Here is a 57,671-nt window from a genome sequence, read left to right as displayed (position 1 = left end):
GAAGCGCCGGGTCGCTTTTGACGAAAACCCGGCTGATTTCACCGCCCAATTCGACCGGGAGTCCGCCAACATCGCCCAGAGCATAACCAAAGCCAGGGAGGTGTATCCCAAGGTGAAGGTTCCGGAATCCATGTACGCGGAAATCGCCAAATACTGCCTGGAAGTGGGCGTGGACGGGCACCGGGCCGACATCATCATGCTGAAGACCGCCAAGACCCTGGCCGCCTACGACGCCAGGGAAGAGGTGGCGTCCAAGGACATTGAAACCGCATCCCAACTGGTGCTGCCTCATCGCGTCAGACGGGTTCCCCTCCAGGACGTGGTTACGGACATCAGCGCGGCCCGGGGAAGAAAATGATCAACCAATCCATGATTAAAATCTCCAACCTGCACAAGCGATTCGGCAAGGTTCACGCGCTTCGGGGGGTTAATCTGAACATCGGGGAGGGGGAGCTTTTCGCCTACCTGGGCCCCAACGGCTCGGGCAAGACGACGACCATCCGCATCCTCACCAGCCTGACCAACCCCACGGAGGGGGAGGCCTTTTTGAACGGGTATTCCGTTCTTAAGCAAAGGCTGGACGCCAAGATGCAGTGCGGCGTGGTGGCTCAGCACATCAACCTGGATAACGAACTGACCGTGGAGGAGAACCTGTCCATCCACGGCATGCTGTTCGGCATGGGCAAAAAGGACCGGGCCAAGGCCATTGACGAATTTTTGGAATATGTGGATCTGGCCGACCGGAAAAAGACGCTGATCAAGCAGCTTTCCGGCGGGCTCAAGAGGCGGGTTATGATCGCCCGCGCCTTGATGCATCGGCCTAAAATTGTGTTTCTGGACGAACCCACCGTGGGCCTGGATCCTTCCATACGCCGCAAAATCTGGTCGTTCATCAAAAAGGCGCAAAACGACGGCGCCACCATTTTGCTGACCACCCATTACATTGAAGAGGCGGAGTTTCTGGCCGACCGGGTGGCCTTTTTGGACACCGGGTCCATAGTCGTCATCGACTCGCCCCAGAACCTGATGGATCGCATGGGCGCATGGGCGTTGGACACCATGAACAACGGGGATATCAGCACGGAGTATTTCAAGTCCCGGGAGCAGGCGGAAGCCAGCGCCAAAGGGCGGCAATACACGGGATTTACGGTTCGCAGGGTAAACCTGGAGGACGCATTCATCGCCCAGACCGGTAAGAAAACCATCGGGGAAGCTGCGCCCGCAAAATCGCCCCATGGCGGCGCGCATTCTTCCGGCCATGGCCATGGAGGGCATGGAAGCCATCAGAAAGGGGGCCATTGATGAACGGTAGCTTTGCCGTGTATTACAGGGAAATGGTCATACTTAAACGCAAAATTTTCAAGCAGATTGCGTCCATGGCCGTGTCTCCCCTTTTGTATCTGGCGGCTTTCGGGTTCGCCATGGGCCGCGACTTTGACATGGACGGCATGACTTACATGCAGTTTTTGGTTCCCGGTCTGGTGGCCATGGCCAGCATGACCCAAGCGTTTTCCATAGCCAGCGAGATAAATATCAGCCGGTTTTACTGGCATATATTCGAGGAATTTCAATCAGCGCCGCTGGCCAACGTGCAATACGTGATCGGCGAAGTGGCGGCCGCAATCACAAGGGCTCTGCTGGCTGTGAGCGTGATCATGGTTCTGGCCTTGTGCTTTGGGGTGACATTATCGATCAACCTTTATTTTGTGGGGGCGATCGTCATCAACGCGGCTTTGTTCGGGTCCGTGGCGGTCATTTGCGCCATGCTGGTCAAGTCCCATGCGGACCAAAGTCTGGTGACCAGCTTTATCATCACGCCCATGGCCTTTTTGGGGGGCACGTTCTTTCCTCTGGACCGCATGCCCGGCGCGGTGCAGGCCATATTGAAGCTGCTGCCGTTGACGCACGCGGCCAAGGCTATAAGAACTTCGGCCCATGGCGGCGTTCCGCCTTTGTTTTCATACGCGCTGCTGCTGGTATTGTTTGGAGTGTTTTTCTCCATAGCCATAATTTGCGTAAACAAAGCGCGCAACTAACGGAGCGTCTTCATGTTGTTGGCAGCCGTAGAGCAGACCGCCGTTCTTTGCGGCAGAGTGTTGCCCGTGATGTTCATAAGCCTGTTCGGCTTTGAAGTGCTCATGCAATTGGGGGCGGCGAAGAAAATCGAGCCCCTGGGCAAGCCCCTGGCCAAGGCCGCCCGGCTGCCGCCTTTGACTGTGGTGACCTTTTTTGCGTCCATCGGGTCTTTGATCGCGGCCAATACCATGCTGGCCCAATTTCACCAGGACGGCCTGATCAAAGGAAGGGAACTGGTCCTTGGCGCCGTGTTCAACACGGTTCCCGTGCATTTTAAGGAGACCCTGACCTATCAACTGCCGGTCATTCTCCCTTTATTGGGCATGCGCTTGTGCCTGGTTTATGTGGCGGTTTTTTGGCTGTCCGGCCTGTTGAAACTGGGATACGTGATTATAGCAGGCAGGGCGGCGTTCGACGCCAAGAGGGAAAACTCGGATGCGGTCAAACCGCCGGAGGACAGCGCGCCGAAAGGCCGCCGCAAAGTCGGGGTCTTGTTAAAAAACGCCTGGGACGCCCGGGCCAAACTGTTCGGCAAAATGGCCGTAATCATTATCGCCGTCACCTTTGCGGTGCAAATATTGATGGAATCCGGGGCCATCGAGTTTCTGGATCGGCTTATCGGCCCCATTGTGGACAGCGTGGGTTTTCCGTCGGCCATTGTGGCGCCTGTGAGCGTGTACATATTCAGCCCCATTGTGGGGGTTACGTCCATGTCCGCCCTGCTGAACAACGCCGCGGTGACGGAATATCAGGCCATTGTGGCTTTGCTGGCGGGAGGTTTTTTGATGGTTCCTGTCACAAGGCTGCGCGGAACCATGCCGCGCTATGTGTCCATCCTGGGGTTCAAGCACGGATTGCAGGTATTGGCCATTACCACCACGCTCTCCCTGGTTTCCAGGGCGATCGTATTAGCCGGCATACTCCTGTTTTGGTGACAGCCGCGGGGCGCCTCCGAATGAACTTGAATATAAAGCCGCGTTGTAGAGCGGCAATTGTATAAATCATACGCCCGATCCCCCAAAATCAGGTCATGAAGGTCTGACGCAGGGAGCCAAGGCATAAACCCGTTTTTTTAAAATGCAGCATCCCGAACCACGGCATGAAGCCTGGCATGAATGCTTCTTTTCAGAACATTTTTGGAAAGGCTTTATCCTATGAAAAAAGTTATTTGCGTGATAGACGGCCAAGGCGGCAACATCGGCGCAACGTTGATCAAATACATCAAAACCGCCTTTGAGAACGAAACAGAGATTATCGCCCTGGGCACCAACGCCATTGCGACTTCCCAGATGCTGCGGGCCGGCGCCCACAAGGGAGCTTCGGGCGACGACGCCGTATGCCGCACGGTCATGAAGGCGGATTGCATTGTGGCGCCGGTTTCCATCACCTGGGCCAACGCCATGCTGGGGGAGGTGACGTCCCGATTGGCCGAGGCGGTCATGGATAGTCCGGCGTTAAAGGTTCTGCTGCCATTAACCCAGGAAAACGTGGAGATTGTGGGCGTGGTGAATGAGCCCCTGCCCCACCTGGTGCAAATGGCCGTGGCCGGAAAAATACGGGAGGTTTTACGCCCGGACGAGACCGCCCGCAAGGTTCTAAGGGAATACATCCCGGAGCGGAAAAGAGCCTAATCGAAAAACTGCCTCCGGCGGCAAACTTTTTGTAAAAAGTTTGATCAAAAACTTCAAAATGGCGCTTCGCGCAAGAGCGTCGTCAGAGTTGTCATCTCGAATGTCCCTGTCGGGAATGACGGCGTGTATGGCGTTCAATTCCTGACGATGAAAGACGCCCCCATGGAAGATTCCGTGGGGGCGATTTCATTAAAAAAAGGAAGGATAGTTTTAAAGTAACAGTCTTCCAAACCCCTTTTTCACCTTCTTCCTGGCAACGATCCACATAGTGCGGGAAGGTCCGGTCGCTCATCCCCAACAATCGGGCCGCTTCCGTCTGACTTAAACGCGACTCCGTCCAGCATGAATACGCTTCTAAAAATCTCATAATCCTGGTCTCCTGCAGCCATTTGGTCCGGCTCATCTGATCGCCTCCTTAGCGAACAGATTCTACCGGACAGTTTATGTGCTACAAACCAGGACAGTTTATTTGTTCCCAACAAATTCAGCTTTTTAGTTGTCAACATACTTTGCTCATGATAAAATTTTTTTCACCTTAAAAATCGAACAAAAACGACGCTCAGAATAGCCCCACCGACTCTATAAACAAGGAAGCCATCCATGGAAAACACGAAAAAGAACCTGTTTGTATCTTTGAGTTTTGAAAAAACTTCATTACCCCCTTTTGAGGATGTTCTCATTTTGGGGCGTGATTGCCCATTAGGCATGAACGGAGTTGGCCAATGCTTGGACCTATTAGTTCCTGATGGGTATGACCGGTTTGAGGTGGATGATGATCATGTAACCGCAATCATCGTAAACAAGAGTATTCTGAATCGCATCTCAACTCGCCAGCTGATTGAAATTTTACAAAAAAGAGTATTTCCGTATGTCGGAAGAAAGGAAATCATCAAAGTCGATTTTGCCATAAAAATTGCCTATGACACTTTTAGCGTCGATCAAGAGTAAACTTCGATGAAAGCCAAGTATCTTGTTCAGGATTCTTATCCGGTGGCCAGTCCTCTGGATGGTACAGATTCTGTAAAGGATATTATTCTGCAGACAGGGTATATTGTTGTGCTGGAGGGAAATACTTACAGAGGTCTTCTAACCCCTCAGGATATTGTCAAATTTCCCAAAAACTTGATTTTGGATTGTTTGCAGGAAAGGCCTGCTATCGACATCAATCAGGACATTGACTCCATCATGGTCCAGATGAAGGACGGCGGTTTCGATGTTCTACCCGTTTTTAGTTCTGATGGATTCAAAGGCGTAGTGGTGCAAACACAAATTGCGGAGTTTCTTTCCGACTACAACCAGAGCCTTGAAAAAACCGTCCAACAAAAAACACAAGAGCTTTTGAAAGTAAATGAACAGCTTAGGAAAGAGATCAAAGACAGGGAAGTTGCCGAAGAAGAAAACAGTGAATTGCTCAAACGAATTCATCACTCGGAAAAGGTAGCTGCCATAGGGAATCTGGCGGCGGGAATAGCTCATGATTTTAACAACATATTGTCCCCTATCGTCGGCTTTTCTGAAATGGCCATGTGTGATGCCAAACAGGGTTCTTCCTTGTGGAATAACCTGCACGAGATATACGTGGCGGGGAATCGAGCAAAAGAAATCATTAAGCAGATTTTAAGATTCGCAAGGCACAGCGAAGGATTTGTGGAACCGATACAATTAAAACCCATACTTGATGAAGGTCTAAAATTGATCCAATCGTCCTTTCCCTCCTCAATTACCATCCAGCAGTCTGTGCAAACAGATGCCTATATTAAGGCGGACGCAACAATGATTCATCAAGTATACATGAACTTATGTACGAACGCTTTTCACGCCATGGAAGAGAAGGGAGGGGTTTTAGATATTCAGGCCAGAAACACTTGCTTCTTTCACGATTCTGAATTTATTCCACAGGGAGTTATTCCCGGGGAATACGTGGAACTTCGTATTTCAGATACCGGGATAGGCATTCTTCCAGACAATTTAAAATGTGTCTTTGACCCGTATTTTACCACCAAATCCGTTGACAAGGGAACCGGAATGGGGTTGTCAATTGTCTACGGCATAGTTAAAGGGTATAATGGAGCCATACACATAGAGAGCCAACCTGGGCAAGGAACCACTGTCTTTCTTTATCTGCCTGTTACAAAGCAAGAAAATTTTAAAAGGGCGGATCTGCAGATCCACATGCAGAAGGGGCATGAAAGCATTCTTTTTGTGGATGATGAAAAGGCTATCACAAATCTTTTCAAACAAAGTTTAGAAAAAGCTGGTTACAAGGTGGCAGTCTATACAAATCCCATAATCGCCTTGACCAGTCTTAAATCCCAGCCAGGTGCTTTTGATTTGGTTATAACGGACATGACTATGCCGGAAATGACGGGTGACGTCCTCGCCTTTGAGATCAGAAGGATTCGCCAGGACATCCCTGTTATCTTATGCACTGGGTACAGTCAGATGCTGTCCGATGAAAAAATTAAAGTACTCGGCCTGAATGCGGTTTTAAATAAGCCGGTTTTGTCCTCGGAACTCACCAAAATCATCCGGCAGGTTTTGGATGGATGAGGCTGTGTTTAGATAGCATTTCTGGAGCATTCCCCAAATATCGGCCAATGCATGCAAAAAAGCCCTCATGGAAAATGATCCATGAGGGCTTTTTATTACAGGTTTGGACTATCGCCGGAAGGTTTAAAACACCTGTTTGTAAAGTTCGGCGATGTCGTTGGGGTCGGAGACCGGCCGGGCGTTGAACAAGGTCGGGGAGTCTGCGATGGCGTGGAACGGAGCCAGGGCCAGGGCGTCTTCGGTCACGCCCACCTGGCTTAAGCGCAGGGGATGCCCGGAGGATTCCATGAGCTTTTCCACGGCGTCCGCGGCTGCCAGGGCGGCGTCCCGCCTGCTCATGCCGCCGATGCTCACGCCCATGGCCTGGGCCGCCAGGGCCAGCTTCTCCGTGGCGTGATCCACGTTGTAGCGCATGACCGCAGGCAGCACGATGCCGCAGGCCGCGCCGTGGGGCACGTTGCAGAGCATGCCCACGGTATGGGCCATGGAATGGGCGAGCCCGACCTGGGCGATGGAGAAGGCCCAACCGGCGGTGGTGGCGCCGATCTGCAGGTTCAGGCGGGCCTCCTCATCCTGACCGTTGGCGATGGCCCTGGGCAGGTTGGCCGCAATCAGGCGGATGGCCTGGAGCGCGTGGCCGTCGCAGATGGAATTGGACATGGTGCTGGTCAAGGCTTCCACGGCGTGGGTCATGGCGTCCATGGCCGTGGAGGCGGTAAGGCTGGGCGGCAGGGACAGGGTGAAGATGGGGTCCAGAATCGCGGTGTTGGGCACGATGAAGTTGTCGATGATATACACCTTACGGCCTGCGGTGTGGCTTTTGATGACCGCGGCCGCGGTGACTTCGCTGCCCGTTCCTGAGGTCGTCGGGATGCAGATGTGGGGAATCTGGGGTTCGGTCAGGCGCATGAGGGCGATGTGATCGTCGGCCTTGCCGCCGTTTTTCAGGGTGACGCATACGGCTTTGGCCGTATCGATGACGCTGCCGCCGCCCACGCTGACAATCAGGTCCGCGCCTTTTTCCCGGGCCATGGCCACGGCCCTGTCCACGGTGTCCAGATCGGAGTCCTGGGCGATGTCGTCAAAGACGCCCGCGTAGAAATCGCCCAAGGCGTCCTCCACGTATTTCACCAGGCCTGCGCCTTTGACTCCCGCGTCGCTCAGGATCAAGGCCTTACGGGCGCCCAAACGCACCACTTCCTTGCTGATGGAGCCCAGGCTGCCGTGTCCGGCGATCACCAAAGTGGGGGTGATGTACTGGACAAAGGGGATTTTGGGATCGTCGGAAAAGAGCTTCATGGTGAAATTGCTCTTGTAATCGGAGCTGGCGGAGACATGCACGCGCTTGATCTGGGTGTATTCGGCCAAACCTGCATGGCCCAGTTCGCGGCCCACGCCGGATTGCTTGTATCCGCCGAAGGGGCAGAAATCGCCGAAGGCGTGGTAGTTGTTGATCCACATGGTGCCGGTGCGAATCTGCCCGGCGATTCTTTCCGCCTTGGCCGTGCTTTGGGAGAACACGCCGCCGGCCAGGCCGTAGTCGGAATCGTTGGCGATGGCCACGGCTTCGTCTTCGGAATCGTATTTGATGACGCAGACCACGGGGCCGAAAATTTCCTCCCGGGCGATGCGCATGGAGTTTTTAGCGGCGAAAATGGTGGGCTTGTAGTAATTGCCGCCATCCAGGCCTTCCACGACGGCGCGCTCGCCGCCCGTGACGACCTCGGCGCCTTCCTCGCGGCCCAATTGGACGTAGCGCTCCACGGTGGCCAGTTGGGCGGTGTTGGCCAGGGGGCCCTGCTGGGAGGCGGGGTCCAATTGGTAGCCCACGCGCAATTCTTCGGCCCTGGCTTTCATGCGGCTCAGGAACTCGTCATAGATCTTGGAGGAGACCAGCACCCTGGTGCCGGACTCGCAAACCTGGCCTTGATGGAAGAAGGTGCCGAACAGGGCGCCTTCCACGGCCATGTCCATGTCCGCGTCGTCGCAGATGATGTTGGCGGACTTGCCGCCCAGTTCCAGGGTGACTTTCTTGACGGTGTCGGAGGCCATTTTCATGATCTGGCTGCCAACGGCCGTGCTCCCCGTAAAAGCGATTTTGTCCACCTCTTTATGGGTGCACAGGACATTGCCCAACTCCCCGCCGGGGCCGGCGATGACGTTGACCACTCCCGGAGGAATGCCGGCGGCCTTGGCGCATTCAGCGATGATGAGCGCGCCCAAAGGCGTGGAGGTGGCGGGCTTCAAGACCACGGTGTTGCCCATGGCGATGGCCTGGCCGATTTTCCAGAAAGCCATGCTCATGGGGAAGTTCCAGGGGATGATGCCCACGCAAACGCCGATGGGCTCGCGGCGGATGTAGTCGCGCCCCGGCGCGAATACGTTGCCGGCGTAGGGGATGTCCTCCACCCAGGGAAACTTGGTTGCCGCATAATGGGCGAAATTGCGAATCAACTGAGAGCCCAGCATGCCCCAATATTTGGCGAGGCCGATGATCTGGCCGGAATCCATGGATTCGGTGATGGCCATGCGCAAGGTCTGCTGGGTGACCTGGTCGGCGAAGGCGTTCAGTTTTTCGGCCCTGGCCTCGGGGGAGAGGTTGCTCCAGACGCCGCTGTCAAAGGCGCGCCGCGCCGCCATGATGGCGGCTTCGGCGTCCGCTTCTCCGGCCATGGCCACCTGGGCGATGGGAACGCCCGTGCCGGGATCGATGGATTCAAAGGTTTGGCCGCTGGCTGCATCCACAAATTCGCCGTTAATAAAGAGTTTGTATTGATCCATAGTTGCTCTCCTGTTGATGTGGTTTTGGGTTGTAAAAATGAAAGGGCTGACAGAATTATTTCAGCATCTGCGTTGCAAACAGGTCGCTCCATTTAAATTTTGGATCCGGGTTACGACAATGTCCTAAAACACTACCTGCTTTCGCTGTTGCAATTTTCACATGCGGCTGAAAATGGCGGAGACCGCCTCAAACAGGGCTAACCGTCCTATTACAAACCATTATTCCATATAGATGGGACATGGCGCAAAAAGGCCTGTACAGAGGCGGAAACGGGGCTCCTGCTGCTGCAATGGTCTATTTAAATCCGGATAATCCTGCTCAACCCGTGGAATTTACATTGGAACATGAGCTGCCGGAGGGCGAGCGGCGCTTTACGTAGGCCTCCCGGCGTTAGGAATATTAAGAGAATAGACGAGCTCCCGTCCCGTGTCAAACAAATGGTTTGTTTTACAAAAACTACCGTTTTACATTAAAACATTGCAATGTTTTCCGAGCTGTTTTAAATCAAGAAGGACTATTTCCATCGTAAAGGCTCCCGCCCGAATCGTTCGTGACAGGCAAAACCCAGGAGAAAGGCATGCATTCCAAGAAAAACAACAGGATATCAGCCCTATTGGCTGCTTTTCCAACGCATGAAAATTTCTTGACGTTCGCCCAAAACAGCGAGAACGCCAAGGCCCTGAAGTCCTTGATTTTGTTCGCGGAAAAAAATGCAATCATACCAGCCGCAGAGGCCGGCGCCCTGGAGCGGTTCATCCAGGAAAACGCTCTGCAAAGGGAGGATTTAAAGCCTCCCACGCCCATGAATTTTTCGGATTTTTTCGACCAAAAGGAAACCCTGTTGGAATTGAACCTGTCGGTCCGCGCCCTGACCGAACGCATGAACGCGCTTTTGGACCAGTGTGAACTGGACTTGCCCCGGGTGAGCAACTCCATGCTGTCTCGCCTGAAGAAGGAAAAGGCCGACACCTTGCACAAGCAGAATGTGTTAAGGAGCCTTGCGTTCTGGCTGGGGCATGAGCGGGGGCGATTGGGCGCCCATTGGAATTTCGAGACCCTTGTGGAGATGTGCCGGGGCGGCATGACCCAGGCGGAGCATAAGGAAGGGGTGCGGATCGGTTTCGCCTTGTACAGCCGGGGGGACGTGATCGACCATGAAATCGTGGGATGGCTGAAAAATGAACTCAAGGGGTACATCCAGCAGTCCATCGGCCGGTTCGCTTACGGCCGATGGGGCAAGGTGCGGTCCCACGACATCACGACCTTATACGTGGATTTTCCCAAGGAGGAGGCGGCCAGCAATCCTTCGGCCTATCGCCAGTGCTTGCGGAGCGCCCTTTCCCTGGCCCACCAGATGGCCATCCGGTGGGCTTTGTCCAAGCATTACACCCAAAACCGGTTTTTATCCATCGGCGTTTCCGCCGGCGCCTTTGACGGACTGGACAACTATCTGCTGCCTATCCTGAGCGCCAAGCTGCCCGGAGACCCGGCTATCCGCCTGACCGATTTCGCCCGGCAATGCGCCCTGATCAATGACATCCGGGCTCTGTTATTCCCCGCGCCCACGGAGATCACCCTGTTCAATAACGAGTCCCTGACCATTTGGTGGGTCATGGGCGTGTGGAGCACCTTGTATTTTGACTTTGTGCCGGACCTTCTGGTGGACAAAGCTCTGGGCGCCGATTCGGAGGCTGCGGCTTTGTTCACGGCGACCCTATATCCCTCCATCATACAGACCAGGGACCGGGACGCCAAGGAGCAGCCCAACGCCCTCAGCACCTTTTTGAGATATCCCCACAACTCCCTTTTGGGCCTGGAAATCGCAAAAACCCTGTATTACCGCCGCCGCTTTTGGGACGCCAACGAAATTCTGCGAATCATCTTGAGCCTGGACCCCACTCACTTGAACGCCAGAACCCTGCGCATGATTCTTTTTCGAAACTTGGCCGTGGAGGCGCCGTCCCATTCCATTGCGGAAGGCATGTTCGAGCAGGCTTATCTGGAGGCGGGATTCATCAAGCAGAACTGCCAGTATTTGACCGAGGATTTTTACTGCGAGCACGCCGTGATTTTTCTGGCCCAGGCCATGCTGACCCTGCGTCGTTTGCGGGCGGGCCGGGGAACCATAGAAGGCGAATACAACACCGAGCATTTTAAACGGAAGATATACGCGGCTTTAGACAAGGCGGAGTCCGTGTTTTGGAAGGGAGTGACCATATCGCCCACGGGAATCCGGGCAGTCTACCTGTTGAACTCCGTCAAGGTGATCAGGAACGTGTTGAAACATGACGACAGCCTTTTTACTTCGCCTGAGAAGCCCCTGGACTGCACGCCCCAGGCCGTGCGCAAACCCATCCATGAGGTGCAATGGCAATTGGGCTATTTGCGTGAGGATCTGCCGCAGATTCCCGAAAATGAAATGATAGGCGCCATCTTTGATATGAACACCCGGATGCACGATGACTCCATTTCGCTGCAGGCGTACCGCCCCACCACCTATTATTGCACGGCGGCCGTCTGGTGGGATCTCTACCCCATGCGCACCATAGGCTGCGCCAAAAGAGCGGCCAGGCTGCTTGAGGGGGCGGCGGAGCTGGCCCGGGAGATGGAGGCTAAAGGGGTTTGCATCTACGCTTTCACAAGAACCTACGGAGAAATGATTTCCGCCCGGGAGTTTATCAGCCACATTGACCGGATGCTGAAGATGATCCGCAGGACGGCGGGAAGCGACTTCGCCCAAAGGCCGGACTCGGAGGTCATAGAACCGGACGACGACCAGCCCATGAACTTGCTCATGACGCTGAATTTTTAGCCTAAGTTCAACCAGATGTGCAACAGGGCATTTTTCCAGCGGGGGTGTTCAAAGGCCTGGCCGCGCCACTCTTCGCCCTGGACGACCTGGGATTCCAGCACGGCCCAAGCCCGGGCGTGGTCAAAATTTTTCCACAAAACGCCGGCCTGATAAAGATATCGGCAGGAGCCTGTTTTAAGCAGTCCGTCAAAGCCTTGTTCAAAATCGAACTGCTTCCAATGGGCGCCTGCGTAAAACAGGTATTGGGGATCGGCCAGGACGGCCAAAACGCGGGTTCCCTCCTTATGGTCAAAGGATTTCCACTCCAGGCCCGCATGATACATATACTTGGCGCTTTTCAACCTCACCAGGACTTCAAATCCCAGGGAATAATCAAACTGCGGCCAAACCCTTCCGGCCCGGAAGATGTGTTCGGGCTCGCCCAGAGCGATGAGACGCGAAAGGCCGTCCCCATAATCAAAGGCGCTTTCCTTAACTCCCTGTTCGTACAAGGCCTGGGCTTGCTCCCGGTTTTGCTCCTGAGTCATGGGGCGTCTCCCATGCTTACGACCCTGCCGAAAGGCGGATGAAAGCGGACCTCCCGGGCGGAAGGCACGGCCCAGACTGTGGGGTGATGAGGCTTCAGGGCCTTGAGGTCATAGATGAATCCGTCCGTCAGCACGAGCAAAGCCTCCTTGCGGCCGCTCATATAGGCGTTGAACAGAGGGGCGAACAGCGTGGTTCCCCGGCTGCCGGACCGGATGTAGCGCCAGTCGCCTTTTTTATAATAATAGGGGCGCTTGCTCTTGGAGGCTTTGAAGCCCTCCCCCTGCTTCTGCGGAATAAACAGGTCCTGATCCATACACAGCAGGTTAATGCGAAAATCCGAAACCAGAGACTCCACCAGGCCGAAAGCCTGCTCCATCTCCTTGGGATGGGAGGCCATGGATCCGGAGACGTCCACCACCACGGTGATGAGGGGCATGTGGGTGTAGCGCCTGCCGGGGGCGTAAATGCCGGCATCCACATAGCGGCGGTTGAACCTGGACGAGGCGTACTCCCATTGTTCCCTGGGGCGGGAGTAGTCCAGGATGGTCTTGATTTCCCGCCGCCAAACGGGCCTTTTGACTTTGGCCGGAGCCTTGATGAGGCAGGCCAGATCCTGCAAGGCCCGCTCGTTTGCGCATTCCCCTCCCTGGCGGATGAACCGAAGCACCCGCTTGGCGCCGGCGTTGGCCTGTTCGTTGGCCGTTGCGTCGCCGAACAAATGGGCGCCCGTGGGCAAGGGCTTGCCGCCTTGATCCATGAGGGACAGGCCGCCCAGGAATTCAGGAGCGCCGGATTTATCCCCCAAGGCCTGCCAGGAGGATTGATCTATGCCTGGCAAGCCGGGATCTTCCTCCCGTTTACTTGTGTCGGGAAAGGCGGACCGGGAGTTGAGCCAGACGTAGACCTCTTCCCACGAGACTTGGGCGAGGTCGGTTTTTCCCGTATCCCGGCTGAATGACCTGGGTATTACTGGGAGGCCGGGGGGCAGCTCCAGTTCCGGGGTCTGATGACGGCCCGTACGGGAAAAAAAGGATTTCCTGTTTTCCCAAATATAGGAATTGATGACCATGTCCTGGGCCAGGTTCTGGACGTGGAGATTCCGCCCTGGAATCAGGCGGTGGTCGTGGTTGAAAATCACGTGAAGCATTTCGTGGATTAAAAGCCCGATGAGATGCTCAGGCCTGGATTGCTCCACAAAGGCGGTATTGTAAAACAGGGTGAGCCTGCGTTGAAACGCGGTGATGGCCAGGGTGGGCAGGCCGTCATTGGGGACGAAGCTCACGGCCTGAAAAAAGAAGGACGCAAAACGGCTTTGGCTCCACAGGGTTTTCAGGACAGGCTCCCATGGCGACGGGGCGGCGGTCATGGGGCCTCCAGCATATCCCGAATTTTTTCCGAAAGAGCCTCGGCGGTTTGGGAATCCAGCATTTTCAGGGCGCTGGGAATCTGGGTGAACAGGGCGCATTTTTTAATAAGCAGGTAGAAAAACGACAACCGCATGTCCGCCCGCACCAGGGCCAGAAATTGGAGCGTGTTGGCCAGGCTTTGCAGCAAGGCCCGGGAGGGCTCGGCCCCGCCCTCCATGTTTTGCTCCCGCAAAGCGGTGAGCGCGCCGGACAATGCCCACAGGGCGTCTTCCTGGCTGATGCGGTTTTGCGCCAGCAGGTCCAGCTTTGCCTGGTCGCCGTCAAGGATTTCCTGGGTCGTCAGTTCCCTTGGGGAGGTTATCTGCAAAACAAAATCGCTGGCGGCGGTCTGGCCCACCAGGGCGACGATCATCTTTTCCAGGGGGGCGTTAACGCCGGTTTCCAGAAGCCGGGCCAGGTCCTCCCCGGTTTTCAGGCCGTAGGAAAGACGCAAGGCCTGGGAGACCTGATGCCACCCCCGGGGATTGGGGTGGATGTTTTCCTCGTCCCAGAGTTTGTCAGGGAACCCGCCTATGTAGCGTATAATGGACGGATGAACGCCCTCCTTTTCCGCCCAATTGAGCCAGTTGGGGGCGTCGGGCCGCAGATGGAAGACGGCCAGCCTGCCGTCCAGGGCCGAATCGTCAAACTCCGTAAGCGCCGTGTTGTCCTCCTCGCCCAGGTTTCCGGCCAGGACCACAAAGGTTTTATCCGGCAGGGCGTGCTCTCCGCAGACTTTTTCCGTGATAATCTGAAACAGCGTCTGGATGACCGTGGGATGGGCGCGGTTGGCTTCATCCAAAAACCACAGGACGCCGTCCTTGCCCTCGGGGACTTCCGGCGGCGGGATGAACCCCGGGCGGTAATACAGCATACGGCGGGACTCGTGGTCAGGCACGGGGTATCCGCCCAGGTCGATATTTTCCTTGAAGGCCAGCCGGGTGTCTATGAACAGAAAATTCATTTTGGCCGCGGTCTGGCGGACGAGGTCTGACTTGCCGATTCCCGGATGCCCTACGATTTTCACTGCGTAATTGACGGCGGCGTCGGCCGCAAGATAGCGTTCCAGGATTTCCTGGAGTTCGGGCACGGTGACGGCCACGGGCTCTTTTCGCATAGGTTCTCGCCTTTAAACGAACAAGGCGAGGGCCGAAGCCCCCGCCTTTTGGATTTCCGTTGCAAGCACGAATCAGGGATTCATGGTGTATGCGTCGATGAGGGAATACACGTGTTTTTCCAGGACGCGGTTGAACTTGTCGTCATCCACCACCGGGCTTTGGATGCACTTGAGGATGGCTTCCTTTTGCTCGGGCGTGGCCGTGGGCTTGCCGTTGACGGCCAGGGCGTACCTGGAGAAATCCCGCACGAACACGTCAAAAATTTCGTCCAGCAGGTCGTCGTCCAGGTTTTCAATCTTGGCGCTTTCGATGATGAGCTGCCCGTAAGCCACGATGGTGAAGATTTCTCCGACAGCCAGCAGGAAGTCAAAATCGTTGAGCATTTGCTTGCCCAGGTCCATGCCCGAGAGCATGAGCCATTCCACAAAAGCCTTGATCTGCTTTTTGAAGATGTTCACGTTGGGCAGGTCCACGCTGTTGTATGCGATGTTGTAGTCGTGGAACTGGATTTTTCCGTAGCCGCGGGTGGGGCCCTGGTCGAACATGTGGTCGTCATTGCGGGCGTCCGTGATGCGGCCGACTTCCGGGTATTCTTTGGGATTGAAGAAGTAATTGGGCAGCAGCTTGGCGATGAGCGCCATGTTCACGTGGCGGGTGCCTTCCAGCTTGGGGAAGCCCCGGAGGTCCACCACGGCCTGGGAGAAGTAGTTGTCCTTTTCAAAGCCCTTGGCGGCGATGATGTCCCAGAGCATTTCGTGGACTTCTTCACCCTGGATGGCCACCTTCATCTTCATGATGGGGTTGTACAGCATGTAGCGTTTGTCTTCCTTGGAGGCGGCGCGCATGTAATCCGTGGCGCGCAGGCCGAAGAGCTTCATGCCGGCCAGGCGGCAATAGGAATCCAGAAAAAGACGCTTTACATGGGGGAAGTCCGTCACGAACTTGCCGTACACGTTGCGGTGGGCTGCGTGATTCAGGGCTTCATAAAAGGAATGGGTGACAATGCCCGTGGCGCCGGAGCCGATGTTGAACTTGCAGATGTTGATGGTGTTCAGCATGTCGTCCCAGGCTTTGGGGCCGCGAGTGGTGATGTCGGCGTCCGTCACAGGATAGTCGTGGAGGATGAACTCGGACACGTAGTTCTGGGCGTGAATGACATTCTTGACCAGCTCGAATTTCTCGTGCTGGGAATCCGCCACAAAGAACACGTACTCATCGGTGTCGGCGATCTTGCCGAAAACCGTGATCGTGGAAGCCTTGTTGCCGTTGCCGATGTAATATTTGCTGCCCCGGGCCAGGTAGGTTCCGTCTTCCTGGGGATAGAGCTTCATCTCGGAGGAATAAATGTCGGCGCCGTGCTCCTTTTCGGACAGGCCGAAGGCGCACAAGGGGTTCTGGCGCAGGGTTTCCACGGCGCGGTGCTTCAGCTCCTCATTGTCGCCCAGGAACACCGGGTCCAGGCCCAGGGTGGAAACATGGTAGGTGTACCAGTATGGCATGCCGTAAAAACCCGTGATTTCGGAAAATTCGTACATGCGATAGGTGCTGTAGTATTGGTCTTCGCTGCCGTATCCCTTGGGCAGGAAAAGGGTTTCAAAAATCCCTTCCTTTTTAATGAACTCGGTGAAGTCGTCCGTAAACTCGGCGGCGTAATAGTCTTCCTTCATTTTTGCCAAGCCCTTGTTCTCGAAAAATTCGATGGTCTTGAGCATGATTTCCTTGGACCGTTCGTCGGGATAGTTCCGGTCCTGGTAATTTTTGGGATTGAGAAGCAGCATTATTAACTCCTTTAGGTCGTTTTAAAAAAAGGTCGCGTCTGGAAAATGACTGAACAAAATAATATTGCAGATTCGTCGGTTTTTAGACAAGTGTGTATTTCATACGCTGTTATAGCAAAAAAAAACGGGGGAGACGACTTTTTTTCTGACCGCTTGAGGAAAACAAAACGCCCAAAGGCTTCCTGGGCTATGAGGATGTCTTTGGGCGGTTCAAGACAATAAAAATGGAAGGGCTTTACGGCGACTCGCGCTCAAGGCCAAAACCTCGTTGCGCTACTCAGCAGGTCCACGTTCTTTGGCCTTTTGGGCCAGCCTGGCTTCCAGAGCGGGAAGCCCTTTTCGCCAGGTTTCAATTTCCATGACAATGGACCCGTTTTCCTGAAGCGCAGTTTTTCCCGTACAGTCTTTCAGGTTGGGATCCGCACCGAAGTCCAATAGTATTTGGGCTATTTCTCCGGTTTTGGCTCCAAACAACGGAGATTCGCCCCAGGCGTTTTGAGCATTGGGGTCAGCGCCTTTCATGAGAAGGTATTCCGCAGCGCCCGGGTGCTTATTCCATGCGGCATGATGCAGCAATGTGGAATAATTATTGTCCGTATCAAGCGCCGCCTGGGGGCATCTATCCAACAACTCCTTGATTTTTATCAAACTTCCCGTTCTTTTGGTATGACGCTTGATTGCGGAGTCACTGCAGCTATCATATATGGCATCCAAAACTTCTTCAAAATTGGTGGGGACGTAAGGCACAGGGCGCCCCATCTCTTGAAAGGCGCTTTCCAAATAAACCCGCGCCTTATGCCGAGCAGCCCACACATAAGGGGTTTCACCCCATCTATTGGTTATGTTCGGATCTACGCCCTGCTCGAACCAATATTCAAGCCGCGCTGCGTATTCTTTTGGATTGCGCACTATGCCGGAAGTGCACACGAAGTGAAACTTGGTGTTTCCGTCCCGATTTTGAACATGTAAATCAGCCCCTCTTGCAACCAGAAAATCCTCTGTCTCATGATCATAAGTCATCATCAGGGGCGTTCCATTCTCGGTTCTATGCAGAATGGAGTGCCTTGAAACGTAGCATTTCGGAACGCATGGATCGCCTTCATGCTTGACCGCGTTTATATCCGCCCCCTTGGAAAGCAGGTAATCGATCATGCTCTTCCAATCCCCTTGAAACACGGGGTTTTTTCTATTCCTGGCTTTTTTCACGTGATAGGGCATAACCGCTGGGCCCATAATTGGAGTATATCCCCAATCGGAGCCTTGGTTGACGTCGGCCCCCTTTTCGACCAAAAACTTCGCCACATCCAGATGGCACATGGTTGCAGCAATATGCAACGGCGTCTCGCCAAAGGAATTTACTTGGCGGATGACGTTGGAGTCCGCCTGATACATGCTCTTTACCTGTTCCAGGTCCCCGTCACAGGCGGCCTTAAAAATTCCGGATTCAAATTTTTCAACCCGTGTACGAATAGCATCCGAGGGGGTGCGCCTGATAAAAGCATCGAGTAATCGAAAGGTTTTTTTTTGCTTGCATGCAATATCTCTTTTTTCTTCAAGCATTTTTTGGACTGCCAGATCCAGCTTTTCCTCCCTGGTGAGGAAGCTGTCATCTTGCGCTCCCCCCGCTGTTTCGGCTCCGCCGCCCTGGAGATTAACCGGCAAAATTTTTTCCGGGGCTGGGGCGGTTTGAGGCTTTTGCCTGCGATATTGGGAAGATGGATTGCCGGCTGTTGCCGAAGGCGCGGAATTTGCGTTTGCACGGGAAGAACCCGCCGCACTGGCGGGCGCGGCGCCCCGGGAGGTTACGATGCGTTCCACTTTGGATTTAGGATAGGAAATCTCGCCTCCAAAACGAATGCACTTAATGAACGCACCTTCTTCCCAGGCTTGCTCCACGTCAATGCGCTTGCCGTTTTTAAAAACAACCGTATCAGCCTGAGCGGAGGCTGGCAGACACGCAATAAGAAGTATGAAAACAATATATAGGGTTCCGAGGCGCTTCATGAATAATATCTCCTTCCACCCTCTATTGAAAAGAGGCGGCAATTTCCCGGAATGTTCTATTTTCTGAAACTTGCGCGGGAGTCTCCCCGTTAATATCCCTGGCATTCAGGCTGCCTCCCGCCATTATATGCATTTTAATTAAGGCGTTAATGTCTGAAGAATGGGTGTATTGGAGGCCGACGAAATGCAGTGGAATCCGGCCCATATTATTTTTAATTGCGGCGTCGGCCCCTTTTGCCAGGAGCGCCTTAACAGCGTCGTTATGTTCCGCCCACAAATGGAGCGCCGTATTCCCTTCGCTGTCCTGCACGTTAACGGGAATTCCGTAATCCATTAAATAGGCAAAGGCGTCCACGTTGCAATATTCTCCCGCCCAGTGCAATAAGGTGCGGCCGAATCTGTCTTTTTGTTTGGCAAGGTCCGGATTTTGCCTCAGTAAAATGTCTATGGCGTTTACATCATAGGAGCCCATCCCGATATTGCCATGAGCAAAAGCCAAGCGCGGAAAGGATGATGTTTTGGGTCTTCTTTGAAATTGCTCTCGCGCGGTAACGCGTATGGCGGTCCTGACGTCTCCGAACATCACGGGGACGGAAGGCATGGGGACTCCGGCTTTTTCCAAAATCTTCCCGACTTGTTTTCGACGGCCGAATTCCACGGCGCTTTCTACGGGAGTATGGCCCCATTTATTTTGAGAGTTCAAAGAAGAGGCGTATTTCAGTAAAAACGCGGCTTTTTTTTCCGATTTCGGAACCTGGCCGCGCAGGGCAATATGAAGCGCAGTATCTCCGTGGCTGTTATAGGCGTTGATGTTGGTCCCGCATTTTATAAGAAGCGCGGCGTTGTCGTACTTTTCTTCCGCCACGGCAAGCATAAACGCCGTGCCTTCCTTATCGGCATTGTATATCGATCTGGCGGGATCGTTCACCAGTTCCAGATCCGCGCCCTTGCGCGCCAGAAGAGAAATTGCATCATGACTGTTTTTTCGCTGCACGGCGAACATTATGGCCGTCATTCCATAATCGTTGCCTGCATTTATATCCAAACCTTTATCAAGAAAGTATTGAATCTGTTTCGCGTCTCGAACGCTGGACATCAGCAGATTTTTTCCGTTTCTATCGGTCTGAAAAACAATTTCGGGGTTTTCCTCTATCATCTCCTGCAATTCATCCAAATAGCCCCACCCTGCAAGCTCAAAGGCCCGGCTTTTGTAGGTTCTGTCGACTCCAGGCTTGGTGTAATTGGTTCTCACCTTAAAGGGCTCAGGATATTTGAACGGCTCGTTGGCCAGACATTTCCACTTGGGAACATTGGTTACTGGCTCTGCAAATGCGGGAAGCGAGGTTTTCTGGTCCGTTTTCTCTACGCTCTTTATGGTAACCTTAGGATACTTCACCAACTTGCCAAATCGGTAGCAGTTGTAAGCGTCCTCGTCCTCCCACACCTTTTTAACCGTAATTTCTTTGCCGCTTTTAAATATAATAACGTCGGCCCATAGCATGGGAGCCGTTAGGCCGCCGCACACCGCGATCAACATTAACCATTTAAAGATTTTCACTATTCCATCCATAGATGAGATTCCGGATTGTTGATTTCGAACGGGGAAGATCTCTGACGGGACCAACCGCGCTATTGAGTGGCAATGCCTTGGCATTAGCACGTGTTTTTCCTTACCTCAAGTAAAAAGTCCTGAATAATACCGGCGAGCAGGGGGATAGAATCTGAGTATTATACCAGGATTCAGAATTGATTTTCCTCAATAATCCTGCTAAGGACAAGGTTATTCCACGCAAAGGACTGCTCAAGGCGCAAGTACAACGCATTGTTATTACAGGTTATAAAACATTTATATGGACGAAAGCCCGTATAAGCCCGGAGAAGATATATCATCCATGGAACCTCAATATAACATCATTTTCAGGGGTAAAATTGTAAGCGGCAAGGATCCGGAAAACGCCCGAAAGGTCCTGAATGCGATTTTCAAGCAACAAGCGCCCAAGGTCCTGGGTTCCATGAATGGAGGCGCCCCGTACATCCGGAAAAACCTGACTTTGGACCAGGCCAGAAAGTTCAAAGCGGTTTTTGACAAGGCGGGGGCGCAGATCCAGGTTGTAAAGACCTTCAAGTGCCCGGATTGCGGCCACATCCAGAAGACGAACAGCCAGTGCGAAAAATGCATGAATCTGAAAATGGAGTTCGAGTCCGGCCCGGAGCCGGACCCGATTGACGAAACTCCAGCCAAGGCGGCTGCAAGCCCAAAGCGCCCCAAAGGCAAAGGACCCGCTCCGACTTTTTCCACCAAAAAGCTGAACCAGTACGCCACGTATAAAGTGGTGTTTAAAGGTAAAATACAGCCGGGATTTGACCAGGAGACTGTGAAAAACCACCTGGCCAATGAGTTCAAGGCCGAGGTTTTTAAAGTGAACGCCCCGTTCGCCGGAGGGGACGATTATCACCAGGGACGGTTAAACGGGATAAAGGCTGAGGAACTGCGGGAGCGATTTGAGCTCGCCGGCGCTCTGGTGGAGGTGATCGAAACCGTTAAGTGCCCCATGTGCGGCAAGGTCTTGGATGCGGGGGAAAACTGCCCGGATTGCTTTGAAGAACGGGAGCCCCAGGCAATAGAAGACGCGGGCGCCTTGGACATCGCCCCGGAGATTGCCAAACCCCAAAGGGATAATGCCGCCTTTGGAGAGGGGGTAGACGATAAGGAGGAATTACGTCTGGAAGGCATGGTTCGCTTCAGAAGGGGCGTCATTCTCTTTTCCGTCTTGTTCCTCCTCCATTCGTTCATTGGACGCGAAAGAGCCTTTGCCATCTCCTGGATATATTTGCTCCCGGTTCCCTATTTTCTTGGGGCCTGCTACAACCTGGCAAAACATAAAGGCTATTCAACCAAATTCGGCCTATTGGGTATTCTCAGTCTATTAGGGGCAACGGTGATGCTTTTGCTGCCTAATAAATCCCAGGGCGGCGAACACGGCCGTTTTTTAAAAAAAGACATAGTTGTTGGCTCCGTTCTTGCAGCTTTCCTCCTGATTTTTCCGATCTCTGCAGGCACCGGCGCTCATAAAATAAAGTCCTATTCCGGAGAATTTGAAGTCTACAGAGAAAAACTCATTCATTCTGATGCGCAGGAACCCATGGATGTCATGGTCGCTGAGTTGGAGAGTTTTATTGATCACAGCTTTTCAATTCAATCTTCGATGAAGCCAAGGACATTAGAAGCTTTAGAGAACGCAGAAAAAATGATCACAATATTGGAGTTTTTCTTCATTCGCCTTCAACGCTTGCAAGCCCTCCAGATGCAAACCGAAGCAGGCGTCTCTCCTGATTTCACGGACGCCTCGCTGGCCGGGCTTCAGCATCGTATAATGACGGATTTTAAAAAGAAAACCTCAAACGAAAGAACCGGGGTGACTTCACACGCTTTTCAAGTCTGGCTGCACCTCACTCAGACGTCGGTTAAAATGGTTAAGGACAAAAAAATTAAACCTTTTATAAAATGCCTGAATGAATCCTTTGAGGTTCTGAATGATCAGTTAGCCATTTATATGGGGGAAAACTTTCTTACGCCTCCCATTCATGTCGACCAAATTTTTAACGCTCCAAACTACGCCGATTTTCCAGCGGATTATAAGAGCGTCTCAAAGGAAAAGCTGGAAGAGTATGTCACAATAAACGTGAGCGAAAATGGGTTTATAACTTTCACAATCAAGGCAAATGAAGAGTTTCCGTCCTGGACGGCTGGAAAAACCGTTGTGTTTATTCCCACGGCCACAAAAAAAATCGATTTCCGGGGTAGAGTAAAATACTTGTTTAAAATAAAAAGAGTCGGAGGAAACCTGCAAGACGCCTTTCTCGAGAAAAGAAATGTCCTATATGAAGCGACGCGCCAGTTTCAGCTGCGATTGTAATTATATAGGGCGTTTTACATAAACTTTCAAAGACGCCGCTCCTTTGCCGGCCAGGCGCCCCCTTTTGAGGCCCGCAAGCGCCGATTTGTCCGCCTCCCATTTGAGGCCGGTGTTAACCTTGAGAAAATATATCGTTCATGGAACCTCAATATAACATCATTTTCAGGGATGAAATCCTGAGCGGCAAAGATCCGGAAAACGCCCGAAAGGTCCTGACCGCGGTTTTCAAGCAACAAGCGCCCAAGGTTCTGACTTCCATGAACGGAGGCGCCCCGTACATCCGAAAAAACCTGACTTTGGACCAGGCCAGAAAGTTCAAAGCGGTTTTTGACAAAGCGGGAGCGCAGATCCAGGTGGTAAAGACTTTCAAGTGCCCGGATTGCGGCCATATCCAGAAGACCAACAGCCAGTGCGAAAAATGCATGAATCTGAAAATGGAGTTCGAGTCCGGCCCGAACCAGCCCGACGAACCTCCTGCCAAAGCAGCCGCAAACCCAAAACCACCCAAAGAAGAAGGGCCTGCTCCGACTTTTTCCACGAAAAAACTAAACCAGTTCTCGACCTATAAACTGGTCTTTAAAGGTGAGATCCAGCCGGGATTTGACCAGGACGCCGTGAAAAAAAACCTGGCCATAGAGTTCAAAGCCGAGGTTTTTCAAGTGAACGCCCCGTTTGCAGGAGGGGACGACTATCACCAGGGGCAGTTAAACGGGATAAAGGCCGAGGAATTGCGGGAGCGGTTTGAACGCGCGGGCGCCCTGGTGGAGGTGATCGAAACCGTTAAGTGCCCCATGTGCGGCAAGGTCTTGGAGGCGGGGGAAAACTGCCCGGATTGCTTTGAGGAGCATGAGGGTCCGGTAGTTCAAGACGCGGGCTACGTAAGCGGCGTCCCGGAATCCTCCAAAATAGAAAAATCCACCTTTGGGGAAGAGGTGGGGGAAAACGAGGAATTTCGGCGGGAGGCCGCCAAACGATTCACAAGGGGCGCTATAATATTATCTGTCTTATTCGCCTGGAACTATTATGCCGGAAAGGGAGTAGCCTTTGATTTCGACTTAACCTATCTCCTGTCAGCTCCGTATTTCTGCAGGGGCTGTTTCTTCATGGCCAAGGCGAAAGGTTATTCCAAATGGTTCTGGCTTCTGGGGCCGCCCCTGTTAATCGGCGTTGGCGTCATGTATTTGATGCCGGATAAATCAAGCGGCAAAGAAAAAACTCCGGACGCCGGCGGCGCCCCCTTTTATAAAAGGGACTATGTCTGGGGCGCTGTTTGTCTGACTGTAATGGCAATTTTGCCCCTGGAAGACGTCGTCACGCATTTCAGGTACAATGCCGCGCTAAAAAAGACGAACCTGATTATGCAAAACGCCAGCGACATGTCGTATACAACGCCGCCAACAGAACAGGCTAATGCGCTGATTGCTCATTTGGACGAACTATTTTCCATCCAAAGTTACTACAGAGTAAATTCCCGCCAGGCAATCTTAATACGCGAAGGATACACTTCCATAATGGAATGCTTTTTCATCGGGCTGCAGGGCAAGCATCTCAGGCAAAGCATGTCGGCGGAAGGGGTTTTGGACGGGTACTCCGTAGAAGAAATTTTTCATCTTAAAAAGAAGGTGATAGAAGCGTTTGAAGACATGGTCCTGGAAGAACCAACCCCTATAACGGAGCAAACGTATATCGTTTGGTACATGGTTACGCACAAAAACGATATCCCCGAAAGTTTCCCCAAGCAATTCATGCAAGAGCTTAACTCCAACATAGACGCAATAATGGATATCCTGAAAATATACATGGAAGAGAACTACCTGGCGCCGCCCATCCATGAAGACCAGATTTTCAACCCCCAGAATTACGCCTCGGACCCCAATGAGTACAATCCAAGGTCCAGGAAGGTGCTTGAAAAAGCGGCGACCATAAGCATCGACAAATTTTCAGGGATTCATTTAGTGCTCAAGGAGACTTCGTTTACTCCAAAGGAATATGTCGGCTCTCGACTTGTGTTCGTTCCCAAAGTTCACAAGGAATTTAAGAATAGTCGAGAAACGCACATATACCGTTATTATAGAGTTGGGGGCGACCTTCCGGACTATCTGCTTGGAAAAAGGGACGTCTTGGCGAGGGCGTCATATAAAATGGTAGAGAGACATAGGGTTTATCAAAAACACCACCCATTGCTGACCAGATAATCCTTTAAACCGCAGCAAGTCAGGTTTTATGGACGATATTCAAGCACTGTCCCAAAGCGGACGCTACCTCAACCCCAGACTGCTGGGCTCGGGGGCGACAGCCAACGTGTATGCGGCTCGCAACCTAAAAACCGGCAGGGACGTTGCTGTTAAAATTTTGCATCCCAGCCTGGCCCGGGACGCCGCCAACCTGGAGCAATTCAAGCGGGAGATTCAAATAGCCCGGCTGGTGAAGCATCCCGGCATGGTCCCGGTTTACAACATGATGCGCCTGAAAGGGCGGGTTTGCATGGAAATGGAGCTGCTGCGGGGCATGACCCTGAAGCAGTATCTCCACAGCCAGGGAAGATTGTCCCTAAGCCTTGCCGCTAAAATCGGGACGAAAATCGCCGGAATCCTCCAGGCGTGCCACAAGAGCAGCGTCATCCACCGGGACCTGAAGCCCCAGAACATTTTCCTCACCAAGGAAGGCCGGGTGCGGATTTTGGACTTTGGCATCGCCAAGGTGACGGCCGTGAGCGACCTGACCAAAACCGGGGTTTCCCTGGGCACCCCGGAGTATATGGCGCCGGAGCTGTTCGCAGGATCGTCCTCGGACCCCAGGACCGACCTGTACAGCCTGGGGATCATCCTTTTTGAAATGATTGCGGGCCGCCCCCCCTTCCAGGGCGACTCCATCGCCGAGCTGTTCACCACCCATCTTAGGACTCCGGTTCCCAATCTTCAGGAGTATAATCCGCAAACGCCGGCCTGGCTGAAAGAGGCCGTAAGCAAGCTGCTGGAAAAAAATCCGGTCAACAGATACCAGTGCGTGGAGGAGTTTCTGCTGGATTGCAAAAACCGGAGCGTAGCCGCCAACGCCCTGCCGAGTTTAAAAAAAACGCCCTGCATCCATTGCGGCGAAGAAACCATCAAGAACCTGCCTTTTTGTGTTTTTTGCGGGTTCGGCTTTTCCCAAGCCTCGCGGGACGGAAGGTTTCGGCTGGTTCGCAATGTGGACCATCGGAACTTCCGGATACCTAAATCCGAAAAAAGGGAATTGCTGTCCTTTATCAATGAAACCTTTGACCTGGACCTAAAAAAAATTCCCGCCCACCGAAAAGTCCTGCTTACGGGCGTGGACAAAATGTTTGCGGAGCTGGTTCAAAAAAAGGCGGAGCGTAAAAACATCTTTCTGCAAGTGCACGAAATATCGGGAGTCAAAGACTCAACCGCGGAAGCGCTCCGGCTGTCGACTTTTTTGCTTCCCATTCTTTACCTGATCTTATTCCTGCGTTATTTCGTCCTTCTCATTTTTGAAGTCACCACACGGGCTACCTCCCTGCAATTTATACTGCCGCTTATTGTGGCGGTGGCCGCCGGGGTATTAGTGTTCGCCATATCAGCCTCCATTATCGTCCGATCCAGCCTGGAGCCCATTCTCAAGCATAAGGACATCTTTTCGAAAGATTTTTTCCAGGACGTCAAATGGCTGCGCAATGTATCCGGCGCCCTGCAAAAACCCAGAACCGATGAAATGCGATTGTCGCTGGCCCAAAGCATTGAGCAGATCCTTCTGCTTAAGGAAAACGCCGGCGACGTTCCGGGCCAGGGCCTGGAAATGGAAAAGATGAAGGAGTTGATTCTTATCTGCGCCCGCGTAGCAAACCTGGCCAGCGAGGTCGACGACGTGCTCACGCAAATTGACTGGCACGGACTGGACGCCGAGCGCCTGACGGACAAGGCCTTGAAGGGCGACATGTTCTATATGGACCTGTTGGTGCAGTATCAGGATTTGCAGGAAAAGCGCGATTCTCTCATGGCCCGGTTTAACGAGTTGCGCTTTACCCTGAATCGCTTATGCTCCCAAACCCTGGTTTTGAAAATGGAATTGGGGCAGGACGTGCTGGAGGAATATGAATCCGGCCTGAAATCCCTGGAAAAGGAGCTTGGCGCGTTGGCTGAAGTGAGGCTGGAGGTGACATCCCTGATATGAGCGCTTTTAATGATTTGAAAAAAGGCAGCGTGCTGAAAAAGCGCTACCGGATAGAAAGAGTCCTTGGCAGCGGCCATAGCTCGGTCGTTTATGAAGCGTTGGACATGCGGTCCGACACCCATGTCGCTATTAAGGTCATGGACCCGCTTCTCAACCTGGACTCCACCATCCAGGAACGTTTTCTGAGGGAGGTCCAAATCCTTCAGCCCATTAACCATCCTAATATCATCCAGGTGTACGACGCCTTTGAAACCCATGGCTGGCGATGCATCAGCATGGAGATCGCCCCGGGCCGGGACGGGAAGGAATACATCAGCCAAAGCGGCCCCATGCCTTTGGCCGTGTTCCTGAAAATTGTGGATCAACTATTGGACGCCCTGGCCGCTTGCCACGATAAAGGCGTTGTGCACCGGGACGTCAAGCCTCAAAACATAGCTATCGATGGGGAGCACCATGTCAAGCTGCTGGATTTCGGCATCGCTAAAATGAACACCATGAGCGACCTGACTAAAACCGGCGCCTCCCTGGGCACTCCGGAATACATGGCGCCTGAAATCTTCCGCAAGGGAACGTCGTTCGACCCCAGAATCGACATCTACGCCGTAGGCCTGGTTATGCACGAGTTTCTGTCCGGCAAATCCCTGTTCCAGGCCAAAACGCTGAACGCCTTGTTTAAATTGCATCAAACAGCGGACAGAGCGCCCGTAAGCGAAATGAGGCCGGACCTGCCTGACTGGATCGATTCCATCATCGCCAAATGCCTGGAGCCGGACCCGGCGGAACGGTATCAGTCCATTATTGAACTCCAAAGCGACATCAACAAAAGCAAAATGGCGGCCGCCCATTTGCAAAGGCAGGCTGAACCGGCGCTTTGCAGCAATTGCCGAGCCAAGTTGTTCGCTCATACGCCTTTTTGCTGCCAATGCGGGGCTTTCGCCGAAGTCAAATTGACGCCTGGCGAGTACTCCCTGATCATCCAGGAATGCGGGGAGCACAAAGGGCTGGCGAAGTTTCTGGAAAAAACGCATAGGAAGGTTTCGGCTAAAGAGGTGGAAAAAAGCCTGGAAAAGCCTCCGGTGCTGGTTGCCAAAAGCGTCAGCAAAGAGACGGCGGAAAGGCTGGCGGCGGACTTGTCGCTGTTTCCCTGCCGCAGCCTGGTCTCCAACCGTCTGTCTCAAGCCTTTAAGTTGCCGGATTATTACGCAGCCATAGCATTTGTTTTGCCTCTGATCCTGATTATGTTCTCCGGAGCCAAAGCCAACGCCTTGCTGACTGCAGGCCTGGTTTTGCTTGTGCTGGAAGCGGCCGCCTTTGCAATGTACCTGCGCAAAACCCGGCCGCTGATAAACATCAGCATCCAGGACGCCGGGCAGCCTCCGCCGCCCAAGGCATTGGAGTACGCCGAAGGAATCAAAGGGCTGTCCACGCCCAGGTTCCGAAGCGCCATGGGAAACCTGTTCTCCAAATATTTCAGGATTCACAAAAAGATTTCCCGGATGACCAGCGGAGAGCTTGAAGCCGAGGCGCTCGACCGGGTCATGGGCCTCGCCCTGGACAGCCTTAAAACCGCGGAGGAGTATATGCAGGCCCTAAGCTCCACATCCATTGCGGAGCTTAAGGAAAGGGAGTTTCGGCTTACCACGCAAATTGAAATGGCAAAAAACGTGGAAACAACCGATAAGCTGATCAAGGCCAAGGCGGAATGCCTGTCTCAAATCACGATGTACCGGGAGATGGAAGACAAGTATCACAACCTGTTTACGTCCGTGACTCAGGCCAACGGAGCCTTGCAACGCTATGAAGATTCCCTGATGGACGCATCGGAGGAAGGCATGATCAATGCGTTGGTGGAAAAAATGAACAACGCCCTGGTCATTGACGGAGATTTTCACTGACAAAAAAGCCCCGGATGGATTTCCGGGGCCTTGATAATTCGGGATATTACTTCCGCGCTTCCGCGCGTTTTTTGACGACCGGCCTTAATGTCCCATCTTGGCTTTCAGGGCGGCCAGGGCGTCGTCGCCTTTTTTGTCGCGCTCCATGGCGGCGAACTTGGCTTCCAAAGCGTCGGAGGAAGGATCGCCCATCAACTCCACAGCAGCTTCCGCATCCGCTTCCATGGCCAACACCTTTTCGTTCAAAGCCTCCATGGCCGCCAAGGGGGAGCTTGCGTCGGTCGAGCCCATGCGGTCCGCCACGCTTTTCTTGGCCTCCGCAGCCTTATATTGAGCCGCCAGCAGATTGTACTTTCTTTTGGAGTCTTCCACCTGTTTTTTCGCCTTGCCCAGGGATTGCTTCAGCTTCACCGTAGCGTCCCGCTGGGTTTCCCAATCTTTAAGGACTTCCCTAGCGCTGTCCGTAAATTCTTCTTTTTTCAGCAGAGCTTCCTTGGCCAGGAATTCGTCGCCGTTTTCCAGGGCCAGCATGGCTTTCTTTTCCCAGGAGTCCGCTTTGGCGATTAAATCGTCCAACTGCATTTTAAGGCGCTTTTCATCCGCCATGGCGGCGGCGACCGCTTTTTGCAGCGTGGATATTTGCTTGTTGGTTTCCTCCACAAACAACCTGATCTGGTCTTCCGGGCTCATCATTTTATCAACCGCCCTATCGGTTTTTCCTTTTATCATGGCGGAAACTTTTCCAAAAAAGCCAGCCATCGCAGCCTCCTTTTTCACTGAATATGCGCAAGCCGCCTGGATTTGGCGGTCCGCTCCTGTCTGTGAGATATTATGATTTCACCCCGGCAAGAGAAATTGCCGTCAGGATACTGATTGTCCTAAAAATTGATTGTTGAATTTTTGCATAAACTATCTTTCAATAGCGGAATTACTTCGCGAATGCAACCCTAAGAATCCCAGTCGCACTGTATTATTTATTAAAACTTTCCTTGGGCGGGTTGAAGTAGCCGAAGCGGACGTTGGGGCGCTGCCGGGAAATTTGATCCAGCATGACATCCACGCCGATGGGCGCGCCGCACTCGGCGGCCTGGGACATGGCGTCGCAATACTGGCGGGGGTTGAAATTCATGTTCCGCCACTGGATCATGTTTACGGGATGATCCTTGAGAAACTTGAGGAAAGATTCGGACTCCTCCGGGGAATCGGTGAAACCCGGCATGTTCAAATAGTTGATGGACACCCACTTGCCGCGAAACCCCGCCATGTCGATGCTTTTCAAGACGTCCTTGAACTCGTAGGAGGGGCGGAAATAAGCCTCGTAGCATTCCGGGCGCACGCTGTTCATGCTCACGCGGATGGAGTCCAGGCCGGCGTCCAGGCATTGCTGCAGAAGATCCGGCCTGCTGCCGTTAGAGTTCAGGTTGATGGTGCCGTCGGAGGTTTGCTCCCGGATCATGGCGATGGCCGGGGCGATGACCTTGGCCGCCAATAGGGGCTCGCCTTCGCAACCCTGGCCGAAGCTGACCACGCCGTTTTTCACCCGGGAAAGGTGCTCCAGGGCGACCTGGGCGATTTCTTCGGAGGTGGGCGTGAAGTTGATCCGGTCCTGGCTGTGGGGGATGGGGCTGTCCTTTTGCAGGGACAGGCAGCCCAGGCACCTTGCGTTGCAGGTCTGGGCCGTGGGCAGGGGGGCTTCCTCCCGGCCGATGAACATATTCTTGGCCGCCGGGCAACCGTAAACCAGGGCGCAATGCTCCAAATGCCGGGCCAGCCGGTTTTGGGGATATTTTTTTTGAAAGCGCTTGACCCCGCTTTCCACCTTTTCGCGAGGCATGAGCCGCAGATCCTGGCGCCGGGAGCGATCCACGCGCATGGCGGCGACCACTATGTCCTCGCCGTCCCATCCGCAGGCGCCGTAGGAAAACAAAGGCAAAGCCTGGGCGCCGGGCTCTTCAATAAATGCGCAGGAAGCCGCGGCGATATAGCCGGGGGAGTTGAAGGTTGCCACGGGAAATATGGGCTCACCCGGGTTGTAGGGATTTTCCTCCAGGGCGACCAATTCCATGGAGTCCAGGTCCAGGGCGACCAGAGTTCTGTCGGGCAGAAAAAGGGTTTCGCTGCCGTGAGGCTGGACGATCAGCTTTTCCCCGTCCAGGGGCGTCAGGTAATTTCCCGAGGCGCCGACGGCGGCGTAGCCTTCCAGTTCAAAAATTTCGCCTTCTTCGTTGGCCGCCAGGGGCGCTACGGCTTCAAAGTCCATTTTTTTCATCCCTTCTTGCAGTTTATTGATTGGGGCAGGATATTTCTTTACGTTCGCCAAGTCAAGGGGACTCAAACGCTGAAATTTTAAAGATGTAGTCTTGCTAACATCCGGTTTTCATGTACAATGGAGGCGGCTAACGGCGCTATGCAGAATTGCGGGGCGCCTTGACGCGAAAACCTCCGTTATTTTAGCATGGTAAAAGCCCTGTTGCGTGGAGCGTAAAGGCCAATGCTTAACATCACTGCATCCAGACGAAACAAAGGCCAGGGAGTGGAGCTGAACATCGCCCCTCTCATTGATATGGTCTTTATTTTGCTGATATTCTTCCTGGTCACCACCAGCTTTGTGCGGGAAACCGGCGTGGACGTGGAGCGCCCCTCCGCGGCCACGGCTGTGACCAAAAATCAATCCAGCATCCTGATAGCCGTCACCCGGGATAACCGGGTGTTTATGGAAAAAAGGGAGCTGGACCCGCGCACAGTGCGCGCCAATGTGGAAAGGGCCCTGGCGGAAAATCCCGAAGCCGGGGTCGTGGTGGTTGCAGACAAAGAAAGCATGACCGGCATGGTCATTGAAGTTATGGACGAATGCAGGCTGGCGGGAGCCAAAAACGTGTCCATTGCGGCGAGCCTGGATTCGGGAGGGTAATGTGGGCGAGGCCGTCGGCAGCCAAAAGCAGTTCGGGTTGGGAGAGGGTAAAGCCTGGGCCTTGGCGATTGTTATCGCCCTGGTTCTGAACCTGATTTTTTTCGGCCTCATGCCGGGCCTGATGACCCGGGCGCCCCGGGAGCAGCCTCGCATGGCGACGGGAGATCCTGTACGCATTGAAAGGCTCAGGCCGCCCGAGCCGGAAAAACCGCGTCCGCCGGTCCCTCAAGAGACGCAGCAAGCCGCTTCCCAGCCGGTTTCGCCCATGCCCCAGGCCAACGCGCCGGACGCGTCCCGGCCTGACATCGCGCCGGTCCCCTTGGAGTTGAACCCGGCCCTGCCGCCTTCCTCGGTGTCATTTCCCGCGCCTGAATATAAAACGGTCCCGTTGCCTGACGCCAGGCCCGCGCCGGTCCCAGCGGTCGCGCATCAGGGATTATATGAAATCTCGGAACTGGACGCACCCCCCAGGCGGTTGTCAGGAGGGAGGCCAGTCTATCCCTTACGGGCGAAGCGCATGGGCGTGGAAGGGTCGGTCAAGGTCCGCTTTATATGGACCAAAGAGGGGAAAATCCGGGACATTCAAATTTTGGAGGCCGATCCTCCCGGCTTTTTTGAAAAATCAGCCAAGGAGTATTTGGACAAAATTTTGCGCCTGAGCATAGGGACGAAGGATGGAGTCCCGGTGGATTATCCCATGACTCAGACCCTGCATTTCCGACTGGGAGGCGAAGAATGATCAAGATCCGCCTCGTTATTTTTATAGCACTGTTGATATTATTTGCCTGTCCGACCTATTCATTAGCGGATGAACCGATTTCCAGGCCCTTGCACAACGCCTTGGAAAAAGCCCAGTCCCTGATGGCCATGGGGGAGTATGGAAAGGCCTCCAATCTGCTGGAAGAGTTCCGCAAGAAAAATGACGACCAGCATTATCTGCTGGATTTCATCCAGGGCGCCGCCTATCTGGAGCAAGCCAAGCCTTCCCTTGCCAAGGCGCGATTTGCCGCCTGCATCCGGCAAAAGCCCGACTACCTGCCTGCCTGGCAAAATCTGGCGCGTTGCTGGTTTGACCTGGGCGACATGCCCCAGGCGGCCGATAATTATATGAAGGCCTACGCCCTTTCCAACCCCAAGGAGCCGGACCTGTTGTATTACGCCGCCGCATGCCTGGCTTCGGGCGGGGACTATCCCGCAGCTCTGGAAGCATTCCGCCGGCTCATGGCCGAACACAAAAGCCAGGCCCGGCTGGAATGGAAAGAGGCCTTGGTTCAAACCCTGATCCAGGCCGATAAACAGGGCGAATCCCTGCCCGTTCTGGAGGAAATCATCCGGGAAGCGACTGGCGATAGAAAGCGCCGCTGGCAGGAGGTCCTTTTATATCAGTACGCGGAACTGGGCATGGATAAAAAGGCCGTGGCCTATGTGCACGCCTTGTTGGACGAGTATCCGGAGGAGCCATTATGGTGGAAAACCCTGTGGCGCCTTCACCTGAACCAGGGAAGATATAAAGAGGCGCTGGCCGGCCTGGTTGTATACAGCTTTTTCCAGCCGCTCACGCCCAAGGAAATCGAGTTGGCCGGAGATTTGTATTCGGCCTCCGGGGTTCCAGGAAAAGCCGCTGGTTTTTATGGACAAGCATTGAAAAACAAACAGGACCCGGACGTAATCCTTAAGATTGCCGGCGCTTTCCATCGAATAGGGAAGTTGCAGGAGGCTCTGGATTGGCTGGATAAAGCCTTGGAGCAGGATCAGAAAAGTACGATTTTGTTATCCCGGGCCTATATCTTATATGATATGAAGAATTATTCAAAGGCTGCAACGGCGTTTAAAACGGCGGCGCCCCAGGCGAAGAAGCCGGGGCAAGCCTGGCTCATGGCAGGATTTGCAGCGTATAATGCGAACAACCTGGGTAATGCCAAGGATTTCTTGAAAAACGCCGAAAAGTACCAATATTCTAAAAAGACGGCGTCGACGCTGTTGTCTCACATAATGCAACAGGAGGATTCATGAAGATTGCGATATGCGGAAAAGGCGGGGCCGGCAAAAGCACCATTTCGGCTCTCATTTCCCGGGGTCTTACGGAAGCGGGATTTCGGGTTTTGCTCATGGACGCGGATGAGTCCAACTTTGGGCTCCATCGTCTGCTTGGCGTGGAGCAGCCCGTCAATTTGATGGAAAGCATGGGCGGCAAGCCCGAACTGAAAAAAAAGATGAACCAGGCTTTTCGGGAGAACCAGCCGGTTCAATATCTCAGCCAGGCGCTGACCACTTCGGACATCCCGGAGGAGTGCTTTGCCGAGTCGGACGGGGTCAAACTGGTTTCCATGGGCAAGATTCACGATTTTGGCGAAGGCTGCGCCTGCCCCATCGGCGTTCTGTCCCGGAACTTCTTGAACAACCTGGTTCTTTCGGACGACGAGGTTGTGGTGATAGATACGGAAGCCGGGGTGGAGCATTTCGGCCGGGGTTTGGACGCCAACTGCGACCTGATTATCGGGGTGGTGGATCCCACTTTTGAGTCCTTTAAGCTGGCGGGAAAAATGCTTGAAATGGCTGACAAGGCTTTCAAAAAGATCTTTTTCATCCAAAACAAAGTAAACGACAAGGTGCGGGAGGCTTTTTCCGCGGCCCTGCCTGGGGATAAAATCGCCGGAGAGATTCCCCAGGACGAAGACCTGTTTCTGAATAGCCTCAACGGGACGAAAATGTCGTCTGCGCCTCCGCAAGTCCAGGATATATGCGCATTCATCAAAGAGCACTGGGTTAAGCCGGCGCCCAAAAGCGCTGTTTCGCCCCTTAAGTTATAATCGGCTTTAGAAAGGGCTTTATGGCAGAGCGTTCGAAGAGCATCTTTTTTGATGATAAAGACCACGAACTCCTTGAAATCGTAAACGGCGTAATCGCCCGGGGCGAAACCGTCAGCGTCCCCGGGGGCGCCTTTTACGACCATTTTCATCCCAATGGAATCATGGAGATGGCCGAGTCCCGCGGGTTAAGGCTTGCGCACGCCGTGGTCATCTTGCTCCAGTCCCTGGAAGTGGGCGGATTGGAGGATCGTCTCCGGGCTCTTCGTTATCTTCGCGTGGCGGTGTACAGCATGTCGGTCGGCCCCATGCCCCAGAATACGGCCAGGGTGCTTTTGCAGATCACCAAGGAGCTGGTTCGCGCCCAGGGCGACTACCAGCGCCAATTGGAGCTTGCCCGCGACTTTCGCATGACCGCCACGGGCAAGCCGCGGAAAGTCCGGCAACAGCTAAGAAAGTATCATTTATTGGAAATGCCGGAGGAATGGAACCAAATCGCCTTTGACGACCACGTGCACGACTCCAGCACCAAGGGCCGCAAAAGCCCCACCCATCTGATTATGGACGCCTGGATCAAAGGGATCCGGCGTTTGAGAATCATCCAGTATAATTACGTGGAGCCCAGAGCGGCCGCCGAGCTCATGGAAGCAGGTAAAATCATGGGCATGGACGTTCGCATCGGCATCGAATACGCCGCCAAATTCCGGGATAAATACATTTATCTGATCTGGCGCCCCCGGGGGTTTGCTGACGTCCAGTCTTTTTTATGCTTCCTGGCAGAGCCCGAAATTGCAGATTTTCTGGCCCAGGGGAAAAAAGTGGCCCAATATCAAAAGGAGCATGTCCTGGAGGTTTTGGACAACTTTAATTCAAAGCATATACCCGCTTTGGAAAAAACCCTGGGCGTCAGGATGACGGCGTTAGGGCATCGGGATTTTCTGGAATTTGTGGGCTCCGCCCAAGTTTCATTGCTGCATCTTGCCAGATTCGTCCATATGAACCTTTTGCCATTGATGCAAAAACGCACGGAGGCGTTGCGCCGGGAATACGCAGAGGCCAGCGATTCCAGAAAACAGGTGATAGAAGCTCTTGTGGAGGAAATGGATCGCCTGGACATGGAAGCCATTTATCAACAGCATTTGGAGCCCATGGCCAATCCCTGCCTTGCGGACTCCCAGCAGGTTTGCAGGATAGGAAATGTGCCGGAGCTGTTGACCCTGACTCCATCCGAACTGGTGCATCGCCTGGACAGGCTTCACCGCGATTACCGCCTTACCCTGAACCTTAGCAACCTGGAGGCGGTTGATGTCCTGGAGCTGCTGTACGACTGCGAAGGGCTGATCACCCGTCTGGAAATATTCAATCTCAAGGATTTTGATAAGGGGCAAACCCACCACACAGCCGGCATCAACGAGCTTCAACGCGCCTTGAATACGGACAATCCCATCAAGCTGAAAAAGGTCATCAACAAAATCAGCAATTCGGTGCGGGCTTCGGACAAGCCTGACAAGGAAGATCTCCTCACCAAGCTGGACGCCATTCTTCACGACCTGGAAAGCTACAACGCCCTGTACTCCGGCCGTCCTTTAAAGCCTCGCATCGGGAGCGACTCAACCGGCTTGTCGCCCCATGTCCATGGAATGGGGCTTGTAATCCGGGAAACCCTGCCGGACAGGATGCAAAAACACTTGAAGCACGATCGCGATCCCATCCGCGTAACTATCCCGCTGCGCATGGAAGTGTGGAAGAGGACGACTTTTGTACCGCCCCACGGGGCCAATCTTCCTTTAAGGCTTATCAGAAAAATTCCCGGCTTGCGCAGCATCGGGTGTTTGAAAGTCAACGACTGGGTTGTTCAGCAAAATACGGTGCGAACCGTGGAGCCCGGCAATATCGTCACACTTGGCGGCCTTCCCAAGACGAGAAAAAACGGGCTGAGCCTCAATCCTCCGGAAAAAAAGCCGCCGAAGATGCCGTCCTTAAGGTATTTGAGCACGCCGCTATTGAACTTCCTGAAGGTGTTTATAGGTTTCATTCCGGCGTTTCTGACCTTTTTTCTAACCAAGGACTGGTGGCTGCTCGCCTATTTTGGCGCCCTGATTTGGTTCAGCATAACCGGGTTTCGCAATATCGTTCAATCCGTGCTTGGAGGCGGGGGGCTTAAGCGGTCGCCCTTTTTAAAATGGAACGACTTTGTCAGTTGGGATCGCATAACCGACTCCCTGCTGTTTACCGGATTTTCCGTGCCTTTGCTGGACTACCTGGTCAAAACCCTGCTCATGGACAGAACCCTCGGCCTGAACACCACGACCAACCCTTTGGCCTTGTATGCGGTAATGGGGCTGGTCAACGGAATTTATATTTCGGGTCATAATATATTGAGAGGCCTGCCGCGGGCTGCAGCCACGGGGAATTTTTTCAGGAGCATCCTTTCCATTCCCGTGGCGTTTTTTCTCAACTTTCTCGCGGGCATGATTTTAGGCTCTTTGGGAGTTCAGGGCGTCGATCAGGTTCTGCAAAAATGGGCGGCGATTATTTCCAAAACAGCTTCGGACTCGGTGGCCGGCATCATTGAAGGGACGGCGGACCGGCTTGTAAACATGCGCACCGGCCTGCGAGACTACGCTGGCAAGATGCGCAGTTTTATGGGGGTTTACACCCAACTCCAGGTTCTGCTGCCTGAGGTTCCGGCGGATGACATACTCAATTCTCCGGCCCTTTTCGCCCGCAAACCGAAATCCGAGATAGAAGACCTGCAAAAACTGCTGATCATGCATTCCCTGGACATGCTCTATTTTTGGGATTATCTGCCCCGGGGCCGGGACGCGCTGTTGGCCCTGCTGTCCAACTTATCCCGAGAAGAGTACCAGATGCTGCTGCACTCCCTGGAGGTGCTGGAGCAGCAAAAGCTGGTCAGCCAATTGTTCATCGACGGTCTGGTGGGCAAAAACTTCGCCAAAGCCCTGGCGTTTTACCTGAATCGATCAGGCTCCTATTTGAAATCCATGCGGATGCTGGAGTTTGCTATGCTTGGGGAACTGGGCGTTTGATGGTCAATATCAGCGCGGAGCCCCCAAACGCCATGACTGCGTACAAGGCGTAAGCAAAGTCATATGAGCCGGTGAGGTCGTAACTGACCCCGGCGGCGATGGGGCCGATGAGGGGCAGGGTTAGAAACAACATGAGATATTTTAAAACGCTGGCAAAGGCCCGGCGGCCGAACAGGTAACCCGTTAAAATGGGATACGTGGACATGACGCCGCCCATGCAAAAGCCGAAAAGCGCCATAAAGCCGTACATGGCCGGCAGGCAGTCTTTAATCAGGGAGAGGGAAAGGCCGATCCCGGCGCCTGCCATTAAAAGGGAAATCACCCGCCGCGGCTCAAACCGGTCGCACAAAGAGCCCCACACGTATTTTCCCACGGCTCCGATAAAAGCGGTTATGGCCATCAGCACCATGGCTTTCATGGGCGAAAAGCCCTCGTCCGCAAATCGGGGCTGCAACTGGCTCATCACTCCCATGACGCCGGCCAGGGTCAGCACGTAGGCGAAGCCCATCTTCCAAAATGCCGGAGCTCTTACCAGGTCCTTGAATTTCCACTCCGCGCCCTCGAAATCGGGAAACTGATTGGGCAGCAGGTCCGCAGCGTCCAGTTCTTCCCCTTGGTTCTCTTCTTCCGCATTGCCTATGCCGCTTAAGCCGTCCGGAAGCAGGCCGTAGGTCTCGGGCCAGTCCCGGACGATGAACCAGGCTATGGGGCCCAAAAGCATCATGAACAGCCCGATGATGAGCGTGGTCCATTTCATGCCGATGGCAAAAACCATGGACATAGCGACCAGAGGAACCACCGCCCCGGAAAAACTGATGGCCGCGGCGGCAAAGCCCATGGCCTGCCCGCGCTTGAGGATGAACCAGTTGCTGACAGCCGTATTGGCCACGATGCCGCCATAGGCGTTGTTTCCCAGGTACAGCAAAACAAAAACGATGTAAAACTGCCAAAGGGCCGTTACATGACCGATGCCTATAAACATGATTCCGGCGAAAAACGGGCCGATGACCATCAGGAGCCGCGGACCGATTTTTTCCACCACGGTTCCGTATAAAAACTGCACCAGATAGCCGAAGAACATACCCGTCGACAAAGCGAAATTTACGTCCGTACGCGACCATCCATTGGCATGGCACAATGGATCCATGAATGCATTAAGGATGTAAAAACCGGTTCCCACACTTAAGAAATTTGCAGCAAAGGCTACGGCGACAACATACCACCCATAGAATATCTTACTGTCAGGACGGGGAGTCAGCATCAGCATATGTATTTATCCTTATTGAAATAGCCCATAGGCAAGGAGAAAAACATAGCATTTTGCCGCCGGGTTCAGCAACACAATTGTATAAATTAAAACATGAGGGCCGACAACGCCGGGCTTGCCAGCTGCATGTTTTTCCTGTAGTAAGAGCGGGTAGTAAATTTGTGCGTTAAATAGGCAATTCAGGGAATCCCGTGAGAACCGGGAGCGGTCCCGCCGCTGTAAACGGAGACAAAGCCGCTTTGAGCCACTGTCATAGATGACGGGAAGGCGCGGCTGAGAAAGACCCGTGAGCCAGAATACCTGAGTCGATTTTATAACGGCAGCCTCCGTGGATTGAGGGACAGGCCGCAAGCGAACTTGCACCTTTCCCGGCATAGCCGGGATTTTTTTTTGACGCAAGCCCCGGAGGCATTCTTCATGTGAAATTTAAGGAGAGCAAGAATGCATCTGTATTGGAAAATCTTTGAGGAACTGAAAATTCTTGGGGAATACCCCGTTTTATTGGATCCCAGCCTGAAACGCTGCTTCAAGCATTGGATGGAAACCCATCAATACTCCCTGACCATGGCCGAACAAAGGCACATACCCATGTTTCCCGCACCGGAGGCGTTTGGGGTGACGCTTTCCTTAAATTAGATCGGGGCTTTTGAGGCGTGGGTTAAGGAAGAAAGCGGCCCGTCCGCAAAAAGCTGGTCACTCGCGCTTTAACTTTTGCTTTGTTCATAAAAAAAGTGTGGTTGTATGGAAGGATCATGAAGTCGGACATGCCTTCCACTTTTGCGCGCTCTACGGAAACCTTTCCGTCGTCCTCCCCTTCCAGCCACATGGAGAACAAGGGGTTTACGCTCAGGGCGCCGGCCAGTACACCCACTTCGTAATCCACCGGGCCAAGGCGGTTCGGCGCGGACTCGGGGTCCGTGCCCAACTGCCTTCCGGCCTGGCCGTTCAAGGCGATAAACAGGGGATTGTCCTTAAGATGATCCACGACCTCGCTGCCCTTGTTGGGCGGACACAGCATGACGACTCTGCCCAGGCTTTTGGGGTGGGATTCGGCGAACATGGCCCGCACAATGATTCCTCCCATGGAATGGGTCACAAAGTGGACTTTGGGCGCGTCCCAAACACCCAGGAAGTTGAGCTTTTCCTTCACCTGTCCCGCCAACTCCTCTATGGGGAATTTGCGGGAGGGATACCCTATATTTACAACCCTAAACCCCTGGCAGGACAGGCTTTTTTCCAAAGGCCTCATGGATCGTTCCGTCCTGGCCAACCCGTGCAGCAGCACTACCGTCTCTTTTTGGGGCTCGGAATCCTTTTCAGACGCCCAGGCCTCATGGCCTCCGCAAAAAAGCAGCAGGCTTATAAAGGATAGGGCGAGAAGCGTTCCTTCTGCAATATTGGTCATCCGCAGCATGTCCGTCCAAAATATTCAAGATTGATTGATGCCTCCAAGATATTGAAAATAGAGGATAGCCTGCCCCGCCTCCTGAGTCAAAGCTTTACTTTGGCTTTAACTAAGGTCTTGCTTATAATTGCATGCGCGTGATATCCCTTTTTATTCATATGGTTATTTTTTCTATCACGCCGCGCCGCGGCTGCTTTCGGAGAGGCGTTTGCGAGGCAAAGGGCTTCATGGCCGTGAAAAATCAACAGGTAAATTGCTGAACAGAAACGCCCGTAGATAAAGGATGCCCAATGAAACAGATTAATTCCTGGGTGAATGACGCCAACAGTTCTTTGCTGACAGACCTGTATCAACTGACCATGCTTCAGGCTTATTGGGAGCTTGGCATGGAGCAGGAGTCCGTATTCAGCCTGTTTGTTCGCAGACTGCCTGAAAACAGAAATTATCTTGTGGCGGCGGGCCTGGAAGACGTGTTGCGCTTTCTGGAGAACATATGTTTTGACCAGGAGGCTCTCGAGTCGTTGAGAGCGCTTCAATTGTTTTCGGATGACTTTATCAGCTGGCTCGGCGCCTTTCGTTTTACCGGAGACGCCTACGCCATGAAAGAAGGCACGCCTTTTTTCCAAAACGAACCGATTTTGGAGGTTGTCGCGCCCTTGCCCCAGGCCCAGCTGGTCGAGACCTTTATCATGAATCAGATCCATTTCCAGACTTTGGCGGCGACCAAGGCGGCTCGTGTAATATATGCGGCTCATGGAAAAACCGTGTTGGATTTCGGCTTGCGGCGGATGCACGGAGCGGACGCCGGCATGAAAGCGGCCAGAGCCTTTTATATTGCCGGGGTGGGCGCCACCAGCAACGTTCTGGCCGGGTGTGAATACGGAATTCCCGTGGCGGGAACCATGGCCCATAGCTTTGTACAGGCCCATGACGATGAAATGGAGGCTCTGCGCAATTTCACCAAAGTGCATCCACAAACCATTTTGCTGGTGGATACATACAATCCCCTGGAAGGCGTCAAAAAGGTCATAGCCCTGGCACAGGAAATGGGAAAAGAGTTCCAGGTGCGGGGCATCCGGCTGGATTCCGGAGACCTGGCGCAACTGGCCTGGGAGTCCCGCAAGCTGCTGGATGAAGCAGGCCTTGAAAGCCTACGCATTTTCGTTAGCGGCAACCTGGACGAATACTCGTTGGAAGACATTTCTCGGGCGGATGCGCCTATAGACGGTTTGGGAGTAGGCACCCGCATGGGCGTTTCCATGGACTGCCCCACCGTGGATTTTGTTTACAAAATGGCGGCCTATGACGGCAAGGGGCGGATTAAGACCTCGCCCGGCAAGGAAACCTACCCCGGCCAAAAGCAGGTTTTTCGCCTGGAAGAAAACGGCAAGGCCGCTTTTGACATTTTGGGTCAATGGGGAGAAGAGATCTCCGGCCGCCCCTTGTTGCGTTTGGTGATGGAAAAAGGGCGGAGGCTTGCGCCTGGGGATCTGGAGGAGTCTCGCGCACATTGCACGGATGCGCTGTCCAGGCTGCCTGAGCAAATCCTCGGCAACGAGCCTGCCAGGCCCGGGTATGAAGTCCGCATAAGCCCCAAGCTGGAACAGGCGCGGCGGGAGTGCGTGCGGCAATATGCTGGAAGGTTAACTTAATCTTCGGTTCACCTGGCCGTCAATCATGTCCAGAACGTTTAACAGGCGGGATTTTTTCGCATGAATCACCCCAAATGGTTTACACACCCGGTTACAATGCTGGTCCTGTCCATCCTGGCCCTGGCAGGCTCCCTGTCTCTCTACATATATTGGTACGTGGAAGCCAGTTCCAGCCTTTACAAAATCGCCCGGATGCTGAACACGGACCCGGCCCAGTTTTCCAAACCCGGAACCTGGGTGGTTATTACGGTGTTGTCCATCTTGGTGGGGGTGATCCTTTTAGGCATTCTGACGATTTTCGTGTACACCATCCAGGCCAGAAGGCTTTACCGGGTGCAGCGAAATTTCATCAATAACTTCACCCACGAGCTGAAAACCCCGGTCACCTCGCTGAAACTTTATCTGGAAACCTTTCAAAAGCATGAACTGCCCAAGGAGGATCAGCAGCGCTATCTGGGATACATGGTCGCCGACATTGACAGGTTGTCGGATAATATCGCCAGGATTCTCAACCTGGCGAAACTCGAAAGCAAAACCTACGAGGACGAGCTGATTCTATGCGACGTCTACGCGTTTACCGAGAATTTTCTCAAGACGCATTCCCATGTTTTTCTGGATAGCAAAATCACCTTGGACAACCCTTCGGGGCACATGCTTCCATGCAGGATCAATCAATCCTTGTTTGGAATATTGTTGATGAACCTCCTCACCAACGCGATCACGTACAATGAGTCCAAGGTTCCTGAGGTCGAAATCCGTTTTGAAATCCACAAAAAAAAGCTGCACGTTGTGTTTACGGACAACGGCGTGGGCATGGAAAAGCAGCATTTTAAAAGAATATTTAAAAAATTCTACCAAATCGGCCGATCAGATGACATGTCCGCCAAAGGCAGCGGTTTGGGCCTGTTCATGACGGCCACAATAGCCCGGATTCACAATGCGCGAATCAAGGCTTCCAGCAAAGGGCTTGGGCAGGGGTCTGAATTCCGCCTGATCATGCCGTTTCGCTGGTAGAAAGGACCATTCATCATGGTGTTGCAGGACGAAGCCTCCAAACGCCGCATATTGGTTGTGGAAGATGAAGCCCACATTGCAGACGGTCTGAAACTCAACCTGGAATTGAACGGCTATGAAGTGGAGATAGCCGAGGACGGGGTGGAGGCCCTGGAAAAGTACCGATTCTGGGGGCCGGACCTCATCGTGTTGGACATCATGCTTCCCCAGATAGACGGGCTTTCGGTTCTACGGAACATCCGCTTGAACGACCAGCAGATCCCCATCCTTATCTTGTCGGCCAAGGGCGCCCCGGAAGACAAAATCACGGGCTTTTCCTACGGCACGGACGATTATCTGTCCAAGCCGTTCAACCTGCAGGAGTTCCTTTTGCGCGTGGAAAGGCTGATTTCCAGGGCCACCAAGGGCACAGCCCCGGTCTCCGCCGAAACTCAAGAGCTCCAGGTGTACCGATTCGGAAATAATACGGTCGATTTCACCACCTTTTCCGCCGTGTGCCAAAAGGGGGAAGTCAAATTGAGCGATCTGGAGGCGAAGCTGCTCAAGCTGTTTTTTACAAACAGGGGCAAGCCGCTATCCCGCAAGGAGTTATTGGAAATGGGCTGGGGCTACACCGGAGCGACCAGCACGCGGACCGTGGATAATTTTATTGTCCGGTTTAGGAAGTACTTTGAGGACAACCCCAAGAAGCCGAAATTTTTTAAGAGCTTGCGCTCTGTAGGATATATCTTTGATTTCGAATAAAACCTTAATACGGCGCGTGTATATGCAGGGGGCGACATGGTAATTAAAGCGGACATGGCAAGCAACTATCTCTTGGAAGGGTTGGGGCAGGATCAAAAATCCTGGCTGCTTTCCTGCTTTACGAAAAAAAGTTTTAAAGCAGGCGAGCAGGTGTTCCGAGAGAATGACAAGGGAGATGAATTGTTTTTTGTGGAATCCGGACGCGTGATAGTCAAGCGCTGGATCACGGAAGGCAATGTGGATAAAATCCTGCTCACGGCGGAAAGAGGCGACGTGTTCGGCGAAATGGCCTTTGTGGATTACGGCCTTCGGACGGCGACGGCGTATGCGGAAGTGGACAGCCTGATTCGCTGCCTGTCGCGCAACACGTTCAACTCGTTCTGCGAGAAATACCCCAACGCAGGCGCCAAGGCTTTAGACAACCTGCTGCGCATTCTTACGTTGCGCCTGAGGGCCACCACGGAATCCTATGTGGACGCCATCCAGTACAACGTCCAGGTGAGCGGCACGGAGTCGCTTGGTTTTCAGCACCTTATAACAAGCAGCATGACCGTGGAGGTATTGCTGACTTCGGGCGCGTCCATATACGGCACCGTGGTCACCGTGGAAAAAAGCGAGGCGGGCTTTCAGATCATCCTGCGGCAGCCCAAGGGGGGGTTGGTAATGACGCCGTATCACGCCATTGCATGCATTTATTTTGACGCTGACAAAAAATAATAAGGGTAAAAAAAATGCCGGTTTTAGACAAAGTCTTTAACGCAGCCGCCGAACATTTTGCATCCGATATTCATATTGCCCCGGGCGAGCCTGTCGTCCTTCGCATCCAGGGTCAATTGAAGCGGCTCAAAAGCGGCCCCTTGACGCAAGAGCAATGCCGTAAACTCATTCTCGAAATCCTGACTCCGGCCCAACGTAAACAACTGGAGCAAGACCTGCAACTGGACTTTGTATACGACCTGGGCGATGTGGGCAGGTTCCGGGGCAACGCCATGTTCCACCAAGCCGGCATGAGCGCAGCCTTCCGGTTCATCCCGCCCTGGATCTCCACTTTGTATGAGTTGGGGCTGCCGCCGGTGGTGGAGAAGGTTCTGGACAACCACCAGGGGCTGATATTGGTAACCGGCGCCGCAGGCCAGGGGAAATCGACCACCATGGCCGCCATGGTGGATTACATCAACACTAAACGCTCCCACCATGTACTGACCGTGGAAGACCCCATTGAATTCGTCCATCCATACAAAAAGGCCGTGGTCAACCAACGCCAGCTCGGCGAAGGCACTCTTTCCTACGCCAACGCCCTCAGGGCGGCGCTGAGGGAGGATCCGGACGTGATCATGATCGGCGAACTCAGGGATTTGGAAACCATATCCCTGGCTATTTCCGCTGCGGAAACCGGCCATTTGGTCATAGGCACCCTGGCATGCGGAAGCGCCCCCAAAACCATTGACCGGATTATAGACTCCTACCCGGCCGGAGAGCAAAACCAGATTCGCGCCATGCTGAGCGAGGGGCTAAAGGCGGTCATCACGCAGCGCTTGATTCCGAACATGAACGGCAAGACCATGGAACTGGCCGTGGAAGTGCTCATCGTCACCCTGCCCATTTCCAACCTTATCAGGGAAGGAAAGGTTTTTCAGATTCCGTCCATCATGCAGACCGCCAAACGCGTGGGCATGGTCAGCATGGACGATTCCCTGATTCAACTGGTGGAGGACGGCAAGGTTGCAGCAAGCGAAGCGGTGTTGTACGCCAAGAACGCTCATCTGTTCAACCGGTTGCTTACCAAAGAAAAGGTCGGGGCGGGCAGGTCGGAGGGGTCGCAGGCCGCTTAACATTTTAAAAGCAGGTATTTGGTTTTAATAATAGAGGACCCAATGGCTGAAATTGATGCGTATTTTCGGGAAATGAAAGACAAGGGCGCCAGCGACCTGCACATGGTCATTGGCTTTCCCCCGCTTTTGCGCTTGCGCGGAGAACTGGTCCCCACGGATCATGACGTGCTTACGCCCGAATCCAACGAAAAAATCCTGTTTGAAATGCTGAACGAAGAGCAGCAGCAACATCTTAAAAAAAATCGGGATTTTGATATGGCCTACGAAATTCCGGGAGTGGCCAGGTTCCGTTGCAACATGCTTTACCAACAGCACGGGATCGGGGCGGTTTTTCGCATCATCCCCACAAAAATCCTGACCCTGGAACAGCTAAATCTTCCGGAAGTGTTAAAAACCATCTCCGAGTATAAAAAAGGGCTTGTTCTGGTCACCGGCCCCACGGGGAGCGGCAAGTCCACCACCCTGGCGGCCATCATCAATCATATTAACGAAACCCGCTCAGGCCATATCATAACCATTGAAGATCCCCTGGAATTCGTCCATCCCAATAAAAAATGCCTTTTCACGCAAAGAGAGATAGGCACTCACGCCCACAGCTTCTCCGACGCCCTTAGAGTGGCCACCAGGCAGGACCCGGACATCATTCTGGTTGGGGAAATGCGCGATCCGGAAACCATTTCCATGGCTTTGACCTGCTCGGAACTGGGGATTCTGGTTTTCGGCACCTTGCATACCAACAGCGCCGCAAAAACAATCGACCGCATCATCAACGCCTTTCCGGCGGAACAGCAGGCCCAAACCAGGACCATGCTGTCCGAATCGCTCCAGGCGGTCATAGCCCAGCAATTGCTTAAAACGGCCGACGGCAAAGGGCGGTGCGCCGCCAATGAGATCCTTTTGGGCTCCTCGGCCCTTGCCTCTATGATTCGGGAGGGAAAAATCACCCAGATCGGGTCTTTGATCCAAACGGGAACTTCTCAGGGCATGCAGACCATGGACCAGCACCTGAAGCAACTGGTGGCGGAAGGCCGCATTACCAACGAAGCCGCTTACGAAAAAGCCCTCAACAAAACCCTGTTTGAAGGCGGAGCTTAATCAGTCGGGACGGCTGAATTCAAAGGCAGCTGATCCTTTTTCCTATACACCGTGCCTTGCAGGGAGGCGACCAAATCGCCTTTTTCGCCGGTCACGCGCATGACATAAGCAGCTAGTTTATGATTGCGCGAAATCTCATTGACCTCCGCAGTCAGCACGCCGGTTTTTACGGCCGTCATAAAAGACACCGTGACGTTGATGGCCAAAGCAAGATTTCCATGAGAGTTGGAAGCCATGGCGAAAGCGAAGTCGGCCAAGGTGAAGATAGCCCCTCCGTGCACCACTCCCGCGCCGTTCAGGTGCTCTTTTTTTACAACCATTCTGGTTTTGGCCTTGCCGTTGCAAGCCTCTATCAACTCGCACCCGCAATGGGCGGCGAACCGGTCTTGATTTGAAAACGCAAGCATTTGTTCATTGGTCATCTTAAATTGCCCTTAATCCGATAGTAAAGCCGCAGCAACCCTGTTGGAGCGCTTATTGCCGCATCCTGGATATATTGACACAGAAGCCAATGAATGCCAAGCCGGGATCAAACGGCCCAGGCCCTAAGGGGGGTCAACCGGCTTTCGCCGACGGGGAATATTGGCCGTCCCAGTCCCATACCTGGTTGATGATCCTGTGCAGCAGAGGACGCACCAGAACTTCGGCGGCCTTTCCGTACAGCAAATCCAGGTGATTCGCCCCATGGATGACGAAATCAACCAGTTGGGAGCGCTCTGGCGTGATCTCCACATTTTTCAGGTCGTCGGCGGTCTTCAGATGGAAGACCCTCTTGACCTTGTGAGGATACAGGCTGCTGAATTTAAGGTTGGAAGGCGGCGCCAAAGGGTCCGCCGTCCCAAAAAAGTGGAAGGTGGGAATTTCCGGCGGAAAATACCCCATACTCTTGGAGTAGTTCAAACGGGTGGCGTCCATGCGCTTGAAGCCTTCACCGTTGTATATGGCCTTTAAAAACTGGAAGCCCAGCCCCAAAGGCACGGATTCCATGGCTTTGCGGACGTAGTCCGTGGAAAACCTCGTGCAATCCGTATGATTTTCAGGATTCACCAAAAAATTGACGCCCCCCAGATCGCTATGTAAAAAAGCCGTGCTGATGTGCTTCAAAAGGGGCGGCTGCGAAACCATCCAAAACAACTCCCGGATGGGCACCCGGTGGAAATGAAAAATCCTGGCAAGATGGTTCAGCCACAAAGCAATAGGAAACAGCAAATGAGCGCGTTTTTCAAAAAAACGGGGGGAGCCCAGACAAATGGTCGCCCGCACGGAGGACATGCTCTTATCCACTTCCTTTTGGGAGGGTAAAGCCAGGTCCAACGCCTCTTTCTGCTCGGAGGGCATCTTCAAGGCGTCAAAATTATTACGCAGCCCCCAGGCCAGGGGCATGTGTTCGGCTATCATCCCGCCCATGCTGTGGCCAAGCAATATGCTGGGCTTGCCGCTGCTGCGGGAATGCACAAAGCGGACGACCGTGGGCAGATCGTAATCGCTCAGGGTGTCCACGGTGTAAAAGGGGTCGAATTTTCCTTCGTTGATGCCCATGCCTCTAGGGTCGAAAAGATAAGTCCAGTACCCGCGATCCGCCAGATCCTTAGCCAATGAGTACCGGTTATTGACGTTGAAGCAGTTGCTGTTGTTGGAAAACCCGGGAATCAACACCACGGAGGGCCTGTTGTCCCCGGCCGTAACGTCCTCCATGGAGCACAGCCGGCGAAACCGGATTTCCTTCCCCTCTTCCGTATAATCCCGGTAATAGACAATCTCATAGTCGCCCCGGCCGTTGAACTCCCGTTCGTCGATTTCGCTTTCAAAATAGGCCGGCAGCCGATCTTTAAGGAAGGCATCCAGTAAAATGCGCCTTCTTCGCGCCTCTTCCAAAATGGTGGAAAAAAAATAGGCCGGAACGGCAAAACGGATCTGAGAAAGATGCTTAAGCTGCTTTTGAGTCAGCATGATGACGTTTTCCGTCAACTTCAGGTTGCCCTTTTCCAACTCGTCATACAACACCGCCTTGATTTCCACTCGGGGAATGCGCTGGCCGGTGGCCCGGAAAAACAGATGATACAAGCTCAGAGCCAGCTTGCCCACGGCCATGGCCTTCAACTCCTCCCGGGTTTTGATCAGCTCCTCTGAGACCGGCAGGCCCAGTCGCAACTGGCCTTCATAAAAGGTGCTGTAATAATCGTAACCGGTGTTGACGGCCCATCCGGGAATTTCATTGAAAAGCAGACGGGAGACTCCACGGGCGGATTTTCGAAGTTGGCTGGAAATCAACATGCACTCAACCTCTTGTTTTTCATTAGAGCAAAAAGGGCTTCACGAGAAGATTGGGAGGCAACCACTATACCAAGTTATTTTACCCGGCGAACCATTGTGTGTCAATCCAAATCGCATACTATATCTTGTGCCCAAGACAAAACAAAGGCCTGAAAGGCTTCATGCGATACAGATTATCACTCCCCCCTGAAACAACTGCAAGTTATATTTAACTCCATTTAAGTCAAAAGGCAACAGTTTCGTAGCAAAAAAGTGATAACCATTTTATTTAAAAAGAAATAATTTAAAACAATCGTAGAATTAATAAGGTTTCTCAATAAAGGTTTGATAAAAAAAGAAATCACTAGCAGGTAGGCATTCAAGCAAAAAAAAGGGAAGGCCCCCGGTTCGCCAAAACGGGAGCCTTCCCCTCAACTGGAGGAGCTATGGTTGCAAGGATCAGTCTTTGACTTCCTCAAAATCCGCGTCAACAACATCGTCGTCCGGGGCTGCGCCGCCTGCCGCGCCCTGGCCTGCGCCGGGATCGCCGGCTGCGCCGGCCTGGCCCTCGGCGGAAGCCTGCTGGTACATGGCTTCAGCCAATTTGTGCGAAGCAGTGGTAAGCTCTTCGGACAGGCGTTTTATTTCTTCCACGTCCTCGCCTTCAAGGGCTTTCTTGAGCTTTTCAACGGCCGCTTCCACGTTTTCCTTAGTGGAGGCGTCTATCTTGTCGCCCAGGTCCTTGAGGGATTTTTCCGTGGCGTATACCAGGGCGTCCGCGTTATTACGCGCGTCGGCCAGTTCTTTCTTCTTTTTGTCTTCCTCGGCGTGGAGCTCGGCGTCCTTGACCATCTGTTCGATTTCCTCTTCGGACAGGCCGGAGGAAGCGGTGATCTTGATGGACTGCTCTTTGCCCGTGCCCTGATCCTTGGCGGAGACGGACACGATGCCGTTGGCGTCGATATCGAAGGTCACCTCAATCTGGGGCACGCCGCGCGGGGCGGGCGGGATGCCCACCAATTCGAAGCGGCCCAGGGTCTTGTTGCCGGAGGCCATTTCGCGTTCGCCCTGAAGCACATGGATGGACACGGCGGGCTGATTGTCGGCCGCCGTGGAGAACACCTGGCTTTTCTTCGTGGGAATGGTGGTGTTCTTTTCAATGAGCTTGGTCATGACGCCGCCCAGGGTTTCGATGCCCAGGGACAAGGGGGTCACGTCCAGAAGCAGGACGTCTTTGACGTCGCCCATGAGCACGCCGCCCTGAATGCCTGCGCCGATGGCGACCACTTCGTCGGGGTTCACGCCCTTATGGGGCTCTTTGCCGAAGATCTTTTTCACGCGCTCCTGGACGGCGGGCATACGGGTCATGCCGCCCACCAGGATGACTTCGTTCACATCGGATGCGCTCATGCCGGCATCCTTAAGCGCGGTCAGGCAGGGGCCTTCCAGCTTGTCCAGAAGGTCGGAGACCAGGGATTCCAGTTTGGCTCTGGTCAGCTTGACGTTCAAGTGCTTGGGGCCGCTTGCATCAGCCGTGATAAAGGGCAGGTTGACTTCGGTTTCCACGGAGGTGGAAAGCTCCATCTTGGCCTTTTCAGCAGCTTCCTTAAGCCTCTGGAGCGCCATTTTATCGCTTCTGAGGTCGATGCCCTGGTCCTTCTTGAATTCATCGGCCAGATAGTCGATGACCAGCAGGTCAAAGTCTTCGCCGCCCAGGTGGGTGTCGCCGTTGGTGGACTTGACTTCAAACACGCCTTCCCCGATTTCCAGGATGGAAACGTCGAAGGTGCCGCCGCCGAGGTCGAACACCGCGATTTTCTCGTCGGATTTTTTATCCAGGCCGTAAGCCAGGGAGGCCGCCGTGGGTTCGTTGATGATGCGAAGCACGTTGAGGCCTGCGATCTTGCCGGCGTCCTTGGTCGCCTGGCGCTGGCTGTCGTTAAAATAAGCAGGCACCGTGATAACGGCGTCTGTTACGGTTTCGCCCAGGTATTCTTCAGCGGCCTTTTTAATGTAGGCCAGGATGAAGGACGAGATTTCCTGGGGGGAGTATTTTTTGCCTTGCAGCTCAATGTAGGCGTCTCCGTTTTCCCCATCCACAATCTGATAGGGCAGAACTTTCATGTCGTCTTTAACTTGCTGGGAGGCAAACTTGCGCCCAATAAGCCTTTTGACTGCAAACACCGTGTTTTGCGGGTTGGTGATTGCCTGCCTTTTTGCAATCTGACCGACCAAACGTTCACCGCTGCTTGAAATGCCTACAATGGACGGAGTGGTGCGTCCGCCGTCAGGATTAGTCAGAACCTTGGGCTCCTTGCCTTCCATGACCGCCACGCAAGAGTTGGTTGTGCCAAGGTCGATTCCGATTACTTTGCCCATATTTGAGCCCTCCTTAGTATGGATAGTATTTTGTAATTCCTCGCGCCTTTTAACGTGCGCGTTTTAACGTCTTGTTCATTCCAGGCGTTTGGCTTTTAGCCCTTGCCTTTAGCGACCGCCACCAGGGCGGGGCGTATGAGGCGATCCTTTAAAAGATAGCCTTTCTGCATTTCCCGTATGACCGTTTCATCGGGATGTTCATCCGATTCCTCCGCCATAAGCGCCTGATGGTAAGCCGGATCAAATGTCTCGCCAATGGCGCTGATCCGGGTCACTCCATATTTTTCCAGGACCTTGAGGATCTCCCTTTCAGTCATCTGGACGCCGTCTAGCAGGTTCTGGGCGCAGCCGGGATCGTCGGTATTCACCGTGCACTCCATGGCCCTTTCCAGATTGTCTATGACCGGGATAATGTCCTTGATCAAGGTCTCATTGGCGTACTTCTTGAACTCATTGGTTTCCCGATCCGCCCGGCGCCTGTAGTTTTCGAACTCAGCCAGGGTCCTCAGGTACAAATCCTTATAATCCGGGGCTTCTTCTTCCTGAGCCTCCTCAGCATCCTGGGCCTGTTCAACGGCTTCCTCGGCCATTTCCTGCTGAATTTCCGCTTCGCGGGCCTGCTCTTCCATGTTACCGGCTTCCTGGGTTTCATGCGCTTCAGGGGTGCTTTCCTCAGCAGCGTCATGAATCGGCACTTTTCTAGATTGGTTCATTCGTTCCATAATTAACTTCCAACAATCGGATTTTTTAAAGATTTGCCATCGCTCGGGAACAAGATAAGACCCGCTGGCGCCTTGTCAAGTGGCATAATGCCATGGAATCACTATGTTGAAAGACTATTTTACGGGCGAGAAATACCTCCTGAGACTCATTATTAGTAAGGGGCGGCGCCTTCTTCAAATATGGGATTCTGCTTTTTTTGCCCTCAATCTCAGGAAAATTCTCAGATACACCTTGAAAATGTCGTACAGAATAGTTATCATATTCTTTGGTTGTGCTAGGTCCTTTCCGGGCTGAATTCCTCCCCGAGGTTTCCATGTCCTGGATTAACGGAACACTCGGACCGGCCGCCGCGCAACAGACGGTCATGAACCTCGTCAGGTCCGGAAGGAAGCAGCGATAAGTGGTTTAGTCTGTGTCGTGGATCGATCCCGGTCATGTAGTGTTTTTAGTTGTTCAGGAACAGACTCCAAGGGGAGGTGCACAACCTCGCACCCAACCCTTAATAGACAGGCGGAATCCGTGTTTGGAAAAAGGAGAAAAACCCATGTCCCCTGGCAGTAGATGCGCCGGGCTTCTTGCGTGGATTATCCTTTGCCTTTGCCCCCCCCTTTGTTTCGGCCTGACCGAGGCTGAGCAAACGGTCATTGACATTCACCGCGACGCAGCGCCCGGCGTGGTAAACATTACTTCAATCACGGTCCAATATAATTTCTTCTACCAACCCGTCCCCCGCGAGGGATCCGGGTCCGGCCTGATTATTGACAACCAAGGCCACATCCTTACAAACAATCACGTTATTAAAGACGCCCATCAACTGGAAGTCACCCTGGCTGACGGCAAGCATTATAAAGGACGATTGGTGGGCTCTTATCCGGACGGCGACATAGCCGTCATAAAGATAGACGCCCCGGAGGAAGTCCTCAGGCCCTTGCCTATCGGGGACTCTTCCAACTTGCAGGTGGGACAGACGGTTTTAGCTCTCGGCAACCCGTTCGGACTGGGCGAAACATTGACCACCGGCGTTATTTCCTCCTTGGGGAGATCCATATCGGGCGATGACGGCTATCTGATGGAAGGGTTGATTCAAACGGACGCCTCCATCAATCCCGGCAATTCCGGCGGACCGCTTTTAGACACATCGGGCAATGTCATTGGCATCAATACTGCAATCCTGTCCCCTAACGGAGGAAGCATTGGGATAGGCTTTGCAGTCCCTGCTGACCTTTTAAAGCGCATTGTCCCTGAACTCATAGAGAAGGGATATGTTGCTTACCCTTACTTTGGGCTGAGAGTCTTCCCTGTCTTTCCCGCGCTCGCCGAGGCCCTGGGCCTGGGAGTGGATTACGGATGCATGGTGGTGGAAGTTGTCAGAAGGGGGCCTGCGGACTTGTACGGCCTGCAAGGACCGACGAGAAAAATCAGAATCGGCAACTCGATCTTCCCTGTAGGAGGAGATGTAATCGTTGCCATCGACGACGATAAAATTACGGACGGGGACGACTTTCAACGCGCCGTCTCAAGGCATTGGCCCGGAGACGAGGTTCAGGTGAAGGTGCTTCGCGACGGACGATTTCTTGACATTCCAGTAACCCTTGGCGAGACGCCAAGAGCCAGGCGACGATAAAGGCGAGGGCTGCATGACTGTTACGCAAAATGCCGTGCTGCTGATTCTTTTTGTGGGGCTGTCCGCGTTTTTTTCCGGGGTGGAGACCGCCTTCACCTCTCTTTCCGAGATTCGGCTTCAACATCTATTGGAAAAAGACGCCAAGGGGGCCAAAAAAATCGCCGCCTTGTTTCAAAACAAGGAACGCCTGATTATAACCATCCTCATCGGCAACAACCTGGTGAATATCGCCGCGTCCTCCCTTGCGACCTCCATGGCCATAAGAATGTACGGCTCCACCGGCGTTGGCATTGCAGTAGGGGTCATGACATTTATTATCCTGGTTTTTGGAGAGGTGACCCCCAAAACCATCGCCATTGCCAAAAACGAATGGATTGCCACCAAGAGCGCCTGGTTGATCCGCGTTTTGCAGTTTCTTTTCCGGCCCGTCATTATAATCCTGGAGTTGATCGCCGTCCTCATAGCCAAACCGTTAAAATCCTCCGCCCAACCCATCATTACGGAAGATGAAATAAAAAGCGTCGTCACATTAGGCGAAGAAATCGGCGAGGTGGAGGAAGACGAGCGGATTATGATCCATAACATCTTCCGGTTTTCGGACCTGGAGGCGTATCAGATCATGACCGACCGCACCGCCATTTTTTCCGCTCCGGCTGAGTACACCGTGGAAAAAGTTGCCAAAGAGGTGGTGCTCAGGGGATATTCCCGCATACCCATTTATGAAAACAAACGGGACAACATCGTTGGCGTCCTGTACGCCAAGGACATGCTGAACGCGCTGATTTCCGGCAAGGAAAAAGCCGCCCTCAAAGAGCTCGCCAGGCCGGTCATGTTCGTGCCTGAAACCATATTGGTGGACGATTTACTCAAACAGTTCCAAAAGGAGCGGGTCCACATGGCCATGGTGGTGGACGAACACGGCGGCGTGGGCGGTCTCATCACCATTGAGGATCTTCTGGAGGAGATCGTAGGCGATATTGTGGATGAAACCGATAAGGAACAGGTTATGATCCACAAAACAGGCAAGAAAAAGGCCCTTGTAAAAGGCCAGACCGAAGTGGAGGAGGTCAATCGAGTCCTGCACCTGGGCATTAGCGAGCACGAGGACTTTGAAACCATATCAGGGTTTATTTTAAGTAAAATGAGGAAGATACCTGAACCGGGAGAGGAACTTAACATAGGCGACGTCGTCATTCGCATCACCAAGGCGGATAATCGCCATATCGAAGAAGTGGAAATCGAGAAAGTATAGCAGGGCATCCCCCCCCACCCTGGAACTTGTGCATTCCAGGCGTATGCCATCCTGTCTTCAAAAACAGAGCCTTCATTCGCCCGTTCATGCGTTTATCAATACTGAGCGTTGAACGCGCCGCGCTCGGACTTCTGCAGCCCAACCAGGACGTCTCGATCATGGCGCTGGTTTTAAAGATGCCTTGATTAAAAGGCTGATTAACTGGTATATGATTAAACTTTATTCTAATGGCTAAACGGCCATTGAGGCGCCATGAAAATATTTTAACCCCCATTTAGTAACCCCCAAAGGAGAGAGATCAACATGAAGGATGTCGTTATTGTGTCCGCATGCCGGACGGCTATTGGAAGTTTTGGCGGGACCCTGCGTGATGTGAAAGCCTGCATGATCGGCAAGGTGACCATGGAAGAGGCGATCAAAAGGGCGGGGATCGACCCCGAGATTATAGATGACGTGCGCTACGGATGCTGCATGGAACCGGCTGAAAGCCTGAACGTGACCAGGACGGCCGCTCTTCTGGCCGGCATTCCGGACACTTCCACGGCTGTGACCATCAACCGCGTTTGCATCTCGGGTATGGAAGCCGCCATTTCCGGTATGGCAATGATCCAGGCGGGCATGGCCGACGTCATCCTCTGCGGCGGCATGGAGCACATGTCCGGAGTGGAATACCGCGTGCCTAATGCTCGCTGGGGCTGCCGCCTGCAGGACGCTGAGTTTGTCGATGCTGTGATCCGCGGCCTCCATTGCGGCTCCCATATCATTCCTCACCCGGAGGAAGGCCCGGTCAACGCCGACGAACCGCCTTTGAGCTTTTTCAAGGGCAAACCTTACATCATGGGCCACACTGCGGAGTTCATCGCCCAGCATTACAACATTTCCCGCGAGGAAATGGATGAAATCGCTCTCAAGAGCCACAATGAAGCGGAACGGGCCACCAATGACGGCTCCTTCGCCGATGAAATCGTTCCCGTCCCCGTGCCCCAGCGCAAAAAAGACCCTATCATGTTTGATAAGGACGAACACTTCCGTCCCGGCATGACTGCGGAAACCCTGGCCAAGCTGCCCCCCGCCTTTGTGCCGAAAATCGGCAAGGTTACGGCTGGCAACTCCTCCGGCCTCAACGACGGCTCCACCGGCATGATCATCATGAGCGCCGACAAAGCCAAAGAACTGGGCCTCCAGCCTCTGGCGAAAATCACCGCCACCGGCCGCGGCGGCTGCCATCCTTCCGTCATGGGCATGTCCCCGGTGCCGGCAGTGAAAAACCTGCTGGACCGCTCCGACTACAAACTGGAGGACTTTGAGCTGATCGAAGTCAACGAAGCCTTTGCCGCCCAATACCTGGGATGCGAAAAGGAACTGGGCTTGAACCGCAGCATCACAAACGTGAACGGCTCCGGGATCGGCCTTGGCCACCCCGTGGGATCCACCGGCGCCCGCATCATGGTTACCTTGCTGTACGCCATGAAGAATCGCGGCAAGAACCTGGGCATGGCCACTCTGTGCGGCGGCGGCGGCGTTTCCATGGCTGTTGCACTTGAAATGATGTAGATTTTATTATAATCTGCCGATATTAAAAAGGGGGCGGTTTTCCGTCCCCTTTATTTTGTTAACCATTTAGCTCGGGGCTTTTCTCAAAAAAACAATGAGCAAGCAACAAAAAGAAGAAGTCGAACAAAGACGCTGTTTCGGAATCATCAGTCACCCTGACGCCGGTAAAACCACCCTAACGGAAAAATTCCTTCTATTCGGCGGAGCTATCCAATTGGCCGGCGCGGTCAAGGCCAGAAAAGCGGCCCGCCACGCTACCAGCGACTGGATGTCCATTGAAAGGGACCGCGGCATTTCAGTCACCACCTCGGTCATGACCTTTTCATACCAGGATTTTGTGATCAACCTGCTCGACACCCCCGGCCACCAGGACTTTTCCGAGGACACCTATCGGGTGCTCACCGCGGTGGACAGCGCTCTCATGGTCATCGACAGCGCCAAAGGCGTGGAGGCCCAGACGGAAAAGCTGATGGAAGTCTGCCGTATGCGCAACACACCCATCATCACCTTTATTAACAAGATGGACCGGGACGGCATGGCGCCCCTTGATTTGCTTTCTGACATCGAAGAAAAGCTCCAGATCGAATGCGCGCCTCTTTCCTGGCCCATAGGGGCGGGCAAAGGCTTTGCCGGGGTGTATAACCTCTACAGGAAAGAGTTGCAGCTTTTTACGGCCGGCGGCAAGACTCGTCAAAAAGACGGAATAGTCATCCAGGACCTGGATGATCCCAAGCTTGCGGAGTTGGTAGGGGAGTCCAAGGGCGAAGAACTGAGGGAGGATATCGAATTGCTGGAAGGCGCGGCCAATCCGTTTGAAATGGAGCACTACCTTTCCGGCTCTCAGACTCCTGTATTTTTCGGCAGCGCCATCAACAATTTCGGCATTACCGAGTTGCTGGACGCTCTGGTGGAAATGGCGCCCGCTCCCGGCGTACGCCCTGCCGAGTCGCGGGATGTTTCTCCCCTGGAGGAAAACTTCTCAGGCTTCACCTTTAAGATCCAGGCCAACATGGATCCTGCGCATCGGGACAGGATCGCCTTTGTGCGCATTTGCTCGGGAAAATTTAATCGAGGCATGAAAGTCATGCACCACCGCATCGGCAAGGAAATGATCATATCCAACGCCACCATGTTCATGGCCCAGGACAGGGCTAATGTGGAGGAAGCATGGCCCGGGGACATCATCGGCGTCCATAATCACGGAACCATAAAAATAGGCGACACATTCACTTTAAAAGAACCTTTAAAATTCACGGGCATCCCAAACTTTGCGCCGGAGCACTTTCGCCGCGTCATGCTGAAAGACCCCATGAAAACCAAGCAGTTGAACAAAGGGTTGACTCAGCTTGCAGAAGAAGGCGCCGTGCAGATTTTCAGGCCTTTGACCTCGGCTGACAATATTTTGGGCGCTGTGGGCGTGCTTCAGTTTGACGTGACCATGG

Annotated in this window: 43 protein-coding genes, 1 other RNA gene and 1 riboswitch (2 of these 45 running past the window's edge); of the genes, 29 read left to right on the top strand and 15 right to left on the bottom strand. The window is 53.5% G+C overall.

Annotation, left to right across the window (positions count from 1 at the left end; all coding sequences use genetic code 11):
• The 7 genes from BUE18_RS09095 to BUE18_RS09065 form a co-directional block, all read left to right on the top strand.
• A protein-coding gene (locus BUE18_RS09095; protein WP_073475045.1) for a magnesium chelatase ATPase subunit I crosses the window boundary here: on the top strand, positions 1-358 show its 3' portion. 674 nt of this gene lie to the left of the window's left edge; only the last 358 of its 1,032 coding nucleotides appear in the window; its start codon lies beyond the left edge, outside the window; its stop codon occupies positions 356-358.
• Entirely contained in the window at positions 355-1,302 is a 948-nt protein-coding gene (locus BUE18_RS09090) for an ABC transporter ATP-binding protein (RefSeq protein ID WP_073475043.1), read from the top strand. Before BUE18_RS09095 ends, BUE18_RS09090 begins: the two co-directional genes overlap by 4 nt.
• Positions 1,302-2,036, top strand: a complete 735-nt coding sequence (locus tag BUE18_RS09085) for an ABC transporter permease (protein WP_073475041.1) — start codon at positions 1,302-1,304, stop codon at positions 2,034-2,036. The genes BUE18_RS09090 and BUE18_RS09085 overlap by 1 nt, the downstream gene beginning before the upstream one ends.
• Positions 2,037-2,048: 12 nt before the next feature.
• Positions 2,049-3,011, top strand: coding sequence for a hypothetical protein (locus tag BUE18_RS09080; RefSeq protein ID WP_073475039.1), 963 nt, complete (start codon positions 2,049-2,051; stop codon positions 3,009-3,011).
• A 219-nt stretch (positions 3,012-3,230) separates the two neighbouring features.
• Positions 3,231-3,707, top strand: coding sequence for a DUF3842 family protein (locus BUE18_RS09075; protein ID WP_073475143.1), 477 nt, complete (start codon positions 3,231-3,233; stop codon positions 3,705-3,707).
• Positions 3,708-4,307: 600 nt separating this feature from the next.
• Positions 4,308-4,655: a hypothetical protein gene (locus tag BUE18_RS09070; protein WP_015948329.1), complete on the top strand. Its 348-nt coding sequence runs from the start codon at positions 4,308-4,310 to the stop codon at positions 4,653-4,655.
• A 6-nt stretch (positions 4,656-4,661) separates the two neighbouring features.
• Complete coding sequence (locus BUE18_RS09065) at positions 4,662-6,257, top strand: hybrid sensor histidine kinase/response regulator (RefSeq protein ID WP_073475037.1); 1,596 nt, start codon at positions 4,662-4,664, stop codon at positions 6,255-6,257.
• Between the two features lie 123 nt (positions 6,258-6,380).
• Here the strand turns inward: BUE18_RS09065 and BUE18_RS09060 are convergent, their stop codons facing one another.
• The gene (locus BUE18_RS09060) at positions 6,381-9,038 is read right to left on the bottom strand and encodes an aldehyde dehydrogenase family protein (protein ID WP_073475035.1); all 2,658 of its coding nucleotides are present in this window, start codon (positions 9,036-9,038) and stop codon (positions 6,381-6,383) included.
• Positions 9,039-9,616: 578 nt separating this feature from the next.
• Here BUE18_RS09060 and BUE18_RS09055 point away from each other — a divergent pair.
• Positions 9,617-11,851 (top strand): hypothetical protein, encoded by a 2,235-nt coding sequence (locus BUE18_RS09055; protein WP_073475033.1) that lies wholly within the window; start codon positions 9,617-9,619, stop codon positions 11,849-11,851.
• Here the strand turns inward: BUE18_RS09055 and BUE18_RS09050 are convergent.
• From BUE18_RS09050 to BUE18_RS09025, 6 genes are all read right to left on the bottom strand, one after another.
• Complete coding sequence (locus tag BUE18_RS09050; protein WP_073475031.1) at positions 11,848-12,378, bottom strand: hypothetical protein; 531 nt, start codon at positions 12,376-12,378, stop codon at positions 11,848-11,850. The genes BUE18_RS09055 and BUE18_RS09050 overlap by 4 nt on opposite strands.
• Positions 12,375-13,745: a vWA domain-containing protein gene (locus BUE18_RS09045; protein ID WP_073475030.1), complete on the bottom strand. Its 1,371-nt coding sequence runs from the start codon at positions 13,743-13,745 to the stop codon at positions 12,375-12,377. The genes BUE18_RS09050 and BUE18_RS09045 overlap by 4 nt, the downstream gene beginning before the upstream one ends.
• A complete protein-coding gene (locus BUE18_RS09040; RefSeq protein ID WP_073475028.1) occupies positions 13,742-14,902 on the bottom strand; it encodes a P-loop NTPase family protein in 1,161 nt (386 codons plus the stop codon). Before BUE18_RS09040 ends, BUE18_RS09045 begins: the two co-directional genes overlap by 4 nt.
• 72 nt (positions 14,903-14,974) lie before the next feature.
• Positions 14,975-16,681 carry an acyl-CoA dehydrogenase family protein gene (locus BUE18_RS09035; protein ID WP_073475026.1) on the bottom strand — a complete coding sequence of 569 codons (1,707 nt, stop codon included), beginning with the start codon at positions 16,679-16,681 and terminating at the stop codon, positions 14,975-14,977.
• A 273-nt stretch (positions 16,682-16,954) separates the two neighbouring features.
• Entirely contained in the window at positions 16,955-18,685 is a 1,731-nt protein-coding gene (locus tag BUE18_RS09030) for an ankyrin repeat domain-containing protein (RefSeq protein WP_073475025.1), read from the bottom strand.
• 22 nt (positions 18,686-18,707) lie between these two features.
• Complete coding sequence (locus BUE18_RS09025; protein ID WP_170868307.1) at positions 18,708-20,243, bottom strand: ankyrin repeat domain-containing protein; 1,536 nt, start codon at positions 20,241-20,243, stop codon at positions 18,708-18,710.
• Positions 20,244-21,060: 817 nt separating this feature from the next.
• Here BUE18_RS09025 and BUE18_RS09020 point away from each other — a divergent pair.
• The 4 genes from BUE18_RS09020 (at position 21,061) to BUE18_RS09005 (ending at position 28,667) form a co-directional block, all read left to right on the top strand.
• Entirely contained in the window at positions 21,061-22,602 is a 1,542-nt protein-coding gene (locus tag BUE18_RS09020; protein WP_139264659.1) for a hypothetical protein, read from the top strand.
• Between the two features lie 137 nt (positions 22,603-22,739).
• Positions 22,740-24,797, top strand: coding sequence for a hypothetical protein (locus BUE18_RS09015; protein WP_073475020.1), 2,058 nt, complete (start codon positions 22,740-22,742; stop codon positions 24,795-24,797).
• Positions 24,798-24,825: 28 nt separating this feature from the next.
• Positions 24,826-26,772 carry a serine/threonine protein kinase gene (locus BUE18_RS09010; protein ID WP_073475018.1) on the top strand — a complete coding sequence of 649 codons (1,947 nt, stop codon included), beginning with the start codon at positions 24,826-24,828 and terminating at the stop codon, positions 26,770-26,772.
• A complete protein-coding gene (locus BUE18_RS09005; protein ID WP_073475016.1) occupies positions 26,769-28,667 on the top strand; it encodes a serine/threonine protein kinase in 1,899 nt (632 codons plus the stop codon). The genes BUE18_RS09010 and BUE18_RS09005 overlap by 4 nt, the downstream gene beginning before the upstream one ends.
• Before the next feature lie 84 nt (positions 28,668-28,751).
• Here BUE18_RS09005 and BUE18_RS09000 read toward each other — a convergent pair whose 3' ends face one another.
• The gene (locus BUE18_RS09000) at positions 28,752-29,426 is read right to left on the bottom strand and encodes a PspA/IM30 family protein (protein ID WP_073475014.1); all 675 of its coding nucleotides are present in this window, start codon (positions 29,424-29,426) and stop codon (positions 28,752-28,754) included.
• Positions 29,427-29,637: 211 nt separating this feature from the next.
• A complete protein-coding gene (locus BUE18_RS08995) occupies positions 29,638-30,927 on the bottom strand; it encodes a radical SAM family protein (RefSeq protein WP_083610904.1) in 1,290 nt (429 codons plus the stop codon).
• 231 nt (positions 30,928-31,158) lie between these two features.
• Here BUE18_RS08995 and BUE18_RS08990 point away from each other — a divergent pair, with 231 nt between their 5' ends.
• The 5 genes from BUE18_RS08990 to BUE18_RS08970 are packed head-to-tail and all read left to right on the top strand — an operon-like array spanning position 31,159 to position 37,435.
• Complete coding sequence (locus tag BUE18_RS08990; protein ID WP_015948344.1) at positions 31,159-31,578, top strand: ExbD/TolR family protein; 420 nt, start codon at positions 31,159-31,161, stop codon at positions 31,576-31,578.
• A gap of 1 nt (position 31,579) precedes the next feature.
• The gene (locus tag BUE18_RS08985) at positions 31,580-32,317 is read left to right on the top strand and encodes an energy transducer TonB (RefSeq protein ID WP_073475011.1); all 738 of its coding nucleotides are present in this window, start codon (positions 31,580-31,582) and stop codon (positions 32,315-32,317) included.
• Positions 32,314-33,591, top strand: a complete 1,278-nt coding sequence (locus BUE18_RS08980) for a tetratricopeptide repeat protein (protein ID WP_073475009.1) — start codon at positions 32,314-32,316, stop codon at positions 33,589-33,591. The genes BUE18_RS08985 and BUE18_RS08980 overlap by 4 nt, the downstream gene beginning before the upstream one ends.
• A complete protein-coding gene (locus tag BUE18_RS08975; protein WP_073475007.1) occupies positions 33,588-34,388 on the top strand; it encodes an ATP-binding protein in 801 nt (266 codons plus the stop codon). The genes BUE18_RS08980 and BUE18_RS08975 overlap by 4 nt, the downstream gene beginning before the upstream one ends.
• A gap of 20 nt (positions 34,389-34,408) precedes the next feature.
• Entirely contained in the window at positions 34,409-37,435 is a 3,027-nt protein-coding gene (locus BUE18_RS08970) for a hypothetical protein (RefSeq protein ID WP_073475005.1), read from the top strand.
• Here BUE18_RS08970 and BUE18_RS08965 read toward each other — a convergent pair.
• Positions 37,410-38,702, bottom strand: coding sequence for an MFS transporter (locus BUE18_RS08965; protein WP_073475003.1), 1,293 nt, complete (start codon positions 38,700-38,702; stop codon positions 37,410-37,412). The genes BUE18_RS08970 and BUE18_RS08965 overlap by 26 nt on opposite strands.
• A 181-nt stretch (positions 38,703-38,883) precedes the next feature.
• A riboswitch (cobalamin riboswitch) is annotated at positions 38,884-39,004 on the top strand.
• Between the two features lie 139 nt (positions 39,005-39,143).
• On the opposite strand from BUE18_RS08965, the gene BUE18_RS08960 reads away from it, so the two are divergent.
• Positions 39,144-39,338 carry a hypothetical protein gene (locus tag BUE18_RS08960; protein WP_073475001.1) on the top strand — a complete coding sequence of 65 codons (195 nt, stop codon included), beginning with the start codon at positions 39,144-39,146 and terminating at the stop codon, positions 39,336-39,338.
• Between the two features lie 22 nt (positions 39,339-39,360).
• Here BUE18_RS08960 and BUE18_RS08955 read toward each other — a convergent pair whose 3' ends face one another.
• The gene (locus BUE18_RS08955; protein WP_244549300.1) at positions 39,361-40,107 is read right to left on the bottom strand and encodes an esterase/lipase family protein; all 747 of its coding nucleotides are present in this window, start codon (positions 40,105-40,107) and stop codon (positions 39,361-39,363) included.
• 290 nt (positions 40,108-40,397) lie between these two features.
• Between BUE18_RS08955 and BUE18_RS08950 the strand changes: the two genes are divergently transcribed.
• Genes BUE18_RS08950 through BUE18_RS08925 form a run of 6 tightly spaced genes read left to right on the top strand, consistent with a single transcriptional unit; the run spans position 40,398 to position 46,444 of the window.
• Positions 40,398-41,759 carry a nicotinate phosphoribosyltransferase gene (locus BUE18_RS08950; RefSeq protein WP_073474997.1) on the top strand — a complete coding sequence of 454 codons (1,362 nt, stop codon included), beginning with the start codon at positions 40,398-40,400 and terminating at the stop codon, positions 41,757-41,759.
• Positions 41,760-41,819: 60 nt separating this feature from the next.
• Positions 41,820-42,773, top strand: coding sequence for a sensor histidine kinase (locus BUE18_RS08945; RefSeq protein WP_073474995.1), 954 nt, complete (start codon positions 41,820-41,822; stop codon positions 42,771-42,773).
• A 15-nt stretch (positions 42,774-42,788) separates the two neighbouring features.
• Positions 42,789-43,517, top strand: a complete 729-nt coding sequence (locus BUE18_RS08940) for a response regulator transcription factor (protein ID WP_073474994.1) — start codon at positions 42,789-42,791, stop codon at positions 43,515-43,517.
• 36 nt (positions 43,518-43,553) lie between these two features.
• Positions 43,554-44,234 (top strand): cyclic nucleotide-binding domain-containing protein, encoded by a 681-nt coding sequence (locus BUE18_RS08935; protein WP_073474992.1) that lies wholly within the window; start codon positions 43,554-43,556, stop codon positions 44,232-44,234.
• A 14-nt stretch (positions 44,235-44,248) separates the two neighbouring features.
• Positions 44,249-45,349, top strand: a complete 1,101-nt coding sequence (locus BUE18_RS08930) for a type IV pilus twitching motility protein PilT (protein WP_073474990.1) — start codon at positions 44,249-44,251, stop codon at positions 45,347-45,349.
• 42 nt (positions 45,350-45,391) lie between these two features.
• A complete protein-coding gene (locus BUE18_RS08925) occupies positions 45,392-46,444 on the top strand; it encodes a type IV pilus twitching motility protein PilT (protein ID WP_073474989.1) in 1,053 nt (350 codons plus the stop codon).
• On the opposite strand, the gene BUE18_RS08920 is transcribed toward BUE18_RS08925, so the two are convergent.
• From BUE18_RS08920 to grpE, 4 genes are all read right to left on the bottom strand, one after another.
• Positions 46,441-46,866, bottom strand: a complete 426-nt coding sequence (locus BUE18_RS08920; RefSeq protein WP_073474987.1) for a PaaI family thioesterase — start codon at positions 46,864-46,866, stop codon at positions 46,441-46,443. The two genes, BUE18_RS08925 and BUE18_RS08920, sit on opposite strands and share 4 nt — an antisense overlap.
• Positions 46,867-46,999: 133 nt before the next feature.
• On the bottom strand, positions 47,000-48,718 hold the full coding sequence (locus BUE18_RS08915; RefSeq protein ID WP_073474985.1) for an alpha/beta hydrolase: 1,719 nt from the start codon (positions 48,716-48,718) through the stop codon (positions 47,000-47,002).
• Between the two features lie 438 nt (positions 48,719-49,156).
• Positions 49,157-51,076: a molecular chaperone DnaK gene (dnaK, locus tag BUE18_RS08910; RefSeq protein ID WP_073474983.1), complete on the bottom strand. Its 1,920-nt coding sequence runs from the start codon at positions 51,074-51,076 to the stop codon at positions 49,157-49,159.
• 95 nt (positions 51,077-51,171) lie between these two features.
• Complete coding sequence (gene grpE, locus BUE18_RS08905) at positions 51,172-51,798, bottom strand: nucleotide exchange factor GrpE (RefSeq protein WP_083610883.1); 627 nt, start codon at positions 51,796-51,798, stop codon at positions 51,172-51,174.
• Between the two features lie 270 nt (positions 51,799-52,068).
• On the opposite strand from grpE, the gene ffs reads away from it, so the two are divergent.
• The 5 genes from ffs to BUE18_RS08880 form a co-directional block, all read left to right on the top strand.
• Positions 52,069-52,283, top strand: an RNA gene (gene ffs, locus BUE18_RS08900) — signal recognition particle sRNA large type.
• A 60-nt stretch (positions 52,284-52,343) separates the two neighbouring features.
• Positions 52,344-53,423: a S1C family serine protease gene (locus BUE18_RS08895; RefSeq protein ID WP_073474981.1), complete on the top strand. Its 1,080-nt coding sequence runs from the start codon at positions 52,344-52,346 to the stop codon at positions 53,421-53,423.
• Positions 53,424-53,436: 13 nt separating this feature from the next.
• Positions 53,437-54,675 carry an HlyC/CorC family transporter gene (locus tag BUE18_RS08890; protein WP_073474980.1) on the top strand — a complete coding sequence of 413 codons (1,239 nt, stop codon included), beginning with the start codon at positions 53,437-53,439 and terminating at the stop codon, positions 54,673-54,675.
• Positions 54,676-54,978: 303 nt separating this feature from the next.
• Entirely contained in the window at positions 54,979-56,229 is a 1,251-nt protein-coding gene (locus BUE18_RS08885; RefSeq protein WP_073474978.1) for a thiolase family protein, read from the top strand.
• 94 nt (positions 56,230-56,323) lie between these two features.
• Positions 56,324-57,671, top strand: partial view of a peptide chain release factor 3 gene (locus tag BUE18_RS08880; protein WP_073474976.1) — the 5' portion only. The gene runs 242 nt beyond the window's last position; only the first 1,348 of its 1,590 coding nucleotides appear in the window; its start codon is at positions 56,324-56,326; the stop codon falls past the right edge of the window.

Source organism: Desulfatibacillum alkenivorans DSM 16219 (assembly GCF_900142135.1).
Taxonomy (GTDB): domain Bacteria; phylum Desulfobacterota; class Desulfobacteria; order Desulfobacterales; family Desulfatibacillaceae; genus Desulfatibacillum; species Desulfatibacillum alkenivorans.
Note: the sequence above shows the minus strand (reverse complement) of the source record. Positions and strands in the feature narration are given on the sequence as shown.

Coding starts and splice junctions, on each gene's coding strand:
- BUE18_RS08990 (WP_015948344.1), top strand. CDS start 31,159: ATGCTTAACATCACTGCATCCAGACGAAACAAAGGCCAGGGAGTGGAG.
- BUE18_RS09055 (WP_073475033.1), top strand. CDS start 9,617: ATGCATTCCAAGAAAAACAACAGGATATCAGCCCTATTGGCTGCTTTT.
- BUE18_RS09065 (WP_073475037.1), top strand. CDS start 4,662: ATGAAAGCCAAGTATCTTGTTCAGGATTCTTATCCGGTGGCCAGTCCT.
- BUE18_RS08885 (WP_073474978.1), top strand. CDS start 54,979: ATGAAGGATGTCGTTATTGTGTCCGCATGCCGGACGGCTATTGGAAGT.
- BUE18_RS08995 (WP_083610904.1), bottom strand. CDS start 30,927: ATGGACTTTGAAGCCGTAGCGCCCCTGGCGGCCAACGAAGAAGGCGAA.
- BUE18_RS08895 (WP_073474981.1), top strand. CDS start 52,344: ATGTCCCCTGGCAGTAGATGCGCCGGGCTTCTTGCGTGGATTATCCTT.
- BUE18_RS08935 (WP_073474992.1), top strand. CDS start 43,554: ATGGTAATTAAAGCGGACATGGCAAGCAACTATCTCTTGGAAGGGTTG.
- BUE18_RS08930 (WP_073474990.1), top strand. CDS start 44,249: ATGCCGGTTTTAGACAAAGTCTTTAACGCAGCCGCCGAACATTTTGCA.
- BUE18_RS09040 (WP_073475028.1), bottom strand. CDS start 14,902: ATGCGAAAAGAGCCCGTGGCCGTCACCGTGCCCGAACTCCAGGAAATC.
- BUE18_RS09045 (WP_073475030.1), bottom strand. CDS start 13,745: ATGACCGCCGCCCCGTCGCCATGGGAGCCTGTCCTGAAAACCCTGTGG.
- BUE18_RS08970 (WP_073475005.1), top strand. CDS start 34,409: ATGGCAGAGCGTTCGAAGAGCATCTTTTTTGATGATAAAGACCACGAA.
- BUE18_RS08965 (WP_073475003.1), bottom strand. CDS start 38,702: ATGCTGATGCTGACTCCCCGTCCTGACAGTAAGATATTCTATGGGTGG.
- BUE18_RS08940 (WP_073474994.1), top strand. CDS start 42,789: ATGGTGTTGCAGGACGAAGCCTCCAAACGCCGCATATTGGTTGTGGAA.
- BUE18_RS08955 (WP_244549300.1), bottom strand. CDS start 40,107: ATGACCAATATTGCAGAAGGAACGCTTCTCGCCCTATCCTTTATAAGC.
- BUE18_RS08960 (WP_073475001.1), top strand. CDS start 39,144: ATGCATCTGTATTGGAAAATCTTTGAGGAACTGAAAATTCTTGGGGAA.
- BUE18_RS09080 (WP_073475039.1), top strand. CDS start 2,049: ATGTTGTTGGCAGCCGTAGAGCAGACCGCCGTTCTTTGCGGCAGAGTG.
- BUE18_RS09005 (WP_073475016.1), top strand. CDS start 26,769: ATGAGCGCTTTTAATGATTTGAAAAAAGGCAGCGTGCTGAAAAAGCGC.
- BUE18_RS09060 (WP_073475035.1), bottom strand. CDS start 9,038: ATGGATCAATACAAACTCTTTATTAACGGCGAATTTGTGGATGCAGCC.
- BUE18_RS08975 (WP_073475007.1), top strand. CDS start 33,588: ATGAAGATTGCGATATGCGGAAAAGGCGGGGCCGGCAAAAGCACCATT.
- BUE18_RS08915 (WP_073474985.1), bottom strand. CDS start 48,718: ATGTTGATTTCCAGCCAACTTCGAAAATCCGCCCGTGGAGTCTCCCGT.
- BUE18_RS09035 (WP_073475026.1), bottom strand. CDS start 16,681: ATGCTGCTTCTCAATCCCAAAAATTACCAGGACCGGAACTATCCCGAC.
- BUE18_RS08920 (WP_073474987.1), bottom strand. CDS start 46,866: ATGACCAATGAACAAATGCTTGCGTTTTCAAATCAAGACCGGTTCGCC.
- BUE18_RS09030 (WP_073475025.1), bottom strand. CDS start 18,685: ATGAAGCGCCTCGGAACCCTATATATTGTTTTCATACTTCTTATTGCG.
- BUE18_RS08925 (WP_073474989.1), top strand. CDS start 45,392: ATGGCTGAAATTGATGCGTATTTTCGGGAAATGAAAGACAAGGGCGCC.
- grpE (WP_083610883.1), bottom strand. CDS start 51,798: ATGGAACGAATGAACCAATCTAGAAAAGTGCCGATTCATGACGCTGCT.
- BUE18_RS08890 (WP_073474980.1), top strand. CDS start 53,437: ATGACTGTTACGCAAAATGCCGTGCTGCTGATTCTTTTTGTGGGGCTG.
- BUE18_RS09075 (WP_073475143.1), top strand. CDS start 3,231: ATGAAAAAAGTTATTTGCGTGATAGACGGCCAAGGCGGCAACATCGGC.
- BUE18_RS09010 (WP_073475018.1), top strand. CDS start 24,826: ATGGACGATATTCAAGCACTGTCCCAAAGCGGACGCTACCTCAACCCC.
- BUE18_RS08945 (WP_073474995.1), top strand. CDS start 41,820: ATGAATCACCCCAAATGGTTTACACACCCGGTTACAATGCTGGTCCTG.
- BUE18_RS09000 (WP_073475014.1), bottom strand. CDS start 29,426: ATGGCTGGCTTTTTTGGAAAAGTTTCCGCCATGATAAAAGGAAAAACC.
- BUE18_RS09090 (WP_073475043.1), top strand. CDS start 355: ATGATCAACCAATCCATGATTAAAATCTCCAACCTGCACAAGCGATTC.
- BUE18_RS09085 (WP_073475041.1), top strand. CDS start 1,302: ATGAACGGTAGCTTTGCCGTGTATTACAGGGAAATGGTCATACTTAAA.
- BUE18_RS08980 (WP_073475009.1), top strand. CDS start 32,314: ATGATCAAGATCCGCCTCGTTATTTTTATAGCACTGTTGATATTATTT.
- BUE18_RS09050 (WP_073475031.1), bottom strand. CDS start 12,378: ATGACTCAGGAGCAAAACCGGGAGCAAGCCCAGGCCTTGTACGAACAG.
- BUE18_RS08950 (WP_073474997.1), top strand. CDS start 40,398: ATGAAACAGATTAATTCCTGGGTGAATGACGCCAACAGTTCTTTGCTG.
- BUE18_RS09070 (WP_015948329.1), top strand. CDS start 4,308: ATGGAAAACACGAAAAAGAACCTGTTTGTATCTTTGAGTTTTGAAAAA.
- BUE18_RS09015 (WP_073475020.1), top strand. CDS start 22,740: ATGGAACCTCAATATAACATCATTTTCAGGGATGAAATCCTGAGCGGC.
- dnaK (WP_073474983.1), bottom strand. CDS start 51,076: ATGGGCAAAGTAATCGGAATCGACCTTGGCACAACCAACTCTTGCGTG.